We start from the raw sequence: 57671 nt of genomic DNA on the forward strand, positions 1-57671 counted from the left end.
CCCGCCGGTGATGATGACGAAGGTCATGCCGAGCGCGATCAGCGCGGCCGGCGCGGCCGAGATGAGGATGGTGCCGGCGTTGTCGACGCTGCGGAAGTTGTCGTACGCGACGAGGCCGGCGACGAGCACGATGCCGAGGACCGCGAGGGCGCCCTGGCGCTGGACGAGCTCGACGATGCGTTCGGTGCGCAGCGAGGCCGCCTCGGCCTTCTCGAGCTGTGGTTCGGCGACGAGCGTCATCGGGTCCTCCGTTCGCGGGCCGTGTAGACCGCGACCAGGATGATGACCGCCTGGACCATCTGGGCGGTCGAGTCCTTCAGGTTGTTGGCGATCATCGTCGCGGTCAGCAGCTGCATGAGGAACGCGCCGGCGACGGTGCCGAGGACGCGGACCTTCCCGCCCGTGAGGGGGGTGCCGCCGACGACGACGGCGGTGATCGCGGACAGCTCGATGAGCAGGCCGATGCGGGACGCGTCGGCGGAGCCGATCCGCGACACCTGGATCACGCCGGCGACGGCGGCGAGGACCGCGGCGATGACGTAGACGGTGATCAGGACCCGGCGCACGGGGACGCCGGCGAGCTGCGCGGCGGCCCGGTTGTCGCCGACGGCGAGCAGCCGCCGGCCGAACACGGTGCGCCGCACGACGAACCCGACGACGACGGCGAGGACGGCGGCGATCCACACCGTGTAGGGCACGCCGAGGACCGCGTCGGTGCCGATGGCGAGGAAGTCCTTGTCGCGGATGTCCTTGTACTTGCCGTCGGACAGCACCAGGGCGACGCCCCGCCCGGCGACGAGCATGGCGAGGGTCGCCACGATCGGTTGCAGGCCGACGAACGCGACGAGGCTGCCGTTGACGAGGCCGACGAAGACGCCGCCGAGGACCGCGAGCAGGATCGCCGGGAGCATCCCGTAGCCGAGGTACAGGGGGATGAGTGCCGCGCCGAGCGCCATCACCGAGCCGACGGACAGGTCGATGCCCTCGGTGCCGATGACCAGGGCCATGCCGAGCGCCACGATGACGACCGGGGTGACCTGGACCAGCTGGATGCGCAGGTTGTTCCAGGCGAGGAAGTTGTCGGTCCAGACGACGTTGAACAGCACGAGGAGGGCGAGGGCCACGTAGACCCCGTACAGCGGCAGCAGCCGGCGGACGGCGGCGCCGTTGAAGGCCGGAACGGTGGCGGTGGTCATGAGGCCGCCGTCGCGATCACGTTCATCAGATGCTCCGTAGTCACTTCGTCGCCGCGCAGCATGCCGGCAACGGCGCCGTCGCGCAGCACGACCACACGGTCGGAGCCCTCGATGAGCTCCTCGGCGTCGGAGGAGACGAGCACGACGCCGAGTCCTTCGGCGGCGAGCTCGTCGATGAGCGCCTGGACCTCCGCCTTCGCGCCGACGTCGATGCCGCGGGTGGGTTCGTCCAGCAGCAGCACCTTGGGCCCGGTCGCGAGGAGCCGGGCGAGGAGGACCTTCTGCTGGTTGCCGCCGGACAGGTCGCCGACGCGCTGGTGCGGGCTGGAGGCCTTGATCCGCAGGCGTTGCATGAACGTCTCGACGATCTTGTCGATCTTGCGTTCGGAGACGACGCCGGCGGTGGACAGCCGGGGCAGGACGGCCAGGGCGATGTTCTCCCGGACGGACAGGCCCAGGGCGATGCCTTCGGCCTTGCGGTCCTCGGGTTGCACGGCGATGCCGGCCTTGAGGGCGGCGACCGGGTTGGGGCGGCGCAGGACCTTGCCGTCGATCTCGACGGTGCCGCGGTCCAGCGGCAGCGCCCCGGCGACGGCCTTGATGGTCTCGCTGCGCCCGGCGCCGAGCAGGCCGCCGAGGCCGACGACCTCGCCGGGGAGCACCTCGAAGCTGACCCCGGTGAGCTTGTGCCGGCTGGTGAGGTCGCAGGCGCGCAGCACGGGCCGGCTGTCGGCGGTGGCGTGCTCGCCGGCGAAGCTGGTGAAGCCGGCCTTGCGCACGTCGGACATCGGCCGGCCCAGCATGTGCGAGACGAGCTGCAGCCGGTCGAGGTCCTTGATGCGTCCGGTGTGCACGAGCCTGCCGTCGCGCAGGACGGTGACGCGGTCGCAGATGCGGTACAGCTCGTCGAGGCGGTGGCTGACGTAGATGATGCCGACGCCCTGGTCGTGGAGGCGCTGGATGACGCCGAAGAGCGTCTCGACCTCGCGGGGTTCCAGCGAGGACGTCGGCTCGTCCATGACGACGACGCGGGCGTCGACCATGACGGCGCGGGCGAGGGCGACCATCTGCTGCGCGCCGAGCGCCATGAGGCCCAGCGGGCGGCGCACGTCGGAGGTGATGCCGTAGCCGGCGAGGATCCCGGTGGCCTCCCGGTTCATCCGGGCGACGTCGACGAGGCCGAGCCGGTTGCGCGGTTCGCGGCCGAGGAAGAGGTTGCGCGCCACGCTCATCAGCGGGACGAGGTTGACCTCCTGGTAGATGGTCGAGATCCCGGCCGCCTGCGCGTCGAGCGGGCCGTGGAACGTGACGGGCCGCCCCAGGTGCCGCAGGTCGCCGCCGTCGGGCTGGTAGACGCCGGTGAGGACCTTGATGAGGGTCGACTTGCCGGCGCCGTTCTCACCGACGAGGGCGTGCACCTCGCCGGCGCGCAGGGTGAACGAGACGTCGTCGAGGGCGCGCACCCCCGGGAACTGTTTGCTGACGCCGAGCACTTCGAGCAGCGGCGCGTCCGGAGCGGACATGCGAGGGGTCCCATCTAGAAAGCAGCGTTCTTGAAAGCAGAGCCCAGGCCGGGACATCCCCGACCTGGGCTCTGTGGCAAACAGTCAGCTGCAGCGGGTCAACGGGTCAGTACGCGAGGCCCAGGTCGGCCGCGGCGTTGGCCGAGTCGTACTCGCGGTCGGAGATGATGATGTTCTCCGCGATCGCCTCGCCGTTGAAGAACTTGGTGGCGGTGCCGAAGGCGAGCGGGCCGAAGCGCGGGTTGGACTCGATGACCGAGTAGATCCAGCCGTCGACGATGCCCTGGACGGCGCCCTTGGTGCCGTCGATCGTCACGATCTTGACGTCGCCGGCCTTCTTGGTGGCGCCCTTCAGCGCGGTGATCGCGCCGAGGGCCATCTCGTCGTTCTCGGCGTAGATGCCGTTGATGCCGGGCTTGGACTGCAGCAGCTGCTCGGAGACCTTCTGGCCCTCCTCGCGGGAGAACTGCCCGGTCTGCTCGAACTCGATCTTGATGTTCGGGGCGACCTTGGCGATCTGCTCCTTGAACCCGTTGGTCCGCAGCGTGGTCACGTTGTTGCCGGGGGCGCCCAGCAGGATCGCGACGGTGCCGGTGTTGTTCAGGGCCTTGGCCATCTTGTCGGCGGCGCGCTTGCCCTGCTCGTAGAAGTCGGAGCCGATGAACGTCAGGAAGTCGGTGCAGTGCTTCGCGTTGATCTTCCGGTCGATGGTGACGATCGGGATCTTCTTCGCGGCCGCCTTCTGGAACACCGAGTCCCAGCCGTCGGAGTTGAGCGGCGCGATGACGAGCAGCTGCACGCCCTGGTCGATCAGGGTGCTGACGTCGGTGATCTGCTTGTCGAACTTCGAGTCCGCGTTGGTCACCTTCAGGTTGGCCGCCGGGATGCCCAGCTTCGCCGCCTCGTCCTTGATGGACTGGGTCTCGGCGATGCGGAACGGGTTGGCCTCCTTCTCCGACTGGGAGAAACCGATGGTGGCCGTCTTCAGGTCGACCTTCTGGCCGCCGAACTGCGTCAGGGTGCAGGTCGAGCCTCCGGCGGCGGCGGACTTCGTCGTCTGCACCGCGGCGGAGCTGTCGGCGGTCGTCTTCGCGGCCGGGTCGTCCTCGGACTTCGCGCAGCCGGTCATCAGCAGGGCGGAGGCGCTGAGAACGGCCAGGGCGGGCCGCCAGCGGCCACGCATATCGATCATCTCGGTCACTCCCTTGAGCGGAGGGGTGGACCGCGGCGCGAGGTGCGCCGCGTTGGGGCGTACCGCATTCACTCATCCTCCAACTTTTTCTGTCAAGAGTTTCCACCCAGCCACCCAAAACCAAACAACAACTGTCACATGTTCGAGACCTTGGCGAGGTTGTCCCAACATCGCGGCGATCGATCGTGTTCAACCGCTGGCGGGTATGCCACAATATTCAACACTTTCGATCTTCTCGACCCTGGGAGCTTGGATGGACCGAAATCCCCGGGCGTTGAGGCGCGTCCTCACCGCCGCCGCCACGGCGCTGCTCGTATCCACGTTCATCACTTCAGTTGGGACGGGACCGGCGGCCGCCACCGCCACCCCGGCGCCCGGCCCCGTTGCGGCACCCGTCATGGGCTGGAACAGTTGGAACAGGTTCGGTTGTAACATCGACGAGAACCTCATCAAGGCGACCGCCGATGCCATGGTGAGCACCGGGCTGCGCGCGTCCGGCTACACGTACGTCAACATCGACGACTGCTGGATGGCGCCGACCCGTGACGCGCAGGGCCGCCTGCGCCCCGACCCGGTCCGCTTCCCCGGCGGGATCGCCGCCGTCGCCGACTACGTGCACGCCCGCGGGCTCAAGCTCGGCATCTACTCCTCGGCGGGCACCGCCACCTGCCAGGGACTGCCGGCCAGCCTCGACCACGAGACCGTCGACGCGCAGACCTGGGCGTCGTGGGGCGTCGACCTGCTCAAGTACGACAACTGCAACAACCAGGGCCGCCCCGCCGCCGCCCGGTACAAGGCGATGGGCGACGCGCTGAAGGCCACCGGCCGGCACATCGTCTACAGCATCTGCAACTGGGGCGACGACGCACCATGGGAGTTCGCGCCGAACGTGGGCGGCAGCCTCTGGCGCACCACCGGCGACATCAACGCCAGCTGGGGCAGCGTCACCTCGCTGCTGGACCAGCAGGCCGGCCTGGAGACCTTCGCCCGCAAGGGCTACTACAACGACCCCGACATGCTCGAGGTCGGCAACGGGCCGCTGACCCAGGACGAGAACATCGCGCACTTCTCGCTGTGGGCGCTGCTGTCCTCGCCGCTGCTGCTCGGCAACGACCTGCGCAGCGTCCCCGCCGCCACGCTCAACGTGCTGCGCAACGCCGACGTCATCGCCGTCAACCAGGACTGGGGCGGCTCACAGGGCCGGCGCGTCGCCGACAACGGCGACACCGAGGTGTGGGCGAAACCGATGAGTGACGGCTCCGCCGCGGCGGTGCTGTTCAACCGTGGTGGATCGGCCACCACCGTGTCCACGACCGCCGCGGCACTCGGACTCGGCGGCTCCACCTCGTACACCACGAAAAACCTCTGGACAGCAGCCACCGGAAGCACGGCAGGAACGCTGTCGGCGACCGTGCCACCGCACGGCGTCGCCATGTTCCGGGTCACCCGCGCCGGGACCCTGGCGGCCCCACCGGCCGCCGGCACGCTCCAGGTGAGCGACCTGCCCTGGCTCGCCTCCAGCGGCGGCTGGGGACCCGTGGAACGCGACCGCGCCAACGGTGAACAGGCCGCCGGGGACGGCGCGGCGCTGAACATCGGCGGCACCGCGTTCACCAAGGGCATCGGCGGGCACGCCGACGCCGCCGTGCACGTCTACCTCGGCCGGGCCTGCCGCACGTTCACCGCCCAGGTCGGCGTCGACGCCGAGGCCGGCACCAACGGGTCGGTCCGGTTCGCGGTGTACGGCGACGGCCGGCTCCTCGGCTTCACCGGCGTGAAGACCGGCGGGCAGGCGCCGACCAGGCTGACCGTGTCCACCGGCGGCTACCTGACCCTGGAACTGCGGGCCACCGACGCCCGTGACGGCATCGCCTACGACCACGCCGACTGGGGAGCACCGACCCTCGTCTGCGGCGGCAGCGGCGCCGGTACGGCCGTCAGCGACCGCACCTGGGGCACAGCCGTGAACGGCTGGGGACCCGCCGAACGGGACACCTCCAACGGCGAGCAGGCCACCGGCGACGGCAGCCTCATCACCGTCGGCGGGGTCAGCTACCCCAAGGGCGTCGGCGTCCACGCCGCCGGCGACCTCAGCGTGCCGCTGGGCGGGGCGTGCAGCAGGTTCACCGCCGTCGCCGGCATCGACGCCGAGGTCGGCACGTCCTCGACCGGTGTCGTGTTCAGCGTCGTCGCCGACGGTGTCACGCTGTGGACCAGCCCGACCGTGACCGCGGCGGCCCCCGCCGCCGTCGACGTCGCCGTGGCCGGGCGCAGCACGCTGCGCCTGGTCACCGCGGGCGCCGGCTCCATCGACTTCGACCACGCCGACTGGGCCGACGCACGGCTCATCTGCTGATCAGCCGCCGACCTGGTACGTCCCCCGCCCAGGGGTGACCACGAAGGTGTCGGGAGGCGTGAAGCCCTCAACGGCGAACGCCTCCCGCACCGCCGCCTCCACCGCGTCGCACGCGCCCTCGTCGACCAGCGCCAGCACGCAGCCGCCGAAGCCGCCGCCGGTCATCCTGGCGCCGTGCGCGCCGTGCTCCAGGGCCACCCGCACCGCCGTGTCGACCTGCGGCACCGTGATCTCGTAGTCGTCGCGCATCGACGCGTGCGACGCCGTCATCAGCGGCCCCGCCGCGCGCAGGTCACCGGCGCGCAGCACGGCGACCGTGTCCAGCACCCGCTGGTCCTCGGTCACCACGTGCCGGACCCGGCGGCGCGTCGTGTCGTCGTCGAGCTTGGCCAGGGCGTCGGGCAGCGCGTCCACGTCGATGTCGCGCAGCGCCGCCACCCCCAGGACCCCGGCGGCCTCCTCACAGGCCTTGCGGCGGGCCGCGTACTCCCCGTCGACGTGCGCGTGCGGCGCCTTGCTGTCCACGACCAGGATCTTCAGCCCGGCCGCGGCGAGGTCGAACGGCACCTGCTCGGTCGCGAGGGACCGGCAGTCCAGGAACAGGGCGTGGCCCTGCTGGCACAGGGTCGACGCGGCCTGGTCCATGATGCCGGTCGGCGCGCCCACGTACTCGTTCTCGGCGCGCTGCGCCAGCCGCGGCCGGTCCCGCATCGGCAGGCCGGTGCCGCCCAGGCCGGCGAGGTCGGCCAGGACCGCCATCGTCGCGCACTCCAGGGCCGCCGAGGAGGACAGCCCAGCGCCGAACGGCACATCGGAGGCGATGTTGAGCTCCGCGCCCGGCACGTCGACGCCCGCCTCGCGCAGCACCCACACCACGGCGGCGACGTACGCGGCCCAGCCCTCGACCTTCGCGCTCAGGTCCGCGAGGTCGAACGTGACCGTCTCACCGGTCTGCTCCGACGTGACGACCCAGCGCCTGTCCGTCCGCCGGGTGCCGCTGACCGCGGTCGCGTGCGGCAGCGCGAACGGCAGCACGAACCCGTCGTTGTAGTCGGTGTGCTCGCCGATGAGGTTGACCCGGCCAGGGCTCACCCAGAGGCTCTCGCCGGGCTCCAGACGCTCCGCCGCCGTTGTCACAGCCGGACCTCCCGCAGCATCTCGGCGGCCTGCTCCGGCCGCACGTCGTTGACGAACACACCCATGCCGGACTCGGATCCGGCGAGGTACTTGAGCTTGCCCGGCGCCCGGCGGGTGCTGAACAGCTGCAGGTGCAGGTATGCCAGGTGCCGGTCGACGCGCACCGGGGCCTGGTGCCAGGCGGAGATGTAGGGCATCTGCAGCCCGAACATGCCGTCGAGGCGGCGCAGCACCTCCAGGTAGATCGGGGCGAACGCGTCGCGCTCGTCCGCGCCCAGCGCCGGCAGGTCCGGCACCTGCCGGTGCGGGTACAGGTGGACCTCGAACGGCCAGCGGGCCACCGCCGGCACGAACGCCGTCCAGTGCGCGTTGCCCGCCACCACCCGCGACCCGTCGGCACGCTCGGCGGCCAGCACGTCGGCGAAGAGGTTGCCGCCGGGGCGTTCGCTGCCGTACGCGCGGGCCGACGCGAGCATCCGGCGGGTCCGCGGCGTGACGAACGGGTACGCGTAGATCTGCCCGTGCGGGTGCGACAGCGTCACGCCGATCTCGGTCCCGCGGTTCTCGAAACAGAAGACCTGCTCGATGTCGTCGCGGGTCGACAGGTCGGCGGTGCGGTCCGCCCACGCCTCCATTACGGTGCGGACCCGGGCCTGCGACAGCGACGCGAACGACACGTTGTGGTCCGAGGTGAAGCAGACCACCTCGCAGCGGCCCGCGCCCGGCCGGGTCGGCACCAGGCCCGGCAGGATGTCGCCCCGCTCGGGCCCCACCCGGTGGCTGAACGAGGGGAACCGGTTCTCGAACACCACCACGTCGTACTCACCGGCCGGGATCTCGCTCTGCCAGTCCGGTGTGGACGGGCACAGCGGGCACTGGTCGGACGGCGGATGGTAGGTCCTGGACTGCCGGTGCGCGGCGATGGCCACCCACTCATCGAGGATGGGGTCGTGACGCATCTCTGACGCTGCGGGCGGGGGCGGCAGCTCCCGCTGGTCGACGTCGTCGCGGGACGCGTCGTCGCGTTCGTCGAAGTAGATGAGTTCCCGACCGTCGGCGAGGTGGGTGACCGTGCGCTTCACTCGTTCTCCAGTTGGGGTGGCTAACCGTTCGGATCGACCACGATGAGTTCACCGACGCGCTCAGCGAGCTGCACCCGTGCCTCGGCGGGAAGCCCGACGTCGGTGATGAGGATGTCCGCCTCGTCGAGCGGGGTGATGGTCGCGATGCCGACCATCTCCCATTTCGTGTGATCGGCCAGCACGACCAGCCTGCGGGCGGCGGAGACCATCAGGCGGTTGGTGCCGGCCTCCATGAGGTTCGGCGTGGTGAAACCGGTGCGGGGGCTCATGCCGTGCACACCGAGGAACAGCACGTCGACGTTGAGCGAGCCGATCGCCGCCTCCGCGACCGGGCCGGCGAGGGCGTCGGACGGGGTGCGGATGCCGCCGGTGAGCACGACCGTCTGGTCGGGCCGGCCGGCGTGGTACAGGGTGTCGGCGACCGGGATCGAGTTGGTGACGATCGTCAGTCCGGGGACGTCGACGAGATGCGCGGCGAGCGCCGCCGTCGTGGTGCCGGCGGACAACGCCACCGCCGTGTGCGGTTCGATGAGCTTCGCGGCCCGCTCGACGATGGCGGCCTTCTCGTTGCGCTGGCGCACCGACTTGGCGTCGAAGCCGGGCTCCTCGGTGGATCCGGGGCCGGCGATGGTGGCGCCGCCATGCACCTTGTCGACCAGCCCGCGGTCGGCGAGGGCCTCCAGGTCGCGGCGGATGGTCATGTCGGACACGCCGAACTGGCGCACCAACTGGCTCACGCGCACGCCACCGTGACGGCGCACCAGATCCAGAATGGCCGTTTGACGTTGCTGTGCGAGCATCACGCCGTTCCCTTCGCAGGCGCAGCGGCTTGCGCGGCTGCGCGGATGGCAAAACCCATCGCAGATTCCAACGCAGACGTTACGTCGCCAGAGACGGTGTGCACCCCGGTGGCCCGGCCGAAGTTGACGGCCGGGTGGACACCCCCACGAAGGGCGGCTGGGTGCGCTCGCATGCGCTACAGCTTCGAACCTAGCCGACCAGAAGTCAACAAACTCGAACAGAGAACTGTGCGAACGATGTTCAGAAGGGTGTGGTTCCGACCGTGGTCAAACGTTGGGTCGCCCGGGACAACGCCACGTAGAGCGTCCTGAAACCGGTCTTCGCCTCGTCGCGGATCTGCGCCGGCTCGACCACCAGCACCGCGTCGTACTCCATGCCCTTCGAGTCCAGCGCACCGACCGTCTGCAGCCGCCCGTCCCCGGCGAGCTCGTCGACCCATTTCGCGATCTCGTCGCGGCGGGCCGTCGGCGTGATGACGCCCACCGTCCCCTCGACCTGGTCCAGGAGCGTCCGCGCCGCCGCCCGCGTCGCCGCCTCCAGCTCCGGCGCCGTGACGGTGCTCAGCACCGGCTGCTGCCCGGCCGTGCGCACCGCCGTCGGCAGCTCGATGTCCGGCTGCGCCTTGCGGATGACCCGCGCGGCGACCTCGAAGATCTCCGCCGAGTTGCGGTAGTTCGTGGTCAGCGTGAACGCCGAGCGCCGCCGGCTGCCGATCGCGCCGTCCATCGCGCGCTCCGCCTCCGCCGCGTCACCCCACGCCGCCTGCGCCGGGTCGCCCACGATCGTCCACGTCGCGTTGGGCCCGCGGCGGCCGATCATCCGCCACTGCATCGGCGACACGTCCTGCGACTCGTCGACGATGATGTGCGCGTAGTCGCGGTAGTCGGTCGGGCGCTCCACCGCCTGCGCCCGGGCCGCCGCCATCCGGTCCGAGTACGTCGTGACCTCCCGGACCCCGTCGGCGACCTGGAACGGGTCCCGCGCCGCGCGCTTGCGCACCGGCGGGTCCCCGAGCAGCTCGTGCAGCTCGTCCAGCAGCGCCACGTCCTCGACCGACGGGTCGTCGGGGCGGATCGCGCCGGCGAGCACCGCGATCTCCCGGTTGCTCAGCACACCGTTCGCCCAGCGGGACAGCCGGTGACGGTCGGTGAGCCATCCGAGCACCTGCGCCGGGCGCAGCACCGGCCACCAGGCCCGCATGAACGCCACGAACTCGGGGCGCTCGGCGATGTCCGGCGCGAACTCCTCACGCTTCTGCTGCCGCCCCGACGGCAGCAGCTCCACGCTCTGCCGCCACAAGGCGTCCAGCACGTGCCCGGCCGCCTTCGCCCGCGCCGCGTTGCGCCGCACCCCGAGGTTGAGCACCGTGCGGCGCAGGTCGTCCAGCGCGGGGCGCTCCAGGACCAGCAGCTCGCCGCGGTACAGGATGCGCAGCCGGTCCGGCGAGTCAGGGACCGGTCCACGGGCCGCCCGGCTCAGCACCCGCTGCATGCGCAGCGAACCCTTGATCGCCGCGACCTCCGGCGGCTCGTGCCGGCTGCCCTGCACGCCTTCCAGGAGCTGCCCGAGGGAGCGCAGCGACGCGGTGTCCTCACCGAGGGAGGGCAGCACCCGCGACACGTACCCGACGAACACGTCCGACGGGCCGACGACGAGGACCCCGCCCGACTCGTAGCGGTTCCGGTCCGCATACAACAGGTACGCCGCGCGGTGCAGGGCGACCGCGGTCTTGCCGGTGCCGGGCCCGCCGCGCACGATCGTCACGCCCAGGCTGGGTGAGCGGATCGCGTCGTCCTGCTCCCGCTGGATCGTGGCAACGATGTCCTTCATGCCCGTGCCGGTCGCGCGGGACAGATTTGCCAGCAGCGCCCCGTCGCCGATCACCGCCATCTCGCTCGGCGCGGCCTCCGGGTCGAGCAGGTCGTCCTCGATGCTGATGACCTTCTCGTTGCTGCTGCGGATGCTCCGCCGGCGCACGACCCCCATCCGGTCGGCGGGGGTGGCGCGGTAGAACGGCGCCGCCGCCGGTGCCCGCCAGTCCACGACGAGCGACTCGTAGGTCTCGTCGCGCAGCCCGAGCCGCCCGATGTAACGAACCTCACCCCCGGGGACGACCGGATCCGCCGAAGCGGCGTCCTTGCCGTCGCCGGAGCGCCCGTCCGGGCCGAGGTCGAGCCGGCCGAAGACCAGCCCGTCGTGCTCGCTCTCCAGGGCCCGGCGCCGCTTCGCGGCGTGGTAGACCATCGCGTCGCGCTCGACCAGCGCACCGAAGTTACCCACCCTGGCCAGGCTGTAGCCCTCGCGCTCCACCTCGGCGGCCGTGATCCGCAACTGGTCGAGGCGGGTGTAGACCCGGACAAGGTATGCCTGCTCGGCGGCGATCTCCGACTCGCGAACCGCGTCGTTCAACGCCCCACCCCTAGCACCCGGGTTGAAAAAACAACCCTACGAGCCTACTTCACGGCGTGGGTGCCGGCGTTTTCTCGGCTTCCTCGCGCAACGCCCGGGCCTCCGCGGCCGCCTTGCGGCGCAGCCACACGGTCGTGGCAAGGCCCGCGACGACCGCCGCGGCCAGGGCGATCCAGGAGAAGTCCTTCAGCCACTTCTCCGCCGCCTGCCCCACGTAGTAGATCGCGAAGACGGTGCCGAACGCCCAGGTCAGACCACCGAGGGCATTCGCGGCCAGGAACTTGCCGTAGGGCACGCGCAGCGCGCCCGCGAGGGGCCCGGCGAGGATGCGCAGCAGCGCGATGAACCGGCCGAAGAACACCGCCCACACGCCCCACCGCTGGAACGCGCGCTCCGCCTTCGCCAGGTGCGCCGGCCCGAAATGCTTCGGGAACCGCCGCCCGACCCGCTCCAGGAGGTGCCGCCCGCCGCGCCGGCCGATGAAGTAGCCGATCGAGTCGCCGATAATCGCGCCCGCGGACGCCGACCCGGCCACCAGCCACGGGTCGATCCTCGTCGTCACCGACAGCAGCGACGCGGTGACGAGCGTGATCTCGCCAGGCACTGGGATCCCCATGCTCTCGATCCCGATCACACCGCCGACCAGCAGATAGACCCAGACGGGCGAAAGGGTCGCCATCCACGTCTCGATGTGGTGCACAGTGCCTCCCCGCGGTGGTCTCGGTCTCCACCATCTCATACCGTGACGACCGTGACGTGGATGGTGTATGGAGCAAACGGTTACAGCGGGTCACTGCTTGCCCGCCTCGCGGCCGGCCGCGGCGAACGCCCGGTGCTCGCCGGCCGGTCGGCCGCCGTGGCGGGTCTGGCAGGCGAGCTCGGGCTGCCGCACCGGGCGTTCCCCCTCACCGCACCCGACCTGGACGGCGTCAGCGCCGTCGTCAACTGCGCCGGGCCGTTCGCCGCCACCGCCCGCCCCCTCGTGGACGCCTGCCTCGCCGCCGGCGTGCACTACCTCGACATCACCGGCGAGCTCGATGTCTTCGACTGGATGTTCGCCCAGTCGTCACGCGCGGTGAGCGCCGGTGTCGTCCTGTTGACCGGCGCCGGCTTCGACGTCGTGCCGACCGACTGCCTCGCCGCGATGCTCGTCGCCGCCCTGCCGGACGCCGTTTCACTGGAGCTGGCGTTCGACGCGCCCGGCGGGCTCAGCCGCGGCACCGCCCGCACCAGCCTCGGCGAGGCCGCGTCCGGCGGCCGCCGCCGCGTCGACGGCGCCCTGGTCGCGACGCCGTTCGGCACGCCGTCGCGGACGGTGCCGTTCCCGTCGGGGGAGCGGACCGTGGGCGCCACCCGGTGGGGCGACCTCGTGACCGCCCACCACTCCACCGGTGTCCCCAACATCACGGTGTACATGCGGCTGCCGCGCAACGCCGCCTCGCCGCTGGTACGGCTGCTGCGCCTGCGCCCGCTGCGCGCCGTCGCCCAGGCCCTCGTCCCCGCCGGCGGCCCGTCCACGACCCGCCGCGCCGGGACCGGCTGCGAGGTGTGGGGCTCGGTGACCGACGGCGCGGGGAACACGCGCACCGCGACGCTGACGGGGCCGAACGCCTACGCCCTGACCGCCGACGCCTCCCTGCGGGCCGTGCAGCGGGTCCTCGAGGGCGGGATCACCCCCGGCACCCACACCCCGGCGACGGCGCTCGGCGCCGACTTCGTGCGTACCCTGGACGGCGTCACCGTCACGCCGCCGCACTGACCACCGCACGTTTCCGCGGTGTATCCACAATGAGTGATGGCACGGTGACTGGGGTTGCCGCCAGTTTGGTACGATGCGGTACGGTGCAAAGCAAGCGGTCGCCGTCACCGGGACGCAGCGGTGCCGCCTTTCCGTTGTCCTGCGTGCCGGTTCCGCTGATCCGGGTCGTCAGGCCGCCGCGACGACCTCTCCGCCGCCGACCTCCGCGGCGCCTGGGCCGTCGACCTCCGCGCTGCCCGGGCCGGGCCCGCCGGGGGTCGCCGCGCCGCCGCAGTGACTTCCGCGGCGCCTCGGTGACCTTCGCCGCGGGGTTCGTCTCGGCTGCGGGGCTGGTCTCGGCTGCGGGGCTGGTCGCGGCCGCGGCGCCGGCCGTGGCTGCGGGGGCCGTGGCCGCGGCCGGCCGTTGCCGTGGGGGCTGTCGCCGCAGGACCGGCCTTCGCCGTGGGGGCTGTCGCTGCGGGGCCGGCCTTCGCTGCGGATGAGCTTCGCCGCGGGGCGGCGGCGCGCTGCCGGACCACGCGGGTCCTGCCGGCCGCCCGGCGGATCACGCCGACGATCGCGTCGGTGACCACGTCGGGGCGCTCGATCGGCAGCATGTGCCCCGCGTCCTCGCACGTGATCAGCTCGGCGCCGGGCAGCTCGCCGGTGATCGTCGCCGCGCAGGCCGGTGGTGTCAGCCGGTCCAGGGTGCCGACCAGGACCGCGGCCGGCAGGCCCCGCATCGCGGCGAGGGTGTCGACGCGGTGGTGCAGGTCGACCGACGGCCGGAAACCGCCGATCGCGCACAGCGGCGCGTTGCCGACCATCGACGCGGTCAGGGCCACCCAGGACGTGTCGACGCGGTGGCCGAACACCAGCCAGCGCACCCCGGGCGCCAGCAGCGGCATCAGCCTGCGGTGCGGGCGCCAGGCGCCGGAGCGGGCGAGCAGGCCGGCGCCCTGGACCTCCAGGATCCGCATCACCCGGGCCAGCCTGGGACTCAAGCCGTAACTGGTCCGCGACGAGCCCTCGGCCGAGGTCGACACGAGGACCACGCCGACCGTGCGGGCGGCGAACGCCTTGGCGTGGCGTTGCGCGTACTCCATGATCGCCATGCCGCCGAGCGAGTGCCCGACGAGGACGATGGGGCCGTGGGGGACGACCTGCGCCACGACCTCGGCGAGGTCGTCGCCGAGCTGCTCGAGCGTCGCGTCGGTGCCCGACGTGGCGGAGGAGCGGCCGTGGCCGCGCAGGTCGAAGGCGAGGATCCGGACCGGGGCGCCGAGGCGGGCGGGGAGGTCGGCGATCTGCTGTCGCCAGAGGCGGTTGTCGAGCGTCCAGCCGTGCAGGAGGACCACCGTCACCGGGGTTTGCGCCGCACCGCCGCCGTCACCGTCGTCCGAGGCGGCCGGGTACAGCACGCTGTACAGGCGGGCGCCGTCCGGGAGCCTCACGGCGGAGGGGGAGACGACGGAACCCATGGACCATTGTTACCCGGAAGTACGTCAAATTACCCCGGTGGTCCCTGGGAGCATTTCGCGAGTGAACCCGGCGCAGCACGCAGCCGCCGCCCAGGACGTCCCGGGCGGCGGCTGTGAAGTGAACGTCAGGCGGCTTCGAACACGCCCGCGTCGACGAGGCGCTGCTCGGTCGCGTCCCAGCCGTGGCCGGGGTGGGCGGTGTTGAGCGCCTGCAGCTCGACCCGCAGCTTCGCGGCGTGGCCGGCGCCCGCGAGGACGCGGATCTCGTCGACGAACGCGTCGGAGGAGGTGCTGAGCCGGTTGGTCTTGCCGTTGGTCAGGTTGCGCACGTAGACGTGCTTGCCGCCGTTGAGCGGGATGAGGTACTTGAACTCACCCAGCACGCTCAGGGCGCCGGATGCGCCGGCCTGGCCTGCGCGGACTGAGGCCCGCGCGGTCTTGGAGGTGTTGTTCGCCACGGCGGGAACTCCTTGTCGAGCCTGAAACTGCGAAAGACAGCAAAACTGTAACACCCGGCCGGTCCGGCCAAAAAAGTGAGTTACCTGGTGGAGGCTCCACCCGTTGGACATTTCGTAGGAGCCGAGTTGGCGATTCTCTGGCGCACCGCGGGCAACATCGTCATCATGGGTCCCACAAGCACATAGCCACAGGGCAGACCGTGCCGGGTTCGAGGTCGTAGGGGAAGACGCACCTCGGTCTCCGGGAGGTCATACGTGCCCACGCGTGGCGTCATATATGTTCACTCGTCACCGCTCGCCGTGTCATCGCACGTCGAGTGGGCGATCGCGCGCGTCCTCGGAGCGCCGGTCAGACTCGAGTGGACACCGCAGCCTGTCGAGCCGTCGGCTCGCCGGGCCCAATGCTCATGGTCCGGCGCGACGGGGACCGGGGGCGAGCTGGCGGCTGCCCTGCGGCAGTGGCCCATGATCCGTTTCGAGGTCACCGAGGAGCCCAGCTCCGGTGTCGACGGCGAGCGGTTCATGCACGTGCCCGGCCGCGGCCTCTTCCACGGCTCGACGAGCGCCAACGGCGACATCGTGCTGTCCGAAGACCGACTCCGGAGCCTGATCGCCACGTCACGGGGGTACGAGACGCTCGCCCACGCGATGGAGAAGGCGCTGGGTGGACCTTGGGACGCCGAGCTGGAGCCGTACCGGCACGCCGCCGACGGCGTCCCCATGACGCTGCTCACCCGAGTTGGGTAACTTGCACGTGCGTGGTTGAGTGGCACGGTGCCGCGCCTTGGACCCATATCACGCCTGCTCGTGGCGACCGCCGTCCTGCTCGGCGGGTGCACCGACGGCAGGCCTGAGACGCCGTCACCGTCCGCGACGGCGCAGGACTCCGCCGTCACCCCCGGTGGCGACCCGGCGAAGCAGGCCGCGGAGCTGGTCGCCCGGCTGTCCGACGAGGAGCTGATCGGGCAGCTGCTGATGCCCTACGCGTACGGCAACGACGCCGACAAGGTCTCCTCCGGCTCCGCGTCGGCGAACAAGGCCTACGCCGGCGCGTCGACCCCGGCGGAGATCGTGCGCAAGTACCACCTCGGCGGCGTCATCCTGGTGTCCAGCAGCGCCGACGACCCGACCGCCGGCACCAACAAGACCACCAACGTCGAGTCGCCGGCCCAGGTCACCAAGCTCACCGGTGGCCTGCAGGCCGCGGCGCTCGGCCTCCCCGCCAAGATCCCGCTGCTCATCGGCACCGACCAGGAGTACGGGCAGGTCACCCGCATCCGCGACGGCATCGTGCAGCTGCCCAGCGCCATGGCCCTCGGCGCCGGCGGCGACCCGGCGCTCACCGAGGCCGCGTGGAAGGCCGCGGGCACCGAGCTCGCCGCCATCGGCGTCAACGTCGACTTCGCCCCCGACGCCGACGTCCTCGGCGCGCAGCCCGGCGGGGTCATCGGCTCGCGGTCCTTCGGCAGCGACCCGAAGCTCGTCGCGGCCCAGGTGGCCGCCGCGGTGAAGGGCCTGCAGTCCGCCGGCGTCGCCGCGACCGTGAAGCACTTCCCAGGGCACGGCCACACCACCGTCGACAGCCACAGCAGCCTGCCGGTGCTCGGCCAGAGCCTCGCCGCGCTGGACAGCGGCGACCTGCCGCCGTTCGTCGCCGCCGGGGACGCCGGCGTCGGCCTGGTCATGTCCGGCCACCTCGACGTCAAGGCGGTCGACCCGGGGGTGCCGGCGTCGTTCTCCAGCAAGGTCCTCGTCGACCTGCTGCGCACGAAGCTCGGCTACACCGGCGTCGTGGTCACCGACGCGCTCAACATGGAGCCCGCCGAGCAGTGGGGGCCCGGTGAGGCCGCCGTGCGCGCCGTCCTCGCCGGCAACGACATCCTGCTGATGCCGCCGAAGCTGACGGAGGCGTACAAGGGGCTGCTCGACGCGGCACGCTCCGGCCGGCTGCCGAAGCAGCGGCTCACCGAGGCCGCGACCCGCATCCTGACGCTCAAGTTCCGCCTCGCCGCCGTGCCCCGTCCCGGCGCGTCGGCCGTCAACAGCGACGCCGGGAAGGCCGCCGCGCGGGCGAGCGCCGCCGCGGCGGTCACCGTCCTGCGCGGCCCCTGCTCCGGTGCCCTCGTCACCGGCCCGGTCCGGGTCACCAGCGCCGGCAGCGAGACGGCCCGCGGCTGGCTCGAGGCGGCCCTGACCGCCGCCGGCGCGACCGTGGTGAAGCAGGGCGGCACGGAGGTCCGGCTCGTGGGGTACGGCAAGGGCACCTCCGACCTGTCCGGGTCTGCGGCGGTGACGGTGGCCCTCGACACGCCGTACGTGCTGCGCTCGGCGAAGGGCACCCTCGTCGCGACGTACTCCTCGGCACAGGCGTCGATGCTCGCCCTCGCTGACGTGCTGGTCGGCAAGGCGAAGGCGCCGGGCCGCTCGCCGGTGCCGGTGCAGGGACTCCCGGCGTCCGCGTGCGCCTGATCACCGGTTCGGTGGATGCCCGCCTGTAGATCGGCCGTTCCGCACACTGACGACCGGTGATCTTCATCCGTCCGGTGTCACGGACACACCCGTTCGGCAGTTGCGGCGCGGGGTGCCGCATCGAGAACGTTGTCACAACACCGGTGAATGGGGGAGTACTGATGCCCGGCCTCGTCATGCAAGTCGTTGCGCACCCAGACGACGATCTGTTCTTCATCAACCCTGATGTGTCCGCCGCGATCGACGCGCAAGTGGCGGTGGTCACGGTGTACGTCACCGCGGGGCAGCTCACCGGCAACGGCAGCACCGACGGGCAGCGGGCCCGGAACCGGCAGCTCGGGGTGATGGCCGCCTACGCCCAGATGTGCGGCATCAGCATCCCGACCTGGACCGGCGGCACGGTGTGGGCGTCCGGGCGGCAGGCCGAGCGGTACACCCTGCAGGGCACCGCCGCGCTCGTCGAGCTGGTGTTCCTGAACCTGTCCGACGGCACCCTCGACGCGATCAACGCCGGGCAGAGCAGGACCACGGTCCTGGTCACCGGCGGCCAGGTCACGCGGACCTTCAGCTGCGTGAAGGCCGACGTCGTCGGCATGCTGACGGGGCTGATGGCCCGCTACCAGCCGACGGTCGTGCACACCCTGGACCCGGTCCCGGACGCCCGGTACGTGGCCGACCACGGCGACCACGTGGCCGTGGCCAAGTTCGCCGGGCAGGCCGCCGCCACGCACTGCGACGCGATGCCGCTGGTCAACCACCGCTGCTACAACGTCCAGGACGAGCCCGCCGACCTGCACGCGACCGACCGCGCCGCGAAGCAGCTGACGATCAACGCGTACGCCGCCTTCGACAGCGGCGCGTACAACACCGGCTGGGTCGACTCGACGTACCTGCGGTGGCCGCGTGGCAACTCGTGGATCGGGCGCAACGTCGACGGGCGGCTGCAGCTGTTCGTCGTGCGCGGCGGCCTGCTGTGGACGTGGTTGCAGTCCGCCGGCGGCGCCTGGAACACCGCGCCCGCGGTGCTCACCGGCTCGGGTGGTGAGCTGGCGCCCATGGTGTCGGTCGTGCCGAACGCCGACGGCCGGCTGCAGGTGCTCGCGCGGCGCCTCACCGACCACAAGATCGTCAGCACGTACCAGACGGCCGTCAACGGCGGGTGGTCCACCTCATGGACCGACCTGGGCAACCCCAACAGCGCCTTCGGCAACGCCGACCAGGTCGGCGCGGCCACTGGCGTCCTGCTCGGCAACGGCCGGATCGTGGTCGCGGTCCGCAACGGCGGCGGTGGTGTGTCCGCGAAGAGCCAGACCGGGCCGAACGCGGGCTTCCCGGCCTCCTGGACCGACCTCGGCGGCACCGACGTGCAGGGCGAACCGTCCGGGGTCAACAACCCGGGCGGCTGTGTGGAGCTCGTCGCGGCGACCCGGACCGGCATCCTGCACTGGTACCAGAACACCATGGGCGGCGCGTTCGTGCTCAACTCCGCGTTCCCCGGGGTGGTGCCGTCCTCGCCGCCGTCCACGGTGCTCCTGCAGGACGGCACCGCGGCCGTCGCCTACCGCGCGGTCGGTGGCGAGGTCGTGGTCAACCGGCAGAGCGCGCCGGCGGCCGGCTGGAACGCGGCGGTGACCGCGACCGGCCGTCCCGGGGCGACGGGACCCGTGGTCACCGGCCGGGATCCGATGCTGCTGAGCCGCACCTGCGACGGGCTGCTGGCCGTGGGCGTGCCCGCCGGAGCGTCCTGGACGTGGAGCGACCTGGACGGCGGCCCGTTCATCGACGTGCCCGCCGCCGCGGTCGACGCAGCCGGCGCGGTGGTGATCGCCGCCGTCGGGCTGGACGGGGTGGTGCGGGTCCGCAGCCAGGTCGCGCCTGGCGTCGCCCAGCCGTTCGGGGCGTGGCAGACCCTGCCCGCCTGACCAGCGGCAGAAACCGCCGGCGCTACGGCGCCGGCGGCCCTGCCCGTCTCGGGCGGCGCCAGGAACCGCCCCGGCCGGCGGCGGAAGGCTGCCGGTGCTCGCACCGGCGGCCTCGACCGGCGCCAGGAACCTGCCCAGGGCGATGGTGGGAGGCTGCCGGCGCGAGCGCCTGGCAAAGCCCTACAGCGGGATGTTGCCGTGGGCGCCGCGGGCGGCCGGTGCGTCGGCCAGGGCGGCGGCGATCCGGCCGCGGGTCAGCTCCGGCCGGATCACGGCGTCGACCATTCCGAGCTTCAGGGCCCGGTCGACGCCGGTGACCGCCGCCTGCTCCTCGATGAGCCGGGCCCGCAGCTGCTCCCGCTCCTCGTGCGGGGCGGCCGCGAGGCGCTCGCGGTGCAGGGCGTCGACCGCCGCGGCGGCGCCCATGACGGCGATCTCGGCGTCCGGCCAGGCGAGGACGGCGGTGGCGCCCAGCGAGCGGGAGTTCATCGCGATGTACGCGCCGCCGTAGGCCCTGCGGGTGACGAGCGTGACCCGCGGTACCACCGCCTCCGCGAACGCGTGCAGGAGCTTCGCGCCGCGCAGGACCACGTCGCCGGGCTCCCGGCCGGGGCCCGGCAGGTACCCGGGGACGTCGGCGAGGACGACGAGCGGCACGCCCAGCGCGTCGCACGTGCGCACGAACCTGGCCGCCTTCTCGGCGGCGGCCACGTCGAGGCAGCCGCCGAGCCGCAGCGGGTTGTTGGCGACGACGCCGACGGTACGGCCACCGAACCGGCCGAGCGTGGTGACGACGTTCGGTGCCCACCCCGCGTGCAGCTCCACGCCGGGTGCGTCGAGGAGCCGCTCGATGAGGGGGCGCACGTCGTACGCCAGGTGCCGCGGCGGCAGCAGCGCGCCGAGGTCCGCCTCGGCGACGTCGTCGACGCGCAGACGGCCCTGCCGGCCCAGCAGCACGGCGAGCTCGCGGGCCGTGGCGAGCGCCGCCGCGTCGTCGCCGGCGCGCACGTGCGCGACGCCGGGGCGGGCCGCGTCGGCCTCCGCGCCCGCGTCGCTCATGATCACGATGTCGGTGAGGGCGGGGCCGTACGCGGCGGGGCCGAGCACGACGGAGAGCTGCGGGACGCGACCCGACGCGCGGACCACGGCGGCGAGGACCTGCCCGACGGCGTCGAGCGTGGCGACGTCCCCGGCGAGGCGGGCGGCCCCGCCGCCGCAGTCCCACAGGCCGACGACGGGGAGCCGCTCGCGGATGGCGGCGTCGATGGTGTCCACGACGAGGCGGCAGCCCGCCTCGCCCATCCGGGTGGTGGCGGCGAACGCGATGACCTGGGTCCCGTCGACCGTGCCGCGCCCGGCCACGGCACCGTCGTCGTCCGACGGTGCCGTGGGCCGGAGCGTGTCCTGGTCGAACAGGGCGCGCAGGCGTGCGGTCGCGGTGCCGGACTGAGCGGACGCGAGCGTCATCGCGGCTCCCGGACGTCAGGCGCGGGCGAACACCAGCGCGGCGTTGTGGCCGCCGAACCCGAAGGAGTTGTTCAGGGCGGCGGGGATGTCCAGGTGGCGGGCCTTGTGGGCGGCCACCTCCAGGTCCAGCTGGTCGTCGGGCTCGTCGAGGTTGATCGTCGGCGGGACGACCCCGTGGTAGATGGCGAGGATGGTGGCGATCGACTCGACCGCACCGGCCGCGCCGAGCAGGTGCCCGGTCATCGACTTGGTGGAGGTGAGCAGCGGGTGGTCGCCGAGCGCCCGGTGCAGCGCCTTGATCTCGGCCAGGTCGCCGACGGGGGTCGAGGTGGCGTGCGCGTTGACGTGCACGACGTCGGTCTTGGCGATCCCGGCGTCGCGGATCGCGAACTCGATGGCGCGCACGGCGCCGTCGCCCTCGGGGTGCGGCTGGACGATGTCGTACCCGTCGGAGGTCATGCCCGCGCCGGCGAGCCGGGCGTAGATGCGGGCGCCGCGGGCACGGGCGTGGTCGGCGCGTTCGAGCACGATGACGCCGGCGCCCTCGCCGAGGACGAAGCCGTCGCGGCCCTTGTCCCAGGGGCGCGACGCGCGCTCGGGCTCGTCGTTGCGGATCGACATGGCGCGCATCGAGGCGAACCCGGCGATCGGCAGCGGGTGGATGACGGCCTCGGTGCCGCCGGCGACCACGACGTCGGCGCGGCCGAGCCGGATCAGGTCGAGGGCGTGCGCGATGGCCTCGGCGCCGGTGGCGCAGGCGCTGGCGACGCAGTGCACGCCGGCCTGCGCGCCGAGCTCGAGTCCGACCCAGGCGGCCGGGCCGTTGGGCATGAGCATCGGCACGGTGTGCGGCGACACCTTGCGCGGGCCGCTGGCCTCCAGGATGTCGTCCTGGTTGAGCAGGGTCTGGGCGCCGCCGATGCCGGTGCCGACGCTGACGGCGAGCCGCAGCTTGTCGACCTCGGGCGAGCCGGCGTCGGCCCACGCCTCGCGGGCGGCGATGATCGCGGTCATCTCGGAGCGGTCCAGGCGGCGGGCCTGCACCCGATCGATCACTTCACTCGGCTCGACGGCCAACTGCGCGGCGATCCGCACGGTCAGCTGCGCGGCCCAGTCCTGGGTCAGCGGCGACACACCCGACTTCCCGGCGAGCATCGCATCCCACGTGGACGCGACGTCCCCGCCCAGGGGCGTGGTGGCCCCGAGCCCGGTGACGACGACCTCAACACTCACAGCACAACACCTCTCTGGCTGACCCACATGGCGCGGTCTCGGGCAGGTCCGGGGTGACCGTCCAGACCCGAGACCGCGACAACGGCTCTCAGGCCTGCGACTTCACGATGTACGACACGGCGTCACCGACGGTCTTGAGGTTCGGCACCTCGTCATCCGGAATCTTCACGCCGAACTTCTCCTCCGCCGCCACCACGACCTCGACCATCGACAGCGAGTCGACGTCCAGGTCGTCGGTGAACGACTTCTCCTCGGCGACGTCGTCGGGGTTGACCCCGGCGACCTCTTCGAGGATTTCGGCGAGACCGCCGGCGATCTCTTCACGGGTGGACATAGAGCTTTCCTTCCTTGGGTTGACGCAACCTCGACGCAAAGTCGAACGCTGTTGAAACAAAACGGACCGCTGAGCAGAACCTCAGGGGCAGCGGATGACCTGTCCCGCGTACGTGAGGCCGCCGCCGAAGCCGAACAGCAGCACGGGGGCGCCCGAAGGTACCTCACGCCGCTCGATGGCCTTCGACAATGCCAGCGGGATGCTGGCCGCCGACGTGTTGCCGGACTCGACGAGGTCCTTGAGGATGATCGCGTTGGGCAGGTCGAGCCGCTTCACGATCCCGTCGATGATGCGGGTGTTGGCCTGGTGCGCCACGAACGCGGCGATGTCCTTGCCCTGCACGCCGGCCCGGTCCAGGGCGGCCTGCGCGAACGGCGCGATGGCCGTGGTCGCCCAGCGGAAGACCGCCTGGCCCTCCTGCTTGATGTAGGGCCGCCAGCCCTCGATCTTCAGCACGTCGCCCTTCTCGGGCGCCGAACCCCAGACGACGGGACCGACGCCGGTCTCCTCGCCCTCGTAGGTGGCGGTGACGACCGCGGCGCCGGCACCGTCGCCGAACAGCACGGCCGTGGTGCGGTCGGTCCAGTCGACCACGTCGGAGAGCTTCTCGGCGCCGATGACCAGGGTGTTGCGGCTGGCGCCGGCGCGGATCGCGTGATCGGCGCCGGCCAGGCCGTAGCAGAACCCGGAGCAGGCGGTGTTGAGGTCGTACGCGGCAGGCGCCATGATGCCGAGCTTCGCGGCGACCCGGGTCGCCACGTTGGGGCAGCGGTCGATCGAGCTGCAGGTCGCGACGATCACCTGGTCGATGTCGGCGGCGGTGAGCCCGGAGGCGGCGAGGGCCTTGCCGGCGGCGGCGGTCGCCATGTCGGCGACGCTCTCGCTGCCGGCGACGCGCCGCTCGGCGATGCCGACCCGGTCGCGGATCCACGCGTCGTTGGTCTCGATCACCTTGGACAGGTCGTCGTTGGTGACCACCTGCGACGGCTGGTAGTGCCCGAACGCGAGGATCTTCGACCCGGTGGGCTGGTTCATAGCTGGTCTCCAATACGGGCGAGCGGCTGGCCGGGCGCGACCGGGTCGTCGAGGGTGACGAGCCATTCGGCGAGCGTCCCGGCGCTGTGCGCGGTGACGTCGACCGGTCCCTGGGGGGTCTGGACGGCGCCGATACGCTGGCCGTCGCCGACCTCGGCGCCCTCGACGAGGCCGTCGGCGGGGGTGAAGGTGCCTGCCGCCGTCGACAGCACGACGCTGAACTGCGGGTGCGGCTCGTGGGTGGGTGGCGGGCCGCCGTGCCGCGCGAACACGTCGCGGGCGGCGTCCAGGTCGTCCGGGGTGTTGACGGTGACGATCTCGATGCCCTTGATGGTCCGCTTGACCAGCCCGGCGAGGGTGCCGGCGGGCGCCAGCTCGATCACGGCGGTGACGCCGAGGTCGACGAGGGCGGCCATGCACAGGTCCCAGCGCACCGGCGCGGTCACCTGCCTGACCAGCCGCTGCAGCATGCTCGGGCCGTGGTCGACGGCGGCGCCGTCGCGGTTGGACAGCAGCGTCCGGGTCGGGTTCGCGGTGGTGACGCCCGCGGAGATCGCGGCCAGGGCCTCCTCGGCCGGCGCCATGTACGGCGTGTGGAACGCCCCGGCGACCTGCAGCGAGATGATCCTGGCGCGGGCCGGCGGGGCGGCGGCGAGCTTCTCCAGCCCGGGCAGCGAGCCGGCGGCGACGACCTGGCCGGCGCCGTTGCGGTTGGCCGGCACCAGTCCGGCGGCCTCGATGGTGGCGATCACCTCGTCGGGGTCGCCGCCGAGGATCGCGCTCATCCCGGTCGGCTCCAGGGCGCACGCGGCGGCCATCTCCCGGCCGCGGACCGCGGCGAGGGTGACGGCGGCCTCGGAGCTGAACACTCCGGCCATGGTCGCGGCGGCGAGCTCACCGACGCTGTGGCCGGCGATGACGCCGGCGTCGTAGGTCGGCAGCTGCTCGGCGGTGAGCAGCGCGGCCGCGACGAGCAGCGGCTGGGTCTTGGCGGTGTCCTTGATCTCCTCGGCGCCGGCTTCGGTGCCGAGGTGCACCAGGTCGACCCCCGCGAGGACCGACCACCAGCGCAGACGGGCCTCCGCGCCGGGCAGCGCGAGCCACGGTGTCAGGAAGCCGGGTTTCTGGGAGCCTTGCCCTGGGGCGAGTACAGCGAGCACGTCTATGACTTTTCCGGATTCCGGGCAATCGCGCGGGTAGCGCTACGCACCAAAGTGGACCACGTCGTTTGTAGGAACTCTACAAAAGATTGCGTGGTGTTGCCCCAACAGAACCTCGCCGTCACCCACCGCAACCCTTCGTTCACCTCAGCTGCGACCTGCGTCACTGTGGCTGCGATGTGCGTCACCGGTGCGGGGTGCGACATGTGTCACTGCGGCGGCGGGCTCGACGGTGCGGGCGCGAACGGGTCCAGTCTGCCGATCGTCAGCGCGATCCGCAGGGCAAACGCGTCACGTGGTACCAAAGGAACAAATCCGGTGACCTCGCCGATGCGGCGCAGCCGGTACCGGACGGTGTTGGGGTGCACGAACAGCCCCCGGGCGGCGCTCTCCAGGACGCCGCCGCCGGCGTAGAAGGCGTCGAGGGTCTCCAGGAGCTCACCGCCGGCGCGGACCAGGGCGCCGTAGATGTCCTGGCGCAGGATCCGCCGCGCCTCCGCGTCGCCGGCCAGGGCGCGCTCCGGCAGCAGGTCGGCGGCGGCCACCGGGCGGGGCGCGGCCGGCCACGCGGGCGCGGCCCGGAACCCCGCCAGGGCGGCCCGGGCGGACTCGGTCGCCTCGTCCAGCGACGGCACCGCCGGGCCGACCACCACCGGGCCGTCGCCGAAGCCGACCAGGAGCCGCTCGGTCGCCGCGATCGGGTCGGGTGCGCCGCCGAGGACCACGACCAGGCGGTCGCCGTGCACCCCGCCGAGGATCTCGACCCCGATGCGGCGCGCCGCCCGGTAGACGGTGTGCAGCACCGCCGTGGCCTCCCCGCCGGGCGACCGGCCGACCGCGACCGCGACCGGTGGCGCGTCCGCCCAGCCCAGCGCCGCCGCCCGGCTCGCCAGGACGTCGGAGGAGTCGCCGCGCAGCAGCGCGTCGACCAGCAGCGCCTGCAGCCGCGCGTCCCAGGCGCCCCGGGTCTCCGCGGCCCGCGCGTAGACCCGGGCCGCGCCGAAGGCGACCTCCCGGCTGTAGTGCAGGACCGCCTCGCGGATCCCGGACTCCTCGCCGGCCGCCGCCAGGTGCGGCAGCTGCTCCTCGACGACCTCGATGGTCACCCTGATCAGCTGGACCGTCTGGCCGAGGTTGATCGAGCGGGCCAGGGCCCGGGGTGCCGCGTCGAAGAACTCGTCGGAGTTGTCCGGCGGCAGCGCGCCGCCCTCCTGCCGGTTGCGCAGCCACTCGACCAGGGACCGCACGCCGGCCTGCGCGACCAGCATCACCCACGCCCGCTGGTCGGCCGGCAGCTCCCGGAACCAGGGCAACGTCTCGTCCATCCGCGCCACGCTCGCGGTCGCGAGGGCGCCGGCCGCACGCTCGATCGAGCGCACGCTCGCCTCGAGGCTCCTCCCGCCGTAACGCCCTTCCGGCCGCTCCTGGTTCGTCACCCGCACAGCTTTTCATCGTCTGGCCGCCAACCAGAACCCGCCATAGATCCCGGCCTCCCTCGAGGTCTGCCGCAGCCCGTCCGGGCCGTCGATCAGCCGCCGCCCCCAGTCGGTCCGCTTCGCCGGCCGGAACCCGTCGACCATGTCGAGATAGTGGTACTCGGGGCTGTTGCCGCTCCACGCCCAGCCGAGGTACCCGAGGTCGTGGTGCTGGCAGTACGCCATGATCGCGTCCTCGTCGGGGTCGCCGTACTGGTGGATCGAGGAGAACTCCCCGACGACGATCGGCAGCCGCTGCCGCACGAACACGTCGAGGTAGTCGGAGACCTTCTGCGCGGTGTTGAACGGCCCGTACATGTGCACGTCGAAGATCGTGTTGTGCTCCGGGTCGGAGGCGAACACCTCAGCCGCGTGGTCGCGCATGACGTGGAACGAGTCGTTGCCCCAGTTCGGCGCGTCGACCATGATCGCGTGCAGCAGCCCGGCGGAGCGCAGCCGCTGGATCGCCGTCTTCGTGTCGCCGATCCAGTCGACGTTCACCGCGTGCCCCGAGGGCTCGTTGGCGATGTTGATGATGACGTAGGACTCCTGCCGCAGCAGCACCTTGCGCAGCGTCAGCCAGTAGTCGACGGCCTGCGCGATCGTCGCGGCGCCCGGCTCGGTGCCGTAGCCCATCGTGTCGTGCACGTCGAGCACGCAGATCAGCCGGTTCTCCCGGCACCGGCCGATGACGTCGGCGACCTCCGCCGGGGGCGTCGCGGGGAACCCGGTGCCGCTGGACAGCGCCACCCGCACCGAGTTGGCGCCGGATGCCTTGATGTCGGCGAACACCGACGAGGGTCCCTTGCCGAAGTAGTACCCGTGGTTCACCCCCCGCAGGACCAGGCGCTCCCCGTTCGCCTCCACGAGATGCCCGCCGGTGGCCTTGATCCCGGTCGCCCCGTAGGCGGGCTCCACCGAGACGTACGCCGCGCCGAGCAATGACAGCAGCAGGGCGAGGAACGCCGCTCTGATCAGCACGGCCCGCCGCTACCCGCCCGTTTGCCGGCGAACCGTCAAGGCGGGAAAGAACAGTATCGACCGCAGTCCCTGCCCCCGGGTAATCTGGAGATCACGTACCGTGTGCATGATCGCGGAGAGGCGGCCCGTGGCGTCCAAGTCGGCTGAGCTGGCGGCTGAGCAGCAGCATTTCGACCTGGCCCGCAAGCACCGCGAACGCGTCCGCGCGGAGCTCGGCGAGGTCCCCGACGCCGCCGCCAACGCCGGCGCCGGCCGCCGCCTCGCGCTGTTCCGCCGCAACCGCAAGGACGCCCTCGCCGCGCCCGAGGAGCAGGTCGCCTTCGGCCGGATCGACTGCACCCCCGCCGATCCCGGCGGCTCCTCCAACATCGAGGACACCTTCTACATCGGCCGCGAGACCGTCCTGGACGATTCCCGGCAGGTCCTCGTCGTCAACTGGCAGACCCCGATCGGCGCCCTCTACTACGAGGCGACCCACGAGGACCCCCGCGGCCTGCAACGCAAGCGGACCTTCCAGTGCACCGGCAACCAGATCCAGGACTTCGACGACGTCGTCTTCGCCCGGCTGGCCGAGGCGGTCGCCGAGCTCGAAGGCCCCGACAGCGCGCTGCTCGCCGAGCTCGACCGGGGCCGCACCGGCACGATGACCGACATCGTCGCCACCATCCAGGGCGCCCAGTCCCGGCTGATCCGCTCACCCCTGGACCAGGTGCTCGTCATCGAGGGTGGCCCCGGCACCGGCAAGACCGCCGTCGCCCTGCACCGCGTGTCGTGGCTGCTGTACAACCACCGCGACCGGCTGCGCCCGCAGGACGTCCTGGTCGTCGGCCCGCACCCGGCCTTCACCCGCTACATCCGCACCGTCCTGCCGAGCCTCGGCGACCAGGACGTGGCGCAGCTCGACATCGACCAGCTCGCCCCGCCCGTACAGCGGGGAAGGCCGGAGGACCCGCAGACCCGGCGGCTCAAGGGTGAGGCGAGGATGGCCCGCCTGCTCGCCCGCGCCCTGGAGAACCGGGTCGGCACGCCCGAACCCGCCGAACGCCTGCTCTTCGACGGCGCGTTCGTCACCCTCTCCGGCGTCGAGGTGGCCGCCGCCGTCGCCTCCGCCCGCCAGGCCGGCGGCCCCTACGCGCAACGCCGCCAGCGGCTGCGCGCCCAGCTCGCCGACCTCGTCCGCGGCCGCGGCGGCCCCACCGACCCCGAACGCCTCGGCCCGGTCGAGAACCTCCTGGAACGCCTGTGGCCGCTGCAGTCTGCGGCCGCGTTCCTGCGCACCCTGCTCGGCTCGCAGGCCAGGCTCGCCAACGCCGCCGCCGACGAGTTCACCCCCGCCGAGCTGGCCCTGCTGCACCGCCGCGGCGCCGACAAGCTCTCCGAGCAGATCTGGAGCAACACCGACCTGCCGCTGCTCGACGAGCTCGAAGAGCTCCTCAACGGGGTGTCGCGCCGCTACCGGCACATCGTGGTCGACGAGGCCCAGGACCTCTCCCCGATGCAGCTGCGCGCCGTCGCCCGCCGCTCCTCGACCGGCTCCCTCACCGTCGTCGGCGACCTGGCCCAGTCCACCGGCGCCTGGGCCCGCGACCACTGGGGTGAGGTCACCGAACACCTGCCCTCACAGCTGCCGCAGGTCGTCGTCGGGCTCCGCTACGGCTACCGGGTCCCGCGCCAGGTGTACGAGCTGGCCGCGGAGCTCCTGCCCGTCGCCGCCCCGGACGTCGAGCCGACCAGGGCGGTCCGCGAGGGCCCCGCCGACCCCGGCGTCCACGTCGTCGAACCCGCCGAACGCGCCGGCCGGGCCGCGCTCATCGCGAAGGACCACGCCCTCGGCGGCCGTTTCGTCGGCATCGTCTGCCCGGCCGCCTGCCGCGCCGAGCTGGAGTTCGCCCTGCACGCCAACGACCTGCAGTGGGGCCGCGCCGACCAGGGTGAGCTGGATCGCGCGATCAACCTGGTCAGCCCGCAGGAGGCGAAGGGGCTGGAGTTCGACGCGGTCATCGTCGTGGAGCCGGAGGAGATCGTCGCCGAGGACGACCGGGGGCACCGGCTGCTGTTCGTGGCGCTGACCCGCACGATCCGGTACCTGGACATCGTGTGCGCCGGTGATCCGTTGCCGATCGAGTCCGGTGCTGATGTCACGTCCCGGATTCCGCGGCAGCGGGTCGTGGTCGAACCGGACGCTGATCCGACGGTGGACATGGCGCAGGTGGACCGGCTCGCCGAGGATCTCGCGGCGATGGTGGTCGGGGGTGTGCCGGTGCCGATGTGGGATGAGGTGCTGCACCGGACGGCGGCGTTGCTCGATGAGCGTGCCGACCGTAGCCGTCCTTCTGGGAGGCATCGTCGTTCTTGACCCCCCAGGATCGTGTGGTCGTCTTCCTGCTGAGCGTCCGCGTGGGGGTACGCCGCTTGGAGTGGTTCCTGGTGTCAGTCCTCGGGGCTCGGTGGTTTCGCGCAGCCTGCGGCGGCGCGGACGGGTAGCGCGGTCACCGTCCGTGCCGTAGTTGCGGTGATGCCAAGCCAGGTCCGCGCTCACATGGTCCAGCGCCGTCGAGGTCGTCATTCGGTGGTGCCACACCGCCGCTGGTATCAAAACCATCGCAAATCACCCAAATCGGAGAGCGCTCAAGGTGCGCACCAAGATCCAGCCTCGCCCCCTTCATGATCGAAGGCTCCGGGTGGTCGCCCGGACGACCACCGCCGTCCTTCGATCATGGGCCGGGACGGAAGATCGCCGTCCGAGTGCTGGTACTCCCCGGTCTAGTGATCGATGGTCTTCGCTCTTTGACTGAAAACGGTGTTGTAGCACCGAATGATGCGCCCGACGGCGCTGGATCATGTGAGTTCGGACCTGGCTTGGGATCACCGCAACTACGGCACGGACGGTGACCGCGCTACCCGTCCGCGCCGCCGGAGGCTGCGCGAAACCACCGAGCCCCGAGGACTGACACCAGGAACCACTCCAAGCGGCGTACCCCCAAACGGACGCTCAACAGGAAGACGACCACACGATCCTGGGGGGTGAAACGGGATCAGCGAGCAACCATCCGATCGATCGCCGACGAATCCAGACGCCGGCCCACCACCGAATCCACGATCTTCGTGGTGATGCCGTCCTTCGTGACCTTGCTGGGCAACGCCACACCCAGCACCTTCGCCAGCTCCCGGAGCTGGGCGACCGTCAGTCGCTCATCGTTGAGGTACTGCACCGCCGCCGCCCGCGTGCCGATCTCCGCCAGCATCGTCTCGATCTCGGCGACCGGCTTCGACAGGGGACGCGACGGCGCCGGGGTGGTGGGCCGGCCGCCGCGCGGTACCAGCGACAGGCGGGAGACGCCCGAGGCGAGGTCGGCGAGCTGGTCGGCCGGCAGGGACTTGACGAACGCGGCGACCTTCAGCAGCACGTCGTGCGCGAGGTCGGCGGGGTCGGTCATCGCAAGACGCTCCTCAGATCCTGGTGCGCGCCAGGAACTCGCTGGTCAGCTGCTGGAACTCGTATCGTAGGGTCTCGATCGAGGCGGTGCCGGGCGGGGCGAGGACGACGGGCAGGCTGCGTTCGCCGGCGTCGGTGACGGCGGTCTTGTTGTCGCGGACGGTCTGGCGGAAGACGGGGATCTCGATCCGGGAGGTCTCGTTGACCGAGGTGCGCTGCGAGATGAGCGGGCCCGAGCCGGTGTACTGCACCATCGTGTAGACCACGCCGATGATCTCCGGGTTGATCGGGTGGGGCGCGACCGCGTTGTACTCCTCGACCAGGCGGGACATGCGGGCCCGCAGGTAGTCGATGCCGCGGGTCGAGAGGTAGTCGGGGCGGGCCGGCACCATGACGTGGTCGCTGGCGACCATCGCGGTGCGCGTGACCATGTTGAAGTTGGGTGCGCAGTCGATGAGGACCGAGTCGTAGCCGTGGAACGCGCGGTCGGTGAGGGCGTCGGCGATCAGCCGGTGCACCGGCAGGTAGCGGGGGTTGCCGGTCTGCAGACGGGCGCCGCCCAGGGCAGCCGCCAGGTTCAGGTCGACCTCGATGAGGCCCAGGTCGCCGGCGAGCAGGTCGAGCTGCCCGCCCAGCGGCTGCACGACGGCGTTGACCTCGCGCGGGCTCACCACGTACTTGTGCAGCGGCTCGGCGACGCGGGTGGCGAGGTATCCCTCGAACCACGGCAGGACCGTGGGCCGGGACTCGAACTCGGCGGGCCGGTAGAAGGAGAACGTGAGGCTCGACTGCGGGTCGAGATCGACGAGGAGCACCTTGCGGCCCCGGGCGGCGAGCTCGGCGCCGATGTTCGCGGTCAGTGTGGTCTTGCCGACCCCGCCCTTGTAGTTGATCACTGAGACCACGCTCATCGCAGCAGCATGACATCGGCACGCTCCGTTGTCGTCCCTCGATGGTGGCGGTTAGGCTGTATTCCTACTGACCCGATGGGTAAAGGGGACTGTGATGGCGCTGCCGGACTTCCTGGTCGCCGGGGTGCCGAAGGCGGGCACGTCGGCGTTGCACGCGGCGCTGGTACGACACCCGCAGCTCTTCCTGCCCGAGGTCAAGGAACCCAAGTTCTTCCTCTCCGACGGGCCGCCGCCGGACCGCGGCGGGCCGGGCGACCGGCAGACCTACCAGGAGCACGTGTGGCGGCGGGAGGAGTACGAGGCGCTGTTCGACCCGGCACCCCCGGGCACGCTGCGGGGCGAGGCGACGCCGTTCTACCTGTACGACCTCGAATCCCACAAACGCATCCGGCGCCTGGTCCCGGCGGTGAGGATCGTCCTGCTGCTGCGCGACCCGGTCGACCGGGCGCACTCGAACTGGTCGCACCTGTGGGGCGCCGGGCTGGAGCCGGAGGCCGACTTCGAGAAGGCCGTGGCCCTGGAGCCGGCCCGCACCGCCGCCGGCTGGGCGGACTTCTGGCACTACACCGCCCTCGGCCGGTACGGCAGCCAGCTGCGGCACCTGCTGCAGTACTTCCCCCGCGAGCAGATCCTGCTGCTGCGCTACCGGGACCTGCGCGACGACCCCGCCGGGACCGTCGACCGGGTCTGTGCGTTCCTGGGCGTCGCCACCGGGCACGTCGCGCAGATCCCGCCGGAGAACGTGCGCCACTACGTGGCCGACACGCGGGTCAACGCGGGTCTGCGGTTCCTGCTGCGCAACGGTGGGAGGATCGGGCATCACTTCCCGGTGCCGGTGCGGCACGCGTTCAGCGGGCCGCTGCTCGCGCTGCTGCACCGCCAGCACGGCCGCCGCCCGAAGGTCACCCCCGAGCAGCGGGCCGCGCTGCTGCCCCGGTTCGTCGAGGAGATCGAACTGCTGCAGGAGGTGTCCGGCGAGTCGTACGCCGACTGGCTGAGCCTCGACCACGCGAGCAACTACCACTGAGCGTTTGGAGATCCGCACGTGCCACAGCTGCCCCGCCGCACCGGCTCCGAGATCGTCGTCAGCCCCCCGGAAGCGGGCCCCGGCAACTGGGCCGGTGGACCGAGCGCGATCACCGCCGGATCGTCGGTGTTCCTGGCGTACCGGCTGCGCAGGCCGATCGGCGAGGGCCGCGGCTACGCCAACGTCGTGGCCCGGTCCTCGGACGGCGTGCACTTCACCACCGTCTCCGAGGTGTCCAAGGAACGCTTCGGCGGCGCCTCCCTGGAACGCCCGGCACTGGTGGTCACCCCGGAGGGACGGTGGCGGCTGTACGTCAGCGTCGCCACCCCCGGCACGAAGCACTGGCGGGTCGACCTGCTGGAGGCCGACGAGCCGGAGAAGCTGGGGGAGGCGCCCGCGATCACGGTCCTGCCCGGCTCCGACGAGGCCGGCGTGAAGGACCCGGTCCTGCACTTCGACGGCCGGCGCTGGCACCTGTGGGCCTCCGTGCACCCCCTGGAGACCGCCGAGCACGCCGACCGCATGTCCACCTGGTACGCCACCAGCCCCGACGGCATCGACTGGGCGTGGCAGGGCGTGGCACTCGCCCCGCGCCCCGGCACCTGGGACGCCCGCGGTGTCCGGCTCAGCGCCGTGGACGTCCGCGACGGGGTGCTCAGCGCCACGTACGACGGCCGCGCCACCGCCGGGGAGAACTGGGAGGAGCGCACCGGCACCGCGCAGGGCACCCTGCAGGCCGACGGGCTGTTCTCGCCGCTGACGGCGTCGGCCGCCGGCCCGTGCGGCTCACCGCACGCGCCGCACGGCCTGCGCTACCTGACCGCCGTCCCCGGCCGCCTGTACTACGAGGTCACCCGCGAGGACGGCGCCCACGAACTGCGCACGGAAACCGTCCAGCTAACCGCCTAGTCACAGGCCGCACTGCTCCAGCAGGTGCAGCCAGACCTCGCTGACGGTCGGGAACGGCGGCACGGCGTGCCACAGCTGGTCCAGGGTGAGCTCGGCGTTCACGGCGATGGTCGCCGAGTGCAGCATGTCGGCCATGTCCGGGGCGACGAAGGTGGCGCCGAGCAGGACCCGGCGGTCCTCGTCGACGACGAGCTTCGCCCGGCCGGTGAAGCCGACGCCGCGGACCGTGGCGCCCTCGACGGCGCCGATGTCGTACTCGGCGGTGCGCACCGCGAAACCGTCGGCGCGGGCCCGGGCCTCGGTGCGCCCGACCATGCTCACCTGCGGCTCGGTGAACACGACCTGGGGAGCACCCCGGTCGTCGGCGGTGTCACGCAGCCCGGGCGCGTCCTCGGGCGCGCCCGTGGCCCTGGCGGCGATCACGTCGCCGCACACCCGGGCCTGGTACTTCCCCATGTGGGTGAGCAGGTTGCGGCCGTTGACGTCGCCGACGGCGTACAGCCAGCCGTCCCCGACGGCGGTGGCCCGCATGCTCGCGTCGACCTCGATCCGCCCGTCGGGGTGCAGCCCGACCGTGTCCAGGCCGATGTCGTCCACGGCCAGGCGGCGGCCGGTGCCGACGAGGATCTCGTCGGCCTCGATCCGCCCGCCGTCGGCCGTGTGCACGGTCACCGGGCCGCCGGCGCCACGCCGCTCGACCCGGGTGACCGGCAGGCCGAAGCGCACGTCGATGCCCGTTTCCCGGAACGAGCGCGCCACCAGCTCACCGGCGAACGGCTCGGCCGCGGTGAGCAGGCGGTCACCGCGCACGAGCACGGTCGTCTCCCGGGCGCCGAGCGCGTGCAGCGCCTGGGCCATCTCGCAGGCCACCGGCCCCGCGCCGAGCACGACCAGCCGCTCCGGCACCCGCTCCACGCTGGTCGCCTCCCGGTTGGTCCACGGACGGGCCTCCGCCAGCCCGGGGATGCCGGGGATCGCGGGGCTGCTGCCGGTGGCGACGACGACGGCGTGCCGGGCCCGCAACGCCCGGGTGCCGCCCTCCGGCAGCGTGACCTCCACCCGCAACGGACCGGCCAGGCGCCCATGTCCGCGCACGAACTCCGCCGGGAACTTCTCGATCACGTTCACGTTGTGGCCGTCGTCGCGGTGGGACACCGTCTCGTCACGGCGGGCCAGCACGGCGGCGGTGTCGATCGGACCGCGCAGCTGCAGCCCCGGCATCCGGGCGACCTCGGCGGCCAGCTCCATCGGCCACAGCAGCGCCTTGCTCGGTACGCACGCGTAGTACTCGCACTCGCCGCCGGCCAGGCGCTCCTCGACCACTGCCGCGGTCAGGCCACCCCGCGCGGCGCGCGCGGCGGCGATGATCCCGACCGGCCCCGCACCGATCACCACCACGTCGAAAGCATCATCCCTGTTCGCCATTGGACCCTCCGATGCTCGAAGCCAGCCTGCTGTGACTTCCCCGGCAGGCCGGCTCGAACCCGCCACAGCGTCACCGCGGGCCGTCCCCCGCTCCTGCCGGACGGCCGGGTCCTGGCAGGATGAGCCGGTGACCGGCAGCGACCTGGTGTTGATCCTGCGGTACCGCAAGGCGGTGACGTACGGCTTCCACACGCTGCTCGCGGCCCTCGAGGAGCACGTCACGGACACCCGGTACGAGGTGGTGTTCGCGGAGTCGGCGCAGGCGACGATCGACGCGATCACCACGCGGCAGGGCCGCAAGCTGGTGCTGTGGTCGTTCTACTCGCCGGACGCCGCCGCCCTCGCCGAGGAGCTCGCGACCATCAAGGCGCAGGCACCCGGCGCTATGCACCTCGCCGGTGGCGTGCACGCGACCGCGGAGCCGGTGCAGACGCTCGACGCGGGCTGGGACATCGCCGCGGTCGGGGAGGGTGAGCGCACGCTGCTCGACCTCGTCGACGGCGGCGGCGACCCGGCGGGCATCACCGGCCTGGTGTACCGCGACGGCACCGGCCGCCTCGTGCGGACCGGCAAGGCACACAAGGAGCCGCTCGGCACATACCGGGCGTTCCCGCTGACGTACAAGCGGATGAACCCGATCGAGATCACCCGCGGCTGCGTGTACGCGTGCCGCTTCTGCCAGACGCCGTTCATGTTCTCCGCGAAGTTCCGCCACCGCAGCGTCGAGAACGTGCGGTGGCACGTCGACCGGATGCGGGAGTTCGGCAAGCGCGACGTGCGGTTCATCACGCCGACGTCGCTGTCCTACGGCGCCGACGGCGAGGAGCCGGACCTCGACGCGGTGGAGGAGCTCCTGGCCAGCTGCAAGGAGGGGATCGGGCCGGACGGGCGGGTGTTCTTCGGGTCGTTCCCGAGCGAGATCCGCCCCGAGCACATGACCGTCGAGGCGTTGCGGCTCGTCAAGCGGTACTGCGCGAACGACAACCTCATCGTCGGGGCGCAGTCCGGCTCCGAGCGGGTCCTGGCGGCCGCGAAACGCGGGCACGACGTCGAGTCGGTCCGGCGGGCAGTGCGCATCGGCATCGCCGAGGGGTTCCGGATCAACGTCGACATGATCTTCGGGATGCCGGGGGAGGACCCCGAGGACGCCGCGGCGTCGCTGCGGCTCGCCCAGGAGCTCGCCGGTCTCGGCGCCCGGATCCACTCGCACGTGTTCATGCCGCTGCCCGGCACGCCGTGGCGGGACGCCCCACCCGGCGACGTCGACCCGGAGACGATCCGCGCCGTGTCCCGCCTCGCGCAGCAGGGCGCGCTGTACGGGCACTGGCAGAAGCAGCGCGAGCACGCCAACCGTCTCGCCGCCGCGGCCGTCGAGTACCCGCGGCCCGGCCGCAGCCGCACCCTGCTGCCGGTCGCCGAAATCCGACCGTCCGGCGAGACCTGCTGACCCTTACGCTCGGCGCGTGGAGATCACGGTCCGGCAGAAGGCCGCGGGGTGGGTCGGGCTGGCCGCGGTGGTCTGCCTCGGCTACGGCGGCTACGCCTTCATCGTCGTGCAGGAGCTCAAGGGACGCTACGGCGATGACGACCGCATCCTTGTCCAGCAGGGGCACGCCGCCGCCGGGTTCCTGGTCGGGGTCGTCGCCGCCGGTTGGGGGGTGAACGTCCTGCGCGGCGGGCCGCTGCCGGCGTGGCGGTCCCGCGACTGGTCCGGCTGGACCCGCGGCACCGCCCTGGCGCTCCTGGTCGGGGCCCTGGCCTTCGCCTACGACGGCTCGCGGGCACTGGAGGACTTCTACCAGGCGGTCGAGGGGCGCGGTGTGCACGGGTCGCTCACCGTCACCGAGTGCACCCCACTGGAGCACGGCTTCGAGTGCCAGGGCACGTTCCGCGCCGGCGACGGGTCGTTCGAGGTCGAACGGGTCAGCGCCGGCGCGGAGGAACGCCCGGACGGCCCCATCGACGGGTGGGTCAGCGGGCCCCGCCCGCTCGGCATGACCGACGGCACCGACGGCGCCTGGCACAACGTGGCCCTGCAACTGGGCGTCCTGGCGGTGTTCTGGCTGGCCCTCGCCGGGTTCCTGACCGCCGCGGTGTGGCCTAGGAGGGGCGGGCCGGAGGTGTGACGGCAGCGACCAGGGTCGAGCGCGGCGAGCGGGTGCCGAGCAGGTCCCGGGAGTAGACCGCGTACGTGTAGTCGGTCGAGCCGCGCAGCCGCGACAGCGTGACCGTCGGCCGGCTCGTCGTCGCCACCGGGGTCTCCACCGCGCCGTCGACGGCGACGACCTGGTAGACGGCGTACCGCCGGGGCTTCCAGGCGAGGGTGATCGTCGAGGCGGTGACGTCCGTGACCCGCACCTGCTGCGGCGCGCGGGCCGGGGCGGCGGCCGTACCGGACCGGTAGACCGTGGCCTCACGGGTGTCGGTGTTCAGGCCGTTCGGGCCGGAGATGAACCGGCGGCCCCAGGCGGTGAGCCGGCCCGCGTCGAAGTCGTCGACCAGGTCGAGGTAGCTGAACTGCTTGTCGTTGCCGCTCCACGACCAGCCGAAGTAGCCGAGCTCGCGGGCCTCGGCGTACGCCATGATCGCGTCCTCGTCGGGGTCGCCCCACTGGTGCTCGCCGGAGAACTCGCCGACGAGGATCGGCAGGCGGCGGTCGGTGAACGAGCTCAGGTACGCGTTGACCTTCGCGGCGGTGTCGAACTCGCCGTACATGTGGATGTCGAAGAGTGTGTTGCCGGTCGGGTCGGCGTCGCGGACCTTCTCGGCGTTGTCGCGCATCACGAACGACTCGTCCTGCCCCCAGCCGGGCGCGTCGACCATCAGCGTGTGCCGGAAACCGGCGGCCCGCAGCGCACGGATCGCGTCGGACGTCTGCTGTACCCACGGCATCGTCGCGCCGTTGCCGAACGGCTCGTTGGCGATGTTGACGATGATGTGGTCCTCATGGCCGATGAGGGCGCTGCGGACCCCGAGCCAGAACTGGACGGCCTGCGCGATCGTCGCGGCCTTCTTGTCCTGGCCGAAGCCGGTGGTGTCGTGCGCGTCGAGGATGCAGATCAGCCGGTTCGCCTTGCACAGGCTGACGACCTTGGCGACGTCCTCGACGCCGCTCTCCCGCCACTGGTGGCCGATGCCGAGCGGGAGACGCACCGCGTTGGCGCCGGCGGCCTTGATCCCGGCGAACGAGCCGTTGCGGTCCGGGTACCACATGAAGTCGTGATTGACGCCGCGCAGCACGAGGTCGCTGCCGGTCGCCTCGACCAGCCGGCCGTCGCGCACCTGGATGCCGGTGCGCGGGGCGGCCGTCTCGGCGTGCGCGGTCGCCGGCACCAGCAGGGCACCGGCGAGCACAGCGACCCCGAAGGCACAGACCAGGCTTCTCACGAGGCGAACCGCTACCCGCGCCGGGCCGTGTTACACACGTGGACATGGAGACGCTGCTGCACGACTTCTTCCGGGCCGTGTCGTTCGAGCCCGGCGAACGCCCGCACTACGACGCGATCCGGGACCTGTTCGTGCCGGAGGGACTGCTGGTCAAGGCCGTCGGCGCACCTGACGTGGCGACCGTGGACGCGTTCATCGCTCCTCGGCTGGCGCTGGTCGAGTCAGGGGCGCTGACGCGGTTCCACGAGTCGGAGCTGTCCGGGGAGACCACTGCGTTCGGCAACGTCGCGCAGCGCTGGTCGGTGTACGACAAGCGGGGCGTGCAGGACGGGGTGGCCTTCGCGGCTGTCGGCCGGATCTCCACGCAGTTCGTCCGCACGCCATCGGGATGGCGGATCACCTCGATGGCGTGGGACGACGAACGCTGAACTTCTGCAGCTTCTGCTTCTGCCGGACTTCTGGAGCTTCTGCTTCTGCCGGTCGGCGACGTTCGGAGCTTCTGCCGGTCGGCGACGTTCAGAGCTTCTGCAGGGCGGCGCGCAGGCGGGTGAGGGTGCGGTCGCGGCCGAGGACCTCCAGGGACTCGAACAGCGGCAGCCCCACCGAACGGCCGGTGACCGCGACCCGGATCGGGGCCTGCGCCTTGCCGAGCTTCAGCCCCCGCTCGGCGCCGACGGCCTCCAGGGTCGACTTCAGCGACTCCGCGTCCCACGCCGCCGTCTCGAACGCGGTGACCGCCGCGCCGAGGAGGTCGGCGGCGCCGTCCTTCATCGCCTTCGCCCAGGCGGCCTCGTCGACGATCGGCTCGGCGAGGAACACGAAGTCGACGTTGGGCACGATCTCGGCGAGCAGGGCGATGCGGGTCTGCGCGTGCGGGGCGAGGGCGTCGAACACCTTCGGGTCGTAGTCGGCCGGGTCCCACGGGGGAGCGGCGACGGGGGTCCCGCCGGGCGCGACCGGGGTGCCGGTCAGCCACGGCCGGCACGCCTCCGCGAACGCGTCCGGCGACAGCGCGCGGATGTACTCCCCGTTGAACGCACGGAGCTTCTTCTCGTCGAAGAACGCCGGCGACGGGTTGACCTCCTCGAGCCGGAACTCGTCCTCGATGACCGACCACGGCACGATCTCGCGGTCGTTGGACGGGGCCCAGCCGAGCAGCATCAGGTAGTTGCGCATCGCCTCGGCGAGGTAGCCCTCGTCGCGGTACTGCTCCAGGGCGACCTTGTCGCGGCGCTTCGACAGCTTCTGGCGCTTCTCGTTGACCACCACGGGCACGTGCGCCCACACCGGCGGGGTGCGGCCCAGCGCCGCCCACAGCAGCTGCTGCTTAGGCGTGTTGGGCAGGTGCTCCTCGGCGCGGATGACGTGGGTGATGCCCATCGTCATGTCGTCCACGACGTTGGCGAGCAGGAACACCGCGGAGCCGTCGGCGCGGGCGATGACGAAGTCCTCGATGAGCTTGTTGTCGAACGTGGGCTCGCCGCGGACCAGGTCGACCACGACGGTCGAGCCCTCGTCGGGGGCGCGGAAGCGCAGCGCGCGGCCCTCGCCGGGGCCGAGCATGCGGTCGCGGCAGAAGCCGTCGTAGCCGCGGAACTGGGCGCCCGAACGCTCCTGGACCTGCTCGCGGGTGCAGTCGCAGTAGTACGCCTTGCCGGCGATGTAGAGCTCGTGCGCGGCGGCGGAGTGCGCCTCCGCGTAGGCCGACTGGAAGTAGGGACCCTCATAGGTCTGCGGGGCGATGCCGATCCACGCGAGGGCGTTGATGATGCCCTCGGTCCACTCCGGACGGTTGCGCGCGGCGTCGGTGTCCTCGATCCGCAGCACGAACACCCCGCCCTGCTGCTTGGCGTAGATCCAGTTCTGCAGGGCCGAACGGGCACCGCCGACGTGGAACATCCCGGTCGGGGAGGGGGCGAAACGCACGCGAACCGTCACACCTCCAGACTAGTGGCTGTGATTTTCGAGGTCATCCGGGATTACGATGCCCTGCTCCAGGGCGTCGGCGCGGGCCGCTTCCAGCAGCCGCTCCAGCACCGTCTCCAGCATGAGCAGGGTCTCGTCGTCGAGGCGGGCGAGCAGCCGCTGCTGCGCCCGGTTGCCGCTGTCCATGATCTCGGTCAGCACCTCACGCCCGGCGGGTGACAGGTGGATGCGGCGGATCCGGCGGTCGTGGGGGTCCTCGGTGCGGGTCACGTAGCCGGGCGCGACGAGGCGGTCGACGATGCCGGACAGCGTGGCCAACGTCACGCCGAGGTGCCGGGTCAGCTCCTGGGAGGGGATCCCGTCGTGCCGGCTGAGCAGAATTAGCACCTTGAGCTGCTGCATCGTGAGGTTTACTGAGAAAATCCGGTTGGTCCGGTCGTAGGCGAACAGGGTGCGCAGACGCTGCTCGGCCGTCATCACGCGCAGCAGCAGCGCTTCCCTGAGAGTCGTCACAGGAATGTTTTACTCCCTGGAAAAACTTTGCGCGAGGCGAACGGTTAGCATCACACGAACTAACGTCTGTCTTAGCCGATCGGAAGAAGACTCCAGACATGTCGTTCCTCGCCCGGCTCAGTTTGGCGAACCGGGGGCTGGTCGCGATCATCGCGATCGTCGTCCTGGGCTTCGGCGCCATTGCCATCCCGTCACTGAAACAACAGCTCATCCCGTCGATCGACTTCCCCGCCGCGTTCGTGCTGGCGCCCTACCCGGGCGTGTCACCGGACATCGTCGAGGAGCAGGTCACCACGCCGATCGAGAACGCCCTGCAGGGCGTGCCCGGTCTCACCGACATCACCTCCACCACGCGTGAAGGTGTCGCGACGGTCCAGGTGTCCTTCGAGTTCGGCTCGTCCATCGACGACATCACCAACAAGATCCAGACCGCGATCAACCGGATCAAGTCGACGCTGCCGTCGACCGTCGAGCCGCAGGTCATCGCCGGCTCGACCGACGACCTGCCGGCCGTGGTGCTCGCCGCCAGCAAGTCCGGCGACCAGGTCGCGTTCGCACAGCAGCTCGACGCCATCGTCGTGCCCGCGCTGCAGGGGATCGAGGGCGTCCGCGCCGTCGAGGTCACCGGCGCGGCGACGCAGGACGTGGAGATCACGCTCGACCCGGCGAAGGCCTTCCCGGCCGGGGTCAACGCCCAGTCGGTGACCGCCGCGCTGAAGTCCAACGGCGTGTCGTTCCCCGCCGGCACCCTGACCGAGGGCGACCGCTCCCTCGCGGTGCAGGTCGGTGGCACCCTCAGCACCCTCGAGGACCTCAAGGGCCTCAACGTCACCCCGACGGCGAAGCTCGGCGACGTCGCGAAGGTCGAGCTCAAGACCGCCGACACCACGTCGATCACCCGCACCAACGGCAAGCCCAGCCTCGGCATCGCGGTCACCGCGTCGCCCGACGGCAACGCGGTGAAGATCAGCCACGAGGTGCAGGACAAGCTCGACGACCTGAAGAAGGAGCTCGGCGGCGACGCCGCGATCACCTCGGTCTTCGACCAGGCGCCGTTCGTGGAGAAGTCCATCAAGGGCCTCAGCACCGAGGGCGCCCTCGGCCTGCTCTTCGCCGTCCTGGTGATCCTCATCTTCCTGACATCGCTGCGCTCGACGATCGTCACAGCGGTGTCGATCCCGCTGTCGGTCGTCGTCGCCCTGATCGGCCTGTGGGTCGGCGACTACTCGCTGAACCTGCTCACCCTCGGCGCGCTCACCATCGCCGTCGGCCGGGTCGTCGACGACTCCATCGTCGTGCTCGAGAACATCAAACGACATCTGGAGTACGGCGAGGAGAAACGCCAGGCGATCCTCACCGGCGTCCGCGAGGTCACCAGCGCCGTCGTCGCCTCCACCCTGACCACGGTCGCGGTGTTCCTCCCGATCGGTCTCGTCGGCGGCTTCGCCGGGCAGCTGTTCCGCCCGTTCGCGATCACCATCACCGTGGCGCTGCTCGCGTCGCTGCTGGTGTCGCTGACCGTCGTGCCCGTCCTCGCGTACTGGTTCCTGCGCCCGCCGAAGCAGGTCGGCGCCCTGGAGCGTGAGGCGATCCTCGCCAAGGCGCTGGACAAGGAGGAGCGCAGCCGCCTCCAGCGCACCTACGTGCCGGTCATCTCCTGGGTCACCCGCAGCCGCGGTACCCGCTGGATCACCGTCGGCCTGAGCATCCTCGTGTTCTTCGTGACGATCGGCCTGGCCGGCCTGCTCAAGACCAACTTCATCGACCAGAGCGGCCAGACGGAGTTCTCCATCTCGCAGGAGCTGCCGGTCGGCTCCAGCCTCGCCGTCACCGACGCCGCCGCGAAGAAGGTCGAGGACCTCCTCGGCGCCCGCGGCGACATCGAGTCCTACCAGGTCACCGTCGGCGCCTCGGCCGGCTTCGGCTTCGCCGGCGCCCAGTCGGGCAACACGTCCAACTTCTCGGTCACCGCGAAGGAGGACGCCGACGTCGACAAGGTCATCGAGCAGCTGCGCCAGCAGGTCACCGACCAGGCCGCGTTCGGCACCGTGAAGATCGCCGCCGGCGGCGGGGGCGGCGGCTCCACCGACCAGCTCGAGGTCGTCGTCAAGGCCAACAACACCGACGACCTGGCCACCGCGGCCAAGCTGGCGCAGGAGGCGATGACCGGCACCCCCGGGATCGCCGACGTGGAGAGCAACCTCTCGGCCAGCAACCCGCGCGTCGACGTGAAGGTCAAGCGTGACGTCGCCGCGAAGTACGGACTGTCCGACGCGGCGGTCGGCGGCATCGTCAGCGCCGCCTACCGCGGGCAGAACCTCGCCCAGCTCACCGTCGACGGCCAGCAGCGCGACCTGATCCTGCGCTCCGGCCCGCCCCCGGCGACCCTGGCGGCCTTGAAGGCCCTCGCCATCCCGGTCCAGGGCGCGACGACGCCGTTCGTCCGGCTCGACCAGGTCGCCGACGTCAAGGAGGGTGCCGGCCCGATCGCCATCACCCGCATCGACGGCAACCGCAGCGCCTCGGTCACCGGCCGGTCCACCGGCTCCGACCTGGGCACGGTCTCCGCCGACCTGCAGAAGAAGCTCGACAAGCTGACCCTGCCGGCAGGCGCGACCGTCACCCTCGGCGGCGTCACCCAGGACCAGCAGGAAGCGTTCGCGCAGCTCGGCCTGGCCATGCTCGCCGCCATCGCGATCGTCTTCATCATCATGGTGGCGACGTTCCGCAGCATCGCCCAGCCGTTCATCCTGCTGGTGTCGATCCCGTTCGCCGCGACCGGCGCGATCCTGCTCCTGCTCGCGACGAACACCCCACTCGGCCTGCCCGCGATGATCGGCGTCCTGATGCTCATCGGCATCGTCGTCACCAACGCGATCGTGCTGATGGACCTCATCAACCAGTACCGGGAGGGCGGCATGCCCGTCCGCCAGGCGGTCATCGAAGGCGGCCGGCACCGGCTCCGCCCGATCCTCATGACGGCCGTCGCGACGATCTGCGCCCTCGCCCCCATGGCGATCGGCCTCACCGGCGAGGGCGGCTTCATCTCCCAGCCCCTGGCCATCGTCGTCATCGGCGGCCTGGTCAGCTCAACCCTGCTGACCCTGGTCCTGGTGCCCACGCTGTACACGATGATCGAGGGCGTGAAGGAGCGCCGCCGCCTCAAGCGGGAGGGCCGGCACGCCGCCGTCACCGCCCCCGAGGCCCCGGTCTCCGACGAGGACGGCGAGGGCAGGCACCGCGTCGACCCCCTCGAACCGGCACCGTCACACTGACCCGCCGGACGCATTGCCGGGCCGTCACCGGCTGGTACTACAGTCGGTGACGGCTCCGTCGGAAAATTAGGTAGCCGGCGCTACCGTAACGAAGAGCGGAAGCGCCGGTGCGGGTCCGGGCCTCAAGCGTGAGTATCGCGATTGACGTCCGATCGGCCACCTCGCGAGCTGCGGGGTGGCCGGTCGCGTTCCTGGTCACGCACGTGTGTTCGCGCCCGCGGTCGGGAAACGCGCGACGATGGTCGAGGCCCGGAAACGCGCGGTCTGGGACGCGCTCGCGGCGCGGGAACGTGCTCGCGGCTCGGGAACGTTCGGTTGCGATCGGGGCTCGGGAACGTGCTCGCGACTCGGGAACGTGCGATGGCGGTCAGGGTCCCGGAACGCGCTTGCGGGTCGGTAACGTGCGGTGGGGGCCAGGGCCTGCGAACGCGCTCGTGGATCGAGAGCGTGCGGCGGCGGTCGAGGACCGCGAACGGGCGCTCGCATCGCGCTTGCGTCGCGCTCGCTCTTGCGTTCGCGCTTGCGCGCGCCGTGGAAGTTCCGCTCGTGTCCACGTCCGCGGGTTCGTGGCAGCCCCGCGCCGCTCGCGTCCGCGCCCCCGTCCGCGCCCCCGCCCCCGTCCGCGCCCCCGCCCCCGCCCCCGCCCGCGTCCCCGCCCGCGTCCGCGCCCCGCCCCCCGCCCGCGTCCGCGGTCCCGGTCCCGGTCCCGATGCGTCAGCGGGCGAGCAGGGCCCGGATCGCCCGCACGACCTCCGTCGGCGCTTCCTCGGCCATGAAGTGCCCGCAGGTCACGGTGGTGTGCTCCAGGTCGGGTGCCCAGGCGCGCCACAACGCCGCCGCGTCGAAGCCGAGGGCGGCGCCCCAGTCCTGCTGCAGCACGCTGACCGGCATCCGCAGCGTCGTGCCCGCCGCCCGGTCGGCCTGGTCGTGCTCGACGTCGACGCCGGCCGAGGCGCGGTAGTCCGCGACGATCGACGGGACGGCGGCGCGGCTGGCGGCGAGGTACGCCTCCCGCACCGCGCCCGGGATCGCGGCCGGGTCCCGCGCCCACAGGTCGAGGAAGTAGCCGAAGAACGCGTCCGGGCTCGCGCCGATCATCGTCTCCGGCAGGCCCGGCGGCTGGGCCATCAGGTACAGGTGGAAGCCGATCGCGGCGGTCGTCCCGTGCATGACGTCCCACATGTCCAGCGTCGGCAGCACGTCGAGGGATGCCAGGTGCGTCACCGCGTCCGGATGGTCGAGGCCGGCCCGGAACGCGACGAGAGCGCCCCGGTCGTGCCCGGCCAGGGCGAACCGGTCGTGGCCCAGCGCCCGGGCGAGCGCGACCACGTCGGCGGCCATGACCCGCTTCGCGTACGCGTCGGTGCCCGCAGGTTTGCTGCTGGCACCGTACCCGCGCAGATCGGGACAAATGACAGTGTGGTCGGCGGCGAGGTCCGCTGCCACGTGCCGCCACATCAGGTGCGTCTGGGGGAAGCCGTGCAGGAGCACGACCGGCGGGCCGTCGCCGCCGACCGCGGTGTTCAGGGTCACCCCGTCGGCGACCGGGACCTGCTGGTAGTCGAAGCCGTTGATCCTCATGCGGCACAGCCTGCGCGGCGCCGATGAGTGTTCGATGAGCAGTAGATTGCTGGGGTGACCAGGTTCGGCGTGCTCGGTCCGGTGGAGGCCGAGACCGGCGCCGGGCCCGTCGCGATGCAGGGTGCCCGCCAGCGGGCCGTCCTCGCCCGGCTCGTCGTCGCCCGCGGGCGGGTCGTCCCCGTCGGTGTCCTCGTCGACGATCTGTGGCCGGAGCATCCGCCGCACGGCGCGGTCGCGGCGATCCGCACGTTCGTCGCCGACCTGCGGCGCGCGGTCGAGCCTGACCGGGCGCCCCGCCGGCCGCCGGTGCTGCTGGTGACGGAGCCGCCGGGGTACGCCCTACGCCCCGGCACCGCGGACGTCGACGCGTGGCGGTTCGAGGCGGCCGTGGACGCGACCCGGGACCTGCCGCCGGATGCCGCGCTGCCGCTGCTGGCAGAGGCGCTCGGGTGGTGGCGCGGCCCCGCGTACGCCGAGTTCGCGGCGGCGCCCTGGGCCCGCGCCGAGATCGACCGGCTCGACGAGCTGCGGGCCCTCGCGGTGGAGCGGCACGGCGGCGCTGCTCGCCCTCGGCCGGCCCGCGGACGCGGCGACCGAGCTGCAGGCGCACACGACCGCGCACCCGCTGCGGGAGACCGCCTGGCAGTCCCTGGCGCTCGCGCTGTACCGCTCCGGCCGCCAGGGCGACGCCCTCGCCGCGCTGCGCCGGGCCAGGGCGGTGCTGGTCGAGGAGCTCGGCATCGACCCGGGGCCGGCCCTGCGCGCCCTGGAGAGCGACATCCTCACCCAGTCGCCACGGCTGGACGGCGCCCCCGCCGATGCGCAACCAGCCCGATGGCCGGACCAGGGAGCGCGGTCATTGCCGGCCCAGGGCCTGCCGTCCCGGCCGTGGTCGCCGTCGCGGGCGCCGGACCTGGTGGGCCGGGACGGCGAGCTGGACCGCCTCCGGGCCGCGGCGGCGCAGGCGGTCTCCGAGGGCCGGCCCGTCCTCGCCCTCGTGTCCGGCGAACCCGGCGCCGGCAAGACCGCGCTGGTCTCGGCCCTCGCCCGCGACCTCGCTGCCGAAGGCTGGACGACGTCGTGGGGCCACGCCCCCGAACACGACGGCGCCCCGACCGTCCACCCCGACATCCTGCAACCGCCCCCCGGAGTCCGGGCCGCCGAGACCCCGGCCACCAAGACCCCGGCCCCCGAAGGCCGGCCCCCCGAAGGCAAGGCGCCCAAAGGCAGAGCCACCGAAGGCGAGGCCGCCACCGAAGGCAGGGCCACCGATGTCCCGGTCGGCGACCCCGCCACCGCCCGCTTCCGCCGCCGCCGCGCGACCGTCGAGGCGTTGAGCGCCGCGGCCCGGGCCAACCCCGTGCTGCTCATCGCCGACGACCTGCACCGCGCCGACGAGGGCACCCTCGACCTGCTCGCCGACCTGTTCGCCGAGCGCGGCCCCGCCACGGGGCCGGTGCTGCTCGCCGGTACCTTCCGCGCCACCGAGATCGGTCCGGCGCTGACCGCCGCGCTCGCCCGGTTCGCCCGCGCCGAACCAATGCGGATTCTCCTCGGCGGCCTGCCGGAGCCCGCGACCGCGACCCTCGCCCGCGCCGTCGCCGGCCGTGACCTGGACACGGCGGCGGTGCACCGGCGCACCGGCGGCAACCCGTTCTTCGTGCGGGAGCTCGCCCGGCTCGTCAAGGACGAGGGCGACGCCGCCCTGCAGACGGTGCCGGCCGGCGTACGCGACGTGCTGCGCCACCGCCTCGCCCAGCTCCCGCCGGACGCGCAGACCGCGCTGCGGCTCGCCGCCGTCCTCGGCCGCGACGTCGACCCCGACGTGCTCGCCGCCCTCGTCGCGGACCCGGCCGCCCTGGACCCGGCCGTCGACGCCGGGTTCCTCACCGACGGCGGGCTGCGCTTCACCCACGTGCTGACCCGCGACACCATCTACGGCGACCTGTCCGCCCTGCGCCGCCGCGCCTGGCACGCCGACGCGGGGCTCGCGCTCGCCCGCGTCCACCCCGCCGACGTCGGGTCCCTCGCCCACCACTTCGGCCAGGCCGGCCCCGGCCACGCGGCCGCGGCGGCCCGCTACGCCCGCGCCGCCGCCGTCCAGGCCGAACGCCGCGGCGACCCGCACGAGGCCGCCCGGTACTGGCGCCAGGCCGGCGACGACCCCGGAGCGCTGATGGGGTTGTCCCGCGCCCTCGCCGTCACCGGGCACATGGCGGAGTCCCGCCGCCTGCGTGCCGCCGTCGCCCCCGACCCCGCCGCCCTCACCACCTTCGACGTCCCCGCCGTCTGGCCCCGCAACGACGACGAGCACCTGTCCGGGCTTCTCGTCGAGGCGGCGACCCGCGCCCTCGCCGGCCCGCTCGACGAGCCGCACCGGGGCCGGCTCCTGAGCACCCTCGCGCTGGAACTGCGCGGCACCACCACCCACCGCGGCCTGCTCGCGGCGATCGTGGCGGAGCGCATCGCCCGGACCACGGGGGACCCGCTGCAGCTGGCGCTCGCCCTGAACGCCCGCTACATCCACACGTTCCACCGGCCCGGGCTGGCACCTGCCCGCGCCGCCGTCGGCGCCGAGCTCACCGACCTGGGCGCCCGCCACGACCTGGTCACGTTCGAGGTCCTCGGGCACCTGATCCAGCTGCAGTCCGCCGCCGCCCTCGGCGACCTGACCCTCGCGGGGACGCACGCCACCGCCGCCGACACCCTCGCCGCACGGTACGACCTGCCCCTGGTCGGCGTGTTCACCGCGTTGTACGCCGCACTGCGGCAACCCTCGGAGCCCGCGTACCGTGCCGCGCACGCCGGCCTGGCCCGCGCCGACATGCCCGGCATGGCCGACGGCCTGCTGAGCCTGTCCCTGTTCAGCCTCGGCATCCACGCCGGCGGCGGCTGGGGCCCCTACGAGCCGTGGGTCCGCCCGCTGCTCCTGCTGCGCGCCGACCGGCCGGGCGAGGCGCTGGCCGCCCTGCGCGCGTTGGCCCCGTCGCCGCACGACGCGCTGCTGGAGGCACGCCTGTGCCTGGCCGCCCAGGCCGCGGTGGCACTGGACGACCGGCCCACGATGCGCACCCTGCACGCGGCCCTGCTCCCCGCCGCCGCCGAGCACGCCGGCGCCCAGTCCGGCGTGCTCACGTTCGGTCCGGTCGCGGAGTACCTCGACGCGCTGGCATGACCCGCCGGGCCCGGCGGGTCAGAGACGGGACGGCGGCGGCCCGCTCCGCGTGGCAGGATCTGCGCAACGCCGCAGAGCTGGAGGTTCGGGTGGGTGCGTCAGGGTGGGACTATCTGGTCCCGTTCCACGAGAGTGTGGCCGTCACGCTCCAACGTCTCCGGGCCGGCGTGCTCGCCGAGGGCGACTACTACTGGCCGGACGGCAGGGACCGGCCGAAGCCGGCGACGGAGGACGAGCTGTGGGCCGACGAGTCGGTCCGCGAGAGCATGACGCACTCGATCCTGGACATCTTCCAGGTGGGCACCGGCGATCCCGCGGACCGGCGGGCGTTCGGCAGGACGTTCGAGGTGACGGACGCCGAATGCGCCCGGTTCTTCGGCACGGCCCGCCCGACCGCGGACGACCTGGCCCGGCTGGAGCCCGACCCGCCGGAGGCCCTCAACCCCCTGCTCACCGACCGCGGCGTCGGGCGTCACCTGATCGTCTACGCCGACGGCGGGCCCGATCAGATCTACTTCTTCGGCTGCTCCGGAGACTGACCCGGGGCGCGGGAAACGACGGGAGGCCACGATGTCGACGCGCCTGGAGGACTACGACGGTGCGTGGCAGCTGCTGGGTGAGGTCGTCTACGAGCCCGACTGGTACCTGCTGAGCGTCCCCGCCGAGGCGCACGCCGGGCTCGTCGCGCTGGTCGAGGCGTCCGGGGTGGTGTTCAAGGCGGCGGCCCGCCCGCACATCTCGGTCATGAAGGGCGAGGCGCCGAGCCGGAACGCGGCGGACTGGGGCACCGCGTTCGTCGGCGAGCAGGTCACGTTCCGCGTGTCGCCGGTCGTGAAGGACGAGAACGGGCTGCACCTGTGGGTCGACTGCCACAGCGGCCGGCTGTGCGAGATGCGGGAGCACTTCGGGCTGACCACGCTGCGGCGCGAGGACGGCGCGTACCTGGTCAACTTCCACCTGACGGTCGGCCGGCGCAAGCAGGCCGTGCAGCCCAGCCACCGGCGGCCGCAGCTGCGCCTGTCGCCGCAGAGCCACATCGACGTCGGGACCGGCATGCAGCACCTATGACGGGTAGCGGGCGAGGGCGGCCCGCAGGTCCTCGGGAAGCGGCTCGCCGGGCACGTCGGCCAGCCAGCTGTCCCGGTGCGCGGCGACGTGGGCGCGCAGGCGGGGATCGCCGGTCGACGCGGCGATCGCGTACAGGGCCTCGTGCACGTTGTACGCCAGGTCCTCGTCCACGGGCGAGTCGAGTACCTCCAGCAGCGGCCGGACGGCCCTGAGGTCGCCGCGGACCGCCAGGCCGTGGATCGCCTCGGCGCGCGTCTCCAGGTCCGGGTCGTCGACGCGGGCGACCAGCGCTGCGCGCAGCGCGGGGAAGTCCTCGGTGCTCTGGCGGGCCAGGCCGAACGTCGCCCAGTCGCGGACTTTGTCGTCCGGGTCGGCCGACAGGACGATGAGCACGTCCAGGGCGGCCCGGTCGGGCAGGCCCAGCATCCCGAACACGACCCCGTACCGCACCTCGGGGTCGGCGTGCGCGATGTGGCGGCGCAGCGGCTCGATGCCGCGGGGATCCTTGCGGTGCCCGAACGCGACGGCGATGGCATGCAGCACCGCGGGGTCCCGTTCCCCGGTCACGGCATCGAGCAGGAGGCGCACCGGTTCGTGCAGCGCGTCGCCGGCGAGCTGGGAGAGGATGTCCGCGGCGAGGGCCCGGCCGGCCGCCGCGTCGCCGCCCAGCAGCGGGGCCGCGGCGTCGAGGGCGTCCCGGCCGCCGTGGCGGTGCAGGTGCCAGACGATGTCCCAGCGGCGGTCCTCGTCGCCGGCGGTGTCCGCCTGGCACGCCGCAACGACCAGGTCCGCCACCCGCATGCGGTCATCGTCGCGGGACGCGAGCGGCGCGGGCAACGCGTTTACCGCGTCACGGCTGCTTGTGCGGGCACTGGTGCAGGGGCCGCCGGGGGATGCGGGCGGCCGGCGGATCGACACGAGCCGGGCCGGGCGCAGCACCGGCTGCTTCGCCGACAGCGGCGCGGCGGCGGAGGTCGCGGTGCGGGACACCGCGGCCAGGTGCGAGGAGAGCGCGGCGTGCAGCAGCGTCGGCGACTGGTGGGGCACCGCCGTCGAGCGACGGTTGCCGCCGGCGTACGACGAAGCCCCCGCCGAAGGTGACGGGCTGTAGCTGCGCTGCGCCGGGATCCGCCGGGTGGCCGGGATCGCGTCCAGCGGCGCCCGGGCCGGGGCCGGCTCGTCCTTCTCCGGCCTGGTGACCACGAACGCGACGACGGCCGCCACGATGACCGGGACCAGGTAGAGCAGGGCTCCGGCGTATTGCTCGGTCACGACGACTCCCAACGCTGCGCACAACTGACCTGCGCAACGCTACGGATTGCCCCGCATCGACGATGTCATCCGGTCGGTCCGCCCTGCAAGTCCGGGCGGGGTGCAGCTGAGGTGCAAACCTCCTGGAACCACGCGAATGACCGGCGCCGCGTCCGCTCCTGGGTCGCGAAGTCGACGTGCACGAGGCCGAAGCGCTGCTCGTACCCCTCGGCCCACTCGAAGTTGTCCAGCAGCGACCAGGCGCAGTAGCCGCGCACGTCGACACCCGCCGCGATCGCCTCGCGGACCGCGTCGAGGTGGCCGGCGTGGTAGTCGATGCGGAACTGGTCGTCGACCGGCGCGTAGGAGCAGCCACTCTCCGTGATCCAGATCGGCGGGAGCTTCGCACCGTACGTGTCGCGCAGCGTCACCAGCAGGTCCCGCAGCGCCGACGGCACGACGGGCCAGCCGAAGTCGGTCGTCGGGTAGCCGGTGATGTCGAGGCGGCTGAACGGCAGGTCCTCACCGGGCAGCGGGGCGCTGATGAGGCTCGGGTTGTAGTAGTTGACGCCGAGCGCGTCGATCGGCTGGGAGATGACCTGCAGGTCGCCTTCGAGCACGATCGAGTCGATGTCGGCGGTGCTGAGCGCCTCGACGACCGGCGGGTACGCGCCGAGCAGGATCGGGTCGGTGAAGAGCCGGTTCTGCACCAGGTCGTAGAACATGGCGGACATCTGGTCGTCCTCGGCGTCGCTCTTCGGCCACACCGGCGAGTAGTTGTTGGCGAGGGTGATCGGCGCGGCCGACACCCGGCGCAGCGCGGACACGGCGAGGCCGTGGCCGAGCAGCTGGTGGTGGATGACCGGCAGCAGGTCCATGCCGAGCTGCTGGCCGGGGGCATGGATGCCCAGGACGTGACCGAGCACCAGGTGGATGTACGGCTCGTTCAGCGTCACCCAGAGCTTCACCCGGTCGCCGAGGGCCTCGCCGACGAGCTCCGCGTACTCGCCGAAGCGCATCGCCGTGTCGCGGTTGCCCCAGCCGCCCTGGTCCTGCAGCGCCTGCGGCAGGTCCCAGTGGAACAGCGTCACGAGCGGGTCGATGCCGCGGGCGAGCATGCCGTCGACGAGCCGGTCGTAGAACGCGACGCCGGCGGCGTTGGCGGGGCCGGCGCCGGTCGGCTGGATGCGGGACCAGGCGACCGAGAACCGGTACGCGGTGGCGCCGAGCTCCTGGATCAGGTCGAGGTCGGACTCCCACCGGTGGTAGTGGTCGCAGGCGACATCGCCGGTGGCGCCGCCCCGGGTCGTGCCGGGGGTGCGGCTGAACGTGTCCCAGATCGACGGGCCGCGGCCGTCCTCGTCCGCGGCGCCCTCGATCTGGTACGCGGCGGTCGAGACACCGAACTGGAACCCTGTTGGAAAGTCCGACATGATCGCACGCTACCGGCTCACGGCGCGGCGCGGTACCGGCTCACGGTGTGGTGCGGTACCGCGCCAGCGTCCGGCGCAGCGCCACCCCGAGCCGGTCGGCGCGCACGTGCAGCTCGTCGCGGTGGCGCAGCGGCAGGCCCGGCAGCGTCATCGTGGCCTGCAGGGCCAGGTCCTCGGCGAGGACGGCCTCCTCGAACGCGACCTCCCGCGCCACCACGTCCGGCCCGGGGTCGGCGACGCCGCCGATGCCGTGCAGCAGCATCTTGGTGTAGATGCGGGTGCTGGTCAGGGTCTCCGGCTGGGCGAAGAACAGGATGGTCTTCACCGCGCCCGCGTCGAGCTCCTCCAGGCGCAGCATCAGCTGGAACGGGGCGCGATGCACGTAGGTGGCGCGCCGGCGTTGCCGGGCCGGCCGGATCCCGGCGGCGACCCCCGGGTCCTCCGGGTTGTCGAACCACTGCTCCTGCACGCTGCGGCAGCCGTCGTCGCCGGTGTCCATGGTGTACGGGGCGACGACGCGCTCCTCCCCGGCGCCGAACGTGCCCGCGTGCACGAACGGGAAGTGCGCGACGTCGAGGAAGTTGTCGGCGACGATCCCGGCGCTCACATTCGTGCGGGCCGGTGGGAGCCACGCGCCGACGTACGCGGCGTCCTCGGTGTCGGGGTCGTCGAACAGCGCCACGAGCGGGGCCGCCGGGGCGACCCACACCAGGCCCCACCGCACGGCGGTCGCGTGCGGGGCGGGCTCCACCCGTACACCGTCCGCCGCGACGGACACGTCGAGCTCCTCGCCGAGGAGGGTGGCGCGGCACGGCAGCTCCGACAGCAGGGCCACCGGGTGCCAGGCACGGGCCAGCCCGGGGTCCACGTTGGACAGCACGCCGACCGGCGCCGGGGCCGTGACGTCCTCGCGGCGGACCCACACCTCCCCGGCGTCCTCGCGGACCGCGGGGCCTTCCGGCAGCGCCGCCCGCGGCGGGACGGCGGTGCCCGGCGGGTTGGACGGGATCGCGACGCAGGCACCGCCCGGGTCGAACTCCCAGCCGTGGTAGGAGCAGCGCAGCACCCCACCGGCGAACGTCCCGGCGGACAGCGGGACGAGCCGGTGCGGGCACCGGTCCGCGAACGCGACCACCGGCCCGCCCGGCTCCGGCCGCAGCAGCACCAGCGGCGCGCCCGCGACGGTCACGGCGAGTGGTTGCGCCGACACCTGCGCGGAGCTCGCGACCCGGACCCAGTTCACGCCCGCCAGTCTCGGGCAGTATGGGGTGCATGGCACACGAGATCCCAACCGTCGAGCTCGGCCCGGGGGTGCAGCTGCCGACGATCGGCTTCGGCACCTGGCAGATCACCGGCTCCTCGGCGTACGAGTCGACCCGCACCGCGCTGGACGTCGGCTACCGGCACATCGACACCGCCACCATGTACGGCAACGAGGAGGAGATCGGCAGGGCGCTGCGCGACAGCGGCGTGGACCGCTCGGAGGTCTTCATCACCACGAAGCTCCCGCCGTCGCAGTCCGGCCTGGAGCGCCAGACGATCGAGGCGAGCCTCAAGGCCCTCGGCGTCGACTTCGTCGACCTGTGGCTCATCCACTGGCCGCCGTCGCGGGCGAAGTCGGTGCCGACCTGGGAGGCGTTCCAGGCGGCCCGCGACGCCGGCCTGACCCGCTCGATCGGCGTCAGCAACTACGACGCGGCGCTGATCGACCAGCTCATCAAGGACACCGGTGACGTCCCCGTCGTCAACCAGGTCGCGTGGAGCCCCGCGCAGCACGACGAGCGGTTCCTCGCCGACATGCGCGACCGCCGGGTCGTCGTGGAGGGCTACAGCTCGCTGAAGAACACGCCCCTGGAGGACCCGCGGCTGGTCGCGATCGCCGCGGCGCACGACGTGACGGTGCCGCAGGTGGTGCTGCGCTGGCAGCTGCACCACGACATCGTCATCATCCCGAAGTCGACCCGCCGGGAGCGGATGATCGAGAACCTGTCGGTGCTGGAGTTCTCGCTGTCGGCGGAGGAGCTGGAGACCATCAGCTCCCTGTGACGCCCGGTCTGCCGGGTCCCGGCCCCTGGTGACGGCCCGGTCTGCCGGGTCTCAGCTTCTGGTGATGGCCCGGTCCACGCGCGCCCGCCAGCCCCCGTCGCGGGGCTGGCGGCGCAGCTTCGCCAGGGCCTCGACCGCGCCGGTCACCAGCTCGGGGAAGTCGGGGTCCGGCCCCTTCTGGATGAGAAACGCAAGCCCGTTGGAGTTGCTGACGGCCCACCCGGTACGCCGCCCCAGCCGGTGCGCCGCGTCCGCGCCGTGCGCCGTGACCAGCTGGATGTCGAACGGGAACCGCACCTCACCGCCGTCGCGGGTCACCACGATCCGCGCCTGCGCCAGGGCGTCGTCCCGGTTGAACAGCGCCCGCCACCAGCGCAGCCGCGGCGCCTCCACGACCACCTCGACGCCCTCACCGTGCTCACCCGGGTCACGGGCGTCCGCGACCGCACGGACCAGGTCGACCACCTTCGCGGTGTCCGACCGGCGGAACGGCACCCAACTGTCCACGCCGACATCTTCGCGCACCCGCCGCCTCCCGTGATCAGCTCGTCGGCCGTTCAGCCGGGCAGAACGTCCGCACCCTCCCGCCGCCCGCTCGTCGGGTCCACCCGTGGCGCCGCTCCGCGACCCGCCCAGGCAACCACCCCACGGCGAAGATGCCGACCCATGCGCAACCCCGACGGCGCCCCTTCGGGGAGCAACCCCCGACGAGACCAAGTCGATCCAACGCTCAGGCTGGTGACCCGTGTGCGCAGCGCAGCGGAGCATGGGGGGGCCGCGGGGTGGGAACCCCCTGCTGGGGAGCAGGCGAAGCCTGCGCGAGGAATCCGGACCGGAACGGCGAACGCCCCCTGCGTGAGCAGGGGGCGTTCACCGGTCCGGTGGGCACGGTTGGGTTCGAACCAACGACCCCCCGCTTGTAAGGCGGGTGCTCTTCCACTGAGCTACGCGCCCCGAACTGCTGTCACGGCGACGCGAACCCGGGTACCCAGGATGCTACCTGCCGCGCCTCATCCGCCCCAGTCGGTACCGGATGTGTATCAGCTCTGCAACGATGCGATCGCGTTGCGCCAGGCGTCCTGGTCGCGGGCCTGGCCTGGGGCGTGCTGCTCGGCGAACCGGACGATGCCGGCGGTGTCGATGAGGAACGTGCCGCGGTTGGCGAAGCCGCGGGTCTCGTTGAAGACGCCGTACGCCTGGGCGACCGCGCCGTGCGGCCAGAAGTCCGACAGGAGAGGGAAGTCATAGCCTTCGCGCTCGGCCCAGACCTTGTGCGCGTACGGGGAGTCGACGCTCACCGTGAGCACCTGCAGGGTGTCGGACTGGAAGTCGCCGATGTTGTCGCGGACGGAGCAGAGTTCGCCCTGGCAGGTGCCGGTGAAGGCGAGCGGGTAGAAGACCAGGAGCACCGCTTTGCGCCCGCGGAAATCCGACAGACGGACCTCCTGGTTGTTCTGGTCCTTGAGTACGAAGTCCGGCGCCTCACCGCCGACGTCCACCGTCATGGGCACGAGCATGCCAGGTGTCGTACCGGGGGCCTACACTCGCCCGCATGGCTGCCGGTCCGCGTCTGGGCATCGACTTCGGGACCTCCCATACCGTTGCGCTGCTGGCGTGGCCGGATGGGCGGGTCCGCCCCTTGCTGTTCGACGGTTCGCCGTTGCTGCCGTCGTGCGTCTATGCGCAGCCCGACGGGCAGGTTCTCGTGGGCCGCGACGCGGTGCACGCCGCGCGGGTCGACCCGGCCAGGTTCGAGGCGAGCCCGAAGCGGCGGATCGACGACGGCACGGTGCTGCTCGGCGACCGGGAGTTCACGGTCCCGGCGCTGATCGGGGCGGTGCTGTCACACGTCGCGTCGGAGGCACGGCGGGTCGCCGGTGGGCAGGTCGGCGCGGTGACGCTGACGCACCCGGCGGCGTGGGGCGTGTCACGGCGGCTGGCGCTCGTCGAGGGCGCGACGATCGCGGGGCTGCCGCAGCCGGCACTCATGCCGGAGCCGGTTGCCGCCGCGCACTATTTCGCCGGGGTACTGCAGAAGCCTCTGACCGCCGAGCAGGGTCTGCTCGTGTATGACTTCGGCGGCGGCACCTTCGACGCGAGTGTCGTGACCCGCGCGGGTGAGGGGTTCGACGTGCGGGCCGTCGACGGCATCGACGACCTGGGCGGCATCGACCTCGACGCGCTGATCGTCGACTACGCGAAGCGGAAGCTGGAGGACCCGCCGGTCTGGGCGCGGCTGGAGAGCCCGCAGACCACCGAGGACCGCCGGCACCGGCGGCTGCTGTGGGACGACGCCCGCGTGGCGAAGGAGATGCTGTCGCGGACCCCGTCGACGGGGCTGCACGTGCCGATCGCGGCCGCCGACGTCGACGTCACCCGTGAGGCGTTCGAGGACCTGGCCCGGCCGATGCTGGAGCAGACCGTGCGCACCACGGCCGCCGTCGTCCGCTGGGCCGGGCTGGACAACAGCAAGCTCGCCGGGTTGTTCCTGGTCGGCGGTTCGAGCCGGATCCCGATGGTGGCGACGCTGCTGCAGAAGGAGCTCGGGGTCGCACCGACGATCATCGAACAGCCCGAGATGGTGGTCGCCGAGGGCAGCCTCCGCGCCTGGGTCAACGTCGGCGTCCCGCCCGGCGACGGCCAGCAGCACGCCGTCCCGGCCGCCGGTCAGGGCCAGCCCGGGGGAGGCCAGCCCGGGGGAGGCCAGCCCGGGGGAGGCCAGCCTGGAGGAGGCCAGGCCGGAGGAGGCCAGGCCGGAGCGTTCGCGGCCGGGGCCGCCGCCGCGGGAGCGGCCGGCGCGGTCTACGGCGCCGGCGGACCGGCAGCGGCCGCGGGCGCCCAGGGGATCCCGGCAGGCCA

48 protein-coding genes, 1 tRNA gene and 1 pseudogene (2 of these 50 only partly in view) are annotated in these 57671 nt (G+C 72.5%); 18 read left to right on the top strand and 32 right to left on the bottom strand.

Annotated elements, in window-relative coordinates; all coding sequences use genetic code 11:
* The 5 genes from OHA72_RS17830 to OHA72_RS17850 form a co-directional block, all read right to left on the bottom strand.
* Nucleotides 1–240: the 5' portion of an ABC transporter permease gene (locus OHA72_RS17830; protein WP_327008944.1), read on the bottom strand. 768 nt of this gene lie to the left of the window's left edge; the window shows 240 of its 1008 coding nt (coding positions 1–240); it begins with the start codon at nt 238–240; its stop codon lies beyond the left edge, outside the window.
* Nucleotides 237–1196: an ABC transporter permease gene (locus OHA72_RS17835; protein ID WP_327008945.1), complete on the bottom strand. Its 960-nt coding sequence runs from the start codon at nt 1194–1196 to the stop codon at nt 237–239. Before OHA72_RS17835 ends, OHA72_RS17830 begins: the two co-directional genes overlap by 4 nt.
* Nucleotides 1193–2719 (bottom strand): sugar ABC transporter ATP-binding protein, encoded by a 1527-nt coding sequence (locus OHA72_RS17840; RefSeq protein WP_327008946.1) that lies wholly within the window; start codon nt 2717–2719, stop codon nt 1193–1195. The genes OHA72_RS17835 and OHA72_RS17840 overlap by 4 nt, the downstream gene beginning before the upstream one ends.
* Before the next feature lie 106 nt (nt 2720–2825).
* Nucleotides 2826–3911, bottom strand: coding sequence for an ABC transporter substrate-binding protein (locus tag OHA72_RS17845; RefSeq protein WP_327008947.1), 1086 nt, complete (start codon nt 3909–3911; stop codon nt 2826–2828).
* Nucleotides 3912–4100: 189 nt separating this feature from the next.
* A complete protein-coding gene (locus OHA72_RS17850; protein ID WP_327011992.1) occupies nt 4101–4382 on the bottom strand; it encodes a hypothetical protein in 282 nt (93 codons plus the stop codon).
* Between OHA72_RS17850 and OHA72_RS17855 the strand changes: the two genes are divergently transcribed.
* Nucleotides 4309–6267 (top strand): NPCBM/NEW2 domain-containing protein, encoded by a 1959-nt coding sequence (locus OHA72_RS17855; protein ID WP_327011587.1) that lies wholly within the window; start codon nt 4309–4311, stop codon nt 6265–6267. The two genes, OHA72_RS17850 and OHA72_RS17855, sit on opposite strands and share 74 nt — an antisense overlap.
* On the opposite strand, the gene galK is transcribed toward OHA72_RS17855, so the two are convergent.
* The 5 genes from galK to OHA72_RS17880 all read right to left on the bottom strand — a co-directional run bounded on the left by galK (nt 6268) and on the right by OHA72_RS17880 (nt 12375).
* Nucleotides 6268–7404 (bottom strand): galactokinase, encoded by a 1137-nt coding sequence (galK, locus tag OHA72_RS17860; protein ID WP_327008948.1) that lies wholly within the window; start codon nt 7402–7404, stop codon nt 6268–6270.
* Nucleotides 7401–8486 carry a galactose-1-phosphate uridylyltransferase gene (gene galT, locus OHA72_RS17865; protein ID WP_327008949.1) on the bottom strand — a complete coding sequence of 362 codons (1086 nt, stop codon included), beginning with the start codon at nt 8484–8486 and terminating at the stop codon, nt 7401–7403. The genes galK and galT overlap by 4 nt, the downstream gene beginning before the upstream one ends.
* A 20-nt stretch (nt 8487–8506) precedes the next feature.
* On the bottom strand, nt 8507–9286 hold the full coding sequence (locus OHA72_RS17870) for a DeoR/GlpR family DNA-binding transcription regulator (RefSeq protein WP_033362424.1): 780 nt from the start codon (nt 9284–9286) through the stop codon (nt 8507–8509).
* A gap of 241 nt (nt 9287–9527) precedes the next feature.
* Nucleotides 9528–11696 carry a HelD family protein gene (locus tag OHA72_RS17875; RefSeq protein ID WP_327008950.1) on the bottom strand — a complete coding sequence of 723 codons (2169 nt, stop codon included), beginning with the start codon at nt 11694–11696 and terminating at the stop codon, nt 9528–9530.
* Between the two features lie 49 nt (nt 11697–11745).
* On the bottom strand, nt 11746–12375 hold the full coding sequence (locus OHA72_RS17880) for a DedA family protein (RefSeq protein WP_327008951.1): 630 nt from the start codon (nt 12373–12375) through the stop codon (nt 11746–11748).
* Nucleotides 12376–12456: 81 nt separating this feature from the next.
* Here OHA72_RS17880 and OHA72_RS17885 point away from each other — a divergent pair, with 81 nt between their 5' ends.
* Nucleotides 12457–13455, top strand: a complete 999-nt coding sequence (locus tag OHA72_RS17885; RefSeq protein ID WP_327008952.1) for a saccharopine dehydrogenase family protein — start codon at nt 12457–12459, stop codon at nt 13453–13455.
* A 104-nt stretch (nt 13456–13559) separates the two neighbouring features.
* Here the strand turns inward: OHA72_RS17885 and OHA72_RS17890 are convergent, their stop codons facing one another.
* Complete coding sequence (locus OHA72_RS17890) at nt 13560–14915, bottom strand: alpha/beta fold hydrolase (RefSeq protein WP_327008953.1); 1356 nt, start codon at nt 14913–14915, stop codon at nt 13560–13562.
* A gap of 125 nt (nt 14916–15040) precedes the next feature.
* A complete protein-coding gene (locus OHA72_RS17895; protein ID WP_327008954.1) occupies nt 15041–15373 on the bottom strand; it encodes a hypothetical protein in 333 nt (110 codons plus the stop codon).
* A 255-nt stretch (nt 15374–15628) separates the two neighbouring features.
* On the opposite strand from OHA72_RS17895, the gene OHA72_RS17900 reads away from it, so the two are divergent.
* The 3 genes from OHA72_RS17900 (at nt 15629) to OHA72_RS17910 (ending at nt 19764) form a co-directional block, all read left to right on the top strand.
* A complete protein-coding gene (locus OHA72_RS17900; RefSeq protein ID WP_327008955.1) occupies nt 15629–16120 on the top strand; it encodes a DUF3145 domain-containing protein in 492 nt (163 codons plus the stop codon).
* A 54-nt stretch (nt 16121–16174) separates the two neighbouring features.
* A complete protein-coding gene (locus tag OHA72_RS17905) occupies nt 16175–17842 on the top strand; it encodes a glycoside hydrolase family 3 protein (RefSeq protein WP_327011588.1) in 1668 nt (555 codons plus the stop codon).
* Between the two features lie 161 nt (nt 17843–18003).
* Complete coding sequence (locus OHA72_RS17910) at nt 18004–19764, top strand: PIG-L family deacetylase (RefSeq protein ID WP_327008956.1); 1761 nt, start codon at nt 18004–18006, stop codon at nt 19762–19764.
* Between the two features lie 180 nt (nt 19765–19944).
* On the opposite strand, the gene OHA72_RS17915 is transcribed toward OHA72_RS17910, so the two are convergent.
* The 7 genes from OHA72_RS17915 to OHA72_RS17945 all read right to left on the bottom strand — a co-directional run bounded on the left by OHA72_RS17915 (nt 19945) and on the right by OHA72_RS17945 (nt 27449).
* Nucleotides 19945–21231, bottom strand: a complete 1287-nt coding sequence (locus OHA72_RS17915) for a carboxyl transferase domain-containing protein (protein WP_327008957.1) — start codon at nt 21229–21231, stop codon at nt 19945–19947.
* Between the two features lie 15 nt (nt 21232–21246).
* The gene (fabF, locus tag OHA72_RS17920) at nt 21247–22464 is read right to left on the bottom strand and encodes a beta-ketoacyl-ACP synthase II (RefSeq protein ID WP_327008958.1); all 1218 of its coding nucleotides are present in this window, start codon (nt 22462–22464) and stop codon (nt 21247–21249) included.
* An 88-nt stretch (nt 22465–22552) separates the two neighbouring features.
* Nucleotides 22553–22798: an acyl carrier protein gene (locus OHA72_RS17925; protein WP_203847813.1), complete on the bottom strand. Its 246-nt coding sequence runs from the start codon at nt 22796–22798 to the stop codon at nt 22553–22555.
* An 81-nt stretch (nt 22799–22879) separates the two neighbouring features.
* On the bottom strand, nt 22880–23833 hold the full coding sequence (locus OHA72_RS17930; RefSeq protein WP_327008959.1) for a beta-ketoacyl-ACP synthase III: 954 nt from the start codon (nt 23831–23833) through the stop codon (nt 22880–22882).
* Entirely contained in the window at nt 23830–24993 is a 1164-nt protein-coding gene (locus tag OHA72_RS17935) for an acyltransferase domain-containing protein (RefSeq protein WP_327008960.1), read from the bottom strand. Before OHA72_RS17935 ends, OHA72_RS17930 begins: the two co-directional genes overlap by 4 nt.
* 209 nt (nt 24994–25202) lie before the next feature.
* Complete coding sequence (locus OHA72_RS17940; protein ID WP_327008961.1) at nt 25203–26429, bottom strand: PucR family transcriptional regulator; 1227 nt, start codon at nt 26427–26429, stop codon at nt 25203–25205.
* Between the two features lie 12 nt (nt 26430–26441).
* Complete coding sequence (locus OHA72_RS17945; RefSeq protein ID WP_327008962.1) at nt 26442–27449, bottom strand: glycoside hydrolase family 5 protein; 1008 nt, start codon at nt 27447–27449, stop codon at nt 26442–26444.
* Nucleotides 27450–27555: 106 nt separating this feature from the next.
* On the opposite strand from OHA72_RS17945, the gene OHA72_RS17950 reads away from it, so the two are divergent.
* Entirely contained in the window at nt 27556–29805 is a 2250-nt protein-coding gene (locus tag OHA72_RS17950; protein ID WP_327008963.1) for a HelD family protein, read from the top strand.
* Between the two features lie 679 nt (nt 29806–30484).
* Here OHA72_RS17950 and OHA72_RS17955 read toward each other — a convergent pair.
* Both OHA72_RS17955 and OHA72_RS17960 read right to left on the bottom strand, forming a co-directional pair.
* Entirely contained in the window at nt 30485–30886 is a 402-nt protein-coding gene (locus OHA72_RS17955; RefSeq protein ID WP_327008964.1) for a hypothetical protein, read from the bottom strand.
* A 13-nt stretch (nt 30887–30899) separates the two neighbouring features.
* Nucleotides 30900–31796, bottom strand: coding sequence for a ParA family protein (locus tag OHA72_RS17960; protein ID WP_327008965.1), 897 nt, complete (start codon nt 31794–31796; stop codon nt 30900–30902).
* 94 nt (nt 31797–31890) lie between these two features.
* On the opposite strand from OHA72_RS17960, the gene OHA72_RS17965 reads away from it, so the two are divergent.
* Together OHA72_RS17965 and OHA72_RS17970 are read left to right on the top strand one after the other, a co-directional pair.
* Nucleotides 31891–32823, top strand: coding sequence for a sulfotransferase family protein (locus tag OHA72_RS17965; RefSeq protein WP_327008966.1), 933 nt, complete (start codon nt 31891–31893; stop codon nt 32821–32823).
* A gap of 18 nt (nt 32824–32841) precedes the next feature.
* Complete coding sequence (locus OHA72_RS17970) at nt 32842–33732, top strand: glycoside hydrolase family protein (RefSeq protein ID WP_327008967.1); 891 nt, start codon at nt 32842–32844, stop codon at nt 33730–33732.
* On the opposite strand, the gene OHA72_RS17975 is transcribed toward OHA72_RS17970, so the two are convergent.
* Nucleotides 33733–35157, bottom strand: a complete 1425-nt coding sequence (locus tag OHA72_RS17975; RefSeq protein ID WP_327008968.1) for a dihydrolipoyl dehydrogenase family protein — start codon at nt 35155–35157, stop codon at nt 33733–33735.
* A 127-nt stretch (nt 35158–35284) separates the two neighbouring features.
* On the opposite strand from OHA72_RS17975, the gene OHA72_RS17980 reads away from it, so the two are divergent.
* Both OHA72_RS17980 and OHA72_RS17985 read left to right on the top strand, forming a co-directional pair.
* Nucleotides 35285–36604 (top strand): TIGR04013 family B12-binding domain/radical SAM domain-containing protein, encoded by a 1320-nt coding sequence (locus OHA72_RS17980; protein WP_327008969.1) that lies wholly within the window; start codon nt 35285–35287, stop codon nt 36602–36604.
* Nucleotides 36605–36620: 16 nt separating this feature from the next.
* Nucleotides 36621–37283, top strand: coding sequence for a hypothetical protein (locus OHA72_RS17985; protein ID WP_327008970.1), 663 nt, complete (start codon nt 36621–36623; stop codon nt 37281–37283).
* Here the strand turns inward: OHA72_RS17985 and OHA72_RS17990 are convergent.
* Nucleotides 37258–38544 carry a cellulase family glycosylhydrolase gene (locus OHA72_RS17990; protein WP_327008971.1) on the bottom strand — a complete coding sequence of 429 codons (1287 nt, stop codon included), beginning with the start codon at nt 38542–38544 and terminating at the stop codon, nt 37258–37260. The two genes, OHA72_RS17985 and OHA72_RS17990, sit on opposite strands and share 26 nt — an antisense overlap.
* Nucleotides 38545–38588: 44 nt before the next feature.
* Here OHA72_RS17990 and OHA72_RS17995 point away from each other — a divergent pair, with 44 nt between their 5' ends.
* Complete coding sequence (locus tag OHA72_RS17995; RefSeq protein ID WP_327008972.1) at nt 38589–38972, top strand: DUF4440 domain-containing protein; 384 nt, start codon at nt 38589–38591, stop codon at nt 38970–38972.
* An 88-nt stretch (nt 38973–39060) separates the two neighbouring features.
* Here OHA72_RS17995 and gltX read toward each other — a convergent pair whose 3' ends face one another.
* Both gltX and OHA72_RS18005 read right to left on the bottom strand, forming a co-directional pair.
* Complete coding sequence (gene gltX, locus OHA72_RS18000; RefSeq protein ID WP_327011589.1) at nt 39061–40443, bottom strand: glutamate--tRNA ligase; 1383 nt, start codon at nt 40441–40443, stop codon at nt 39061–39063.
* Nucleotides 40444–40491: 48 nt separating this feature from the next.
* Nucleotides 40492–40983 (bottom strand): MarR family winged helix-turn-helix transcriptional regulator, encoded by a 492-nt coding sequence (locus OHA72_RS18005; RefSeq protein ID WP_327008973.1) that lies wholly within the window; start codon nt 40981–40983, stop codon nt 40492–40494.
* A 98-nt stretch (nt 40984–41081) separates the two neighbouring features.
* On the opposite strand from OHA72_RS18005, the gene OHA72_RS18010 reads away from it, so the two are divergent.
* Entirely contained in the window at nt 41082–44258 is a 3177-nt protein-coding gene (locus OHA72_RS18010) for an efflux RND transporter permease subunit (RefSeq protein WP_327008974.1), read from the top strand.
* Nucleotides 44259–44972: 714 nt separating this feature from the next.
* Here OHA72_RS18010 and OHA72_RS18015 read toward each other — a convergent pair.
* The gene (locus tag OHA72_RS18015; RefSeq protein ID WP_327008975.1) at nt 44973–46055 is read right to left on the bottom strand and encodes an alpha/beta fold hydrolase; all 1083 of its coding nucleotides are present in this window, start codon (nt 46053–46055) and stop codon (nt 44973–44975) included.
* Here OHA72_RS18015 and OHA72_RS18020 point away from each other — a divergent pair.
* From OHA72_RS18020 to OHA72_RS18035, 4 genes and pseudogenes are all read left to right on the top strand, one after another.
* Nucleotides 45954–46563: pseudogene (locus OHA72_RS18020) on the top strand (AfsR/SARP family transcriptional regulator); the annotation flags it as partial. The gene OHA72_RS18015 and the pseudogene OHA72_RS18020 sit on opposite strands and share 102 nt — an antisense overlap.
* Before the next feature lie 192 nt (nt 46564–46755).
* Nucleotides 46756–49014, top strand: coding sequence for an ATP-binding protein (locus OHA72_RS18025; RefSeq protein WP_327011590.1), 2259 nt, complete (start codon nt 46756–46758; stop codon nt 49012–49014).
* Nucleotides 49011–49553, top strand: a complete 543-nt coding sequence (locus OHA72_RS18030; RefSeq protein WP_327008976.1) for a hypothetical protein — start codon at nt 49011–49013, stop codon at nt 49551–49553. Before OHA72_RS18025 ends, OHA72_RS18030 begins: the two co-directional genes overlap by 4 nt.
* Nucleotides 49554–49584: 31 nt before the next feature.
* The gene (locus OHA72_RS18035) at nt 49585–50082 is read left to right on the top strand and encodes a hypothetical protein (protein ID WP_327008977.1); all 498 of its coding nucleotides are present in this window, start codon (nt 49585–49587) and stop codon (nt 50080–50082) included.
* Here the strand turns inward: OHA72_RS18035 and OHA72_RS18040 are convergent.
* The 3 genes from OHA72_RS18040 to OHA72_RS18050 all read right to left on the bottom strand — a co-directional run bounded on the left by OHA72_RS18040 (nt 50077) and on the right by OHA72_RS18050 (nt 54009).
* Nucleotides 50077–51354: a HEAT repeat domain-containing protein gene (locus OHA72_RS18040; RefSeq protein ID WP_327008978.1), complete on the bottom strand. Its 1278-nt coding sequence runs from the start codon at nt 51352–51354 to the stop codon at nt 50077–50079. The two genes, OHA72_RS18035 and OHA72_RS18040, sit on opposite strands and share 6 nt — an antisense overlap.
* Nucleotides 51355–51419: 65 nt before the next feature.
* Nucleotides 51420–52766, bottom strand: a complete 1347-nt coding sequence (locus OHA72_RS18045; protein WP_327008979.1) for a GH1 family beta-glucosidase — start codon at nt 52764–52766, stop codon at nt 51420–51422.
* 40 nt (nt 52767–52806) lie between these two features.
* Nucleotides 52807–54009, bottom strand: a complete 1203-nt coding sequence (locus OHA72_RS18050; protein ID WP_327008980.1) for a Rieske 2Fe-2S domain-containing protein — start codon at nt 54007–54009, stop codon at nt 52807–52809.
* Nucleotides 54010–54038: 29 nt separating this feature from the next.
* Here OHA72_RS18050 and OHA72_RS18055 point away from each other — a divergent pair, with 29 nt between their 5' ends.
* Nucleotides 54039–54812: an aldo/keto reductase gene (locus OHA72_RS18055; protein ID WP_327008981.1), complete on the top strand. Its 774-nt coding sequence runs from the start codon at nt 54039–54041 to the stop codon at nt 54810–54812.
* A gap of 51 nt (nt 54813–54863) precedes the next feature.
* Here OHA72_RS18055 and OHA72_RS18060 read toward each other — a convergent pair whose 3' ends face one another.
* The 3 genes from OHA72_RS18060 to OHA72_RS18070 form a co-directional block, all read right to left on the bottom strand.
* Nucleotides 54864–55319, bottom strand: coding sequence for a hypothetical protein (locus OHA72_RS18060; protein ID WP_327008982.1), 456 nt, complete (start codon nt 55317–55319; stop codon nt 54864–54866).
* A gap of 375 nt (nt 55320–55694) precedes the next feature.
* Nucleotides 55695–55766: transfer RNA gene (locus tag OHA72_RS18065), tRNA-Val, on the bottom strand.
* 86 nt (nt 55767–55852) lie between these two features.
* The gene (locus OHA72_RS18070; protein WP_327008983.1) at nt 55853–56317 is read right to left on the bottom strand and encodes a peroxiredoxin; all 465 of its coding nucleotides are present in this window, start codon (nt 56315–56317) and stop codon (nt 55853–55855) included.
* A gap of 47 nt (nt 56318–56364) precedes the next feature.
* Here OHA72_RS18070 and OHA72_RS18075 point away from each other — a divergent pair, with 47 nt between their 5' ends.
* Nucleotides 56365–57671 carry the 5' end (the start) of an Hsp70 family protein gene (locus tag OHA72_RS18075; RefSeq protein ID WP_327008984.1) on the top strand. The gene runs 1447 nt beyond the window's last position, so 1307 of the gene's 2754 nt are visible here — the first part of the coding sequence; it begins with the start codon at nt 56365–56367; the stop codon falls past the right edge of the window.

Origin of the sequence: Dactylosporangium sp. NBC_01737 (genome assembly GCF_035963215.1) — a bacterium.
GTDB lineage: Bacteria > Actinomycetota > Actinomycetes > Mycobacteriales > Micromonosporaceae > Dactylosporangium.

Excerpts from the sequence above, each read along its gene's own strand:
- OHA72_RS17835 (WP_327008945.1), bottom strand. The coding sequence starts at position 1,196 with ATGACCACCGCCACCGTTCCGGCCTTCAACGGCGCCGCCGTCCGCCGG.
- OHA72_RS17840 (WP_327008946.1), bottom strand. The coding sequence starts at position 2,719 with ATGTCCGCTCCGGACGCGCCGCTGCTCGAAGTGCTCGGCGTCAGCAAA.
- OHA72_RS17845 (WP_327008947.1), bottom strand. The coding sequence starts at position 3,911 with ATGATCGATATGCGTGGCCGCTGGCGGCCCGCCCTGGCCGTTCTCAGC.
- OHA72_RS17855 (WP_327011587.1), top strand. The coding sequence starts at position 4,309 with ATGGGCTGGAACAGTTGGAACAGGTTCGGTTGTAACATCGACGAGAAC.
- OHA72_RS17850 (WP_327011992.1), bottom strand. The coding sequence starts at position 4,382 with ATGGCATCGGCGGTCGCCTTGATGAGGTTCTCGTCGATGTTACAACCG.
- OHA72_RS17870 (WP_033362424.1), bottom strand. The coding sequence starts at position 9,286 with ATGCTCGCACAGCAACGTCAAACGGCCATTCTGGATCTGGTGCGCCGT.
- OHA72_RS17880 (WP_327008951.1), bottom strand. The coding sequence starts at position 12,375 with ATGGCGACCCTTTCGCCCGTCTGGGTCTATCTGCTGGTCGGCGGTGTG.
- OHA72_RS17885 (WP_327008952.1), top strand. The coding sequence starts at position 12,457 with ATGGTGTATGGAGCAAACGGTTACAGCGGGTCACTGCTTGCCCGCCTC.
- OHA72_RS17890 (WP_327008953.1), bottom strand. The coding sequence starts at position 14,915 with ATGGGTTCCGTCGTCTCCCCCTCCGCCGTGAGGCTCCCGGACGGCGCC.
- OHA72_RS17910 (WP_327008956.1), top strand. The coding sequence starts at position 18,004 with ATGCCCGGCCTCGTCATGCAAGTCGTTGCGCACCCAGACGACGATCTG.
- OHA72_RS17915 (WP_327008957.1), bottom strand. The coding sequence starts at position 21,231 with ATGACGCTCGCGTCCGCTCAGTCCGGCACCGCGACCGCACGCCTGCGC.
- OHA72_RS17925 (WP_203847813.1), bottom strand. The coding sequence starts at position 22,798 with ATGTCCACCCGTGAAGAGATCGCCGGCGGTCTCGCCGAAATCCTCGAA.
- OHA72_RS17930 (WP_327008959.1), bottom strand. The coding sequence starts at position 23,833 with ATGAACCAGCCCACCGGGTCGAAGATCCTCGCGTTCGGGCACTACCAG.
- OHA72_RS17950 (WP_327008963.1), top strand. The coding sequence starts at position 27,556 with ATGATCGCGGAGAGGCGGCCCGTGGCGTCCAAGTCGGCTGAGCTGGCG.
- OHA72_RS17955 (WP_327008964.1), bottom strand. The coding sequence starts at position 30,886 with ATGACCGACCCCGCCGACCTCGCGCACGACGTGCTGCTGAAGGTCGCC.
- OHA72_RS17960 (WP_327008965.1), bottom strand. The coding sequence starts at position 31,796 with ATGAGCGTGGTCTCAGTGATCAACTACAAGGGCGGGGTCGGCAAGACC.
- OHA72_RS17965 (WP_327008966.1), top strand. The coding sequence starts at position 31,891 with ATGGCGCTGCCGGACTTCCTGGTCGCCGGGGTGCCGAAGGCGGGCACG.
- OHA72_RS17975 (WP_327008968.1), bottom strand. The coding sequence starts at position 35,157 with ATGGCGAACAGGGATGATGCTTTCGACGTGGTGGTGATCGGTGCGGGG.
- OHA72_RS17995 (WP_327008972.1), top strand. The coding sequence starts at position 38,589 with ATGGAGACGCTGCTGCACGACTTCTTCCGGGCCGTGTCGTTCGAGCCC.
- gltX (WP_327011589.1), bottom strand. The coding sequence starts at position 40,443 with ATGTTCCACGTCGGCGGTGCCCGTTCGGCCCTGCAGAACTGGATCTAC.
- OHA72_RS18010 (WP_327008974.1), top strand. The coding sequence starts at position 41,082 with ATGTCGTTCCTCGCCCGGCTCAGTTTGGCGAACCGGGGGCTGGTCGCG.
- OHA72_RS18015 (WP_327008975.1), bottom strand. The coding sequence starts at position 46,055 with ATGCTCCGGCCACAGATCGTCGACGAGGACACCGACGGGGACGACCCG.
- OHA72_RS18030 (WP_327008976.1), top strand. The coding sequence starts at position 49,011 with ATGACCCGCCGGGCCCGGCGGGTCAGAGACGGGACGGCGGCGGCCCGC.
- OHA72_RS18035 (WP_327008977.1), top strand. The coding sequence starts at position 49,585 with ATGTCGACGCGCCTGGAGGACTACGACGGTGCGTGGCAGCTGCTGGGT.
- OHA72_RS18045 (WP_327008979.1), bottom strand. The coding sequence starts at position 52,766 with ATGTCGGACTTTCCAACAGGGTTCCAGTTCGGTGTCTCGACCGCCGCG.
- OHA72_RS18055 (WP_327008981.1), top strand. The coding sequence starts at position 54,039 with ATGGCACACGAGATCCCAACCGTCGAGCTCGGCCCGGGGGTGCAGCTG.
- OHA72_RS18070 (WP_327008983.1), bottom strand. The coding sequence starts at position 56,317 with ATGACGGTGGACGTCGGCGGTGAGGCGCCGGACTTCGTACTCAAGGAC.